This window comes from Streptomyces sp. NBC_00873, assembly GCF_045207415.1.
Lineage (GTDB): Bacteria > Actinomycetota > Actinomycetes > Streptomycetales > Streptomycetaceae > Streptomyces.
Genome location: NZ_CP108803.1, coordinates 1776612 through 1834282, shown reverse-complemented (window position 1 = coordinate 1834282; position 57671 = coordinate 1776612). Strand labels below are relative to the sequence as shown.

General features: G+C 68.6%; 15 protein-coding genes and 9 pseudogenes (2 of these 24 cut by a window edge). 14 read left to right on the top strand and 10 right to left on the bottom strand.

Annotation, left to right across the window (positions count from 1 at the left end; genetic code table 11):
* The 3 genes from OH809_RS08375 to OH809_RS08365 form a co-directional block, all read left to right on the top strand.
* Nucleotides 1-586 carry the 3' portion of a zinc-dependent alcohol dehydrogenase gene (locus OH809_RS08375; protein WP_406423015.1) on the top strand. 437 nt of this gene lie to the left of the window's left edge, so the window shows 586 of its 1023 coding nt (coding positions 438-1023); the start codon falls outside the window, past its left edge; it ends in the stop codon at nucleotides 584-586.
* 5 nt (nucleotides 587-591) lie between these two features.
* Complete coding sequence (locus OH809_RS08370; protein WP_406423016.1) at nucleotides 592-1461, top strand: universal stress protein; 870 nt, start codon at nucleotides 592-594, stop codon at nucleotides 1459-1461.
* Between the two features lie 345 nt (nucleotides 1462-1806).
* Nucleotides 1807-2082: a DUF5808 domain-containing protein gene (locus OH809_RS08365; protein ID WP_406423017.1), complete on the top strand. Its 276-nt coding sequence runs from the start codon at nucleotides 1807-1809 to the stop codon at nucleotides 2080-2082.
* A 374-nt stretch (nucleotides 2083-2456) separates the two neighbouring features.
* On the opposite strand, the pseudogene OH809_RS08360 reads toward OH809_RS08365, so the two are convergent.
* The 6 genes and pseudogenes from OH809_RS08360 to OH809_RS08335 all read right to left on the bottom strand — a co-directional run.
* Nucleotides 2457-2723 (bottom strand): annotated as a pseudogene (locus tag OH809_RS08360) (DUF6457 domain-containing protein); the annotation flags it as partial.
* Nucleotides 2724-2785: 62 nt separating this feature from the next.
* Nucleotides 2786-3421 carry a vitamin K epoxide reductase family protein gene (locus OH809_RS08355; RefSeq protein WP_406423018.1) on the bottom strand — a complete coding sequence of 212 codons (636 nt, stop codon included), beginning with the start codon at nucleotides 3419-3421 and terminating at the stop codon, nucleotides 2786-2788.
* Nucleotides 3418-4200 carry a respiratory nitrate reductase subunit gamma gene (narI, locus tag OH809_RS08350; RefSeq protein ID WP_406514976.1) on the bottom strand — a complete coding sequence of 261 codons (783 nt, stop codon included), beginning with the start codon at nucleotides 4198-4200 and terminating at the stop codon, nucleotides 3418-3420. Before narI ends, OH809_RS08355 begins: the two co-directional genes overlap by 4 nt.
* Nucleotides 4197-4988 carry a nitrate reductase molybdenum cofactor assembly chaperone gene (narJ, locus tag OH809_RS08345; protein WP_406514975.1) on the bottom strand — a complete coding sequence of 264 codons (792 nt, stop codon included), beginning with the start codon at nucleotides 4986-4988 and terminating at the stop codon, nucleotides 4197-4199. Before narJ ends, narI begins: the two co-directional genes overlap by 4 nt.
* Nucleotides 4985-6388, bottom strand: a complete 1404-nt coding sequence (gene narH, locus OH809_RS08340; protein WP_406514974.1) for a nitrate reductase subunit beta — start codon at nucleotides 6386-6388, stop codon at nucleotides 4985-4987. The genes narJ and narH overlap by 4 nt, the downstream gene beginning before the upstream one ends.
* A gap of 7 nt (nucleotides 6389-6395) precedes the next feature.
* Nucleotides 6396-9476, bottom strand: a pseudogene (locus OH809_RS08335) (nitrate reductase subunit alpha); the annotation flags it as partial.
* Nucleotides 9477-10033: 557 nt separating this feature from the next.
* Between OH809_RS08335 and OH809_RS08330 the strand changes: the two are divergent.
* A pseudogene (locus OH809_RS08330) lies at nucleotides 10034-10144 on the top strand (nitroreductase family protein); the annotation flags it as partial.
* Between the two features lie 116 nt (nucleotides 10145-10260).
* On the opposite strand, the gene OH809_RS08325 reads toward OH809_RS08330, so the two are convergent.
* Complete coding sequence (locus tag OH809_RS08325; protein WP_406514973.1) at nucleotides 10261-10683, bottom strand: pyridoxamine 5'-phosphate oxidase family protein; 423 nt, start codon at nucleotides 10681-10683, stop codon at nucleotides 10261-10263.
* Between the two features lie 419 nt (nucleotides 10684-11102).
* Here OH809_RS08325 and OH809_RS08320 point away from each other — a divergent pair.
* Together OH809_RS08320 and OH809_RS08315 are read left to right on the top strand one after the other, a co-directional pair.
* Nucleotides 11103-11318 (top strand): annotated as a pseudogene (locus tag OH809_RS08320) (MFS transporter); the annotation flags it as partial.
* Nucleotides 11309-12172 (top strand): annotated as a pseudogene (locus OH809_RS08315) (FAD-binding oxidoreductase); the annotation flags it as partial. The pseudogenes OH809_RS08320 and OH809_RS08315, both read left to right, overlap by 10 nt.
* A 159-nt stretch (nucleotides 12173-12331) precedes the next feature.
* On the opposite strand, the gene OH809_RS08310 reads toward OH809_RS08315, so the two are convergent.
* Both OH809_RS08310 and OH809_RS08305 read right to left on the bottom strand, forming a co-directional pair.
* A complete protein-coding gene (locus OH809_RS08310) occupies nucleotides 12332-13378 on the bottom strand; it encodes a GAF domain-containing sensor histidine kinase (RefSeq protein WP_406423022.1) in 1047 nt (348 codons plus the stop codon).
* A 28-nt stretch (nucleotides 13379-13406) separates the two neighbouring features.
* Nucleotides 13407-13796, bottom strand: coding sequence for a transposase (locus OH809_RS08305; protein ID WP_406423023.1), 390 nt, complete (start codon nucleotides 13794-13796; stop codon nucleotides 13407-13409).
* Nucleotides 13797-14369: 573 nt separating this feature from the next.
* Here OH809_RS08305 and OH809_RS08300 point away from each other — a divergent pair.
* From OH809_RS08300 to OH809_RS08285, 4 genes and pseudogenes are all read left to right on the top strand, one after another.
* Nucleotides 14370-15941 (top strand): YncE family protein, encoded by a 1572-nt coding sequence (locus OH809_RS08300; protein WP_406423024.1) that lies wholly within the window; start codon nucleotides 14370-14372, stop codon nucleotides 15939-15941.
* Nucleotides 15942-16015: 74 nt separating this feature from the next.
* Nucleotides 16016-16279 carry a hypothetical protein gene (locus tag OH809_RS08295; protein ID WP_406423025.1) on the top strand — a complete coding sequence of 88 codons (264 nt, stop codon included), beginning with the start codon at nucleotides 16016-16018 and terminating at the stop codon, nucleotides 16277-16279.
* A gap of 40 nt (nucleotides 16280-16319) precedes the next feature.
* Nucleotides 16320-16763, top strand: a pseudogene (locus OH809_RS08290) (transposase); the annotation flags it as partial.
* A gap of 20 nt (nucleotides 16764-16783) precedes the next feature.
* A pseudogene (locus tag OH809_RS08285) lies at nucleotides 16784-17158 on the top strand (transposase); the annotation flags it as partial.
* 24 nt (nucleotides 17159-17182) lie between these two features.
* Here OH809_RS08285 and OH809_RS08280 read toward each other — a convergent pair.
* The gene (locus OH809_RS08280) at nucleotides 17183-17647 is read right to left on the bottom strand and encodes a hypothetical protein (RefSeq protein WP_406423026.1); all 465 of its coding nucleotides are present in this window, start codon (nucleotides 17645-17647) and stop codon (nucleotides 17183-17185) included.
* Between the two features lie 409 nt (nucleotides 17648-18056).
* Between OH809_RS08280 and OH809_RS08275 the strand changes: the two genes are divergently transcribed.
* The 4 genes and pseudogenes from OH809_RS08275 to OH809_RS08260 form a co-directional block, all read left to right on the top strand.
* Nucleotides 18057-27500, top strand: coding sequence for an SDR family NAD(P)-dependent oxidoreductase (locus tag OH809_RS08275; protein ID WP_406514972.1), 9444 nt, complete (start codon nucleotides 18057-18059; stop codon nucleotides 27498-27500).
* 71 nt (nucleotides 27501-27571) lie between these two features.
* Nucleotides 27572-33037, top strand: a pseudogene (locus tag OH809_RS08270) (SDR family NAD(P)-dependent oxidoreductase); the annotation flags it as partial.
* Nucleotides 33038-33196: 159 nt separating this feature from the next.
* Nucleotides 33197-39589: pseudogene (locus tag OH809_RS08265) on the top strand (type I polyketide synthase); the annotation flags it as partial.
* Nucleotides 39590-39669: 80 nt separating this feature from the next.
* On the top strand, nucleotides 39670-57671 hold the 5' portion of the coding sequence (locus OH809_RS08260; RefSeq protein WP_406514971.1) for an SDR family NAD(P)-dependent oxidoreductase. Its footprint extends 5560 nt past the window's final position; only the first 18002 of its 23562 coding nucleotides appear in the window; the start codon lies at nucleotides 39670-39672; its stop codon lies beyond the right edge, outside the window.

The window sequence follows — 57671 nt, the reverse complement described above, 5'->3', positions numbered from 1 at the left end:
GACCTGCGCCGGCGTCACCACCTACAAGGCCCTGAAGGTCGCCGACGTCAAGCCCGCGCAGCTGGTCGCGATCTCCGGCGTCGGCGGCCTGGGTCACCTCGCCCTGCAGTACGCCAAGATCGCCGGCGCTACGGTCGCCGCGATCGACGTCACCGACGACAAGCTCCAACTCGCCGCCGAGCTCGGCGCCGACATCGTCATCGACGCCCGCAAGCAGGACGTCGGTAAGGAGCTGAAGAAGCACGGCGGTGCCCACGCGGCGATCGCCCTCGCGGTGAACCCGGCCGCGTTCGAGGCCGTCAACTCCGGTCTGCGGCGCGGCGGCAAGCTCGTCATGGTGGCCCTGCCCGCACACGGCACCGTCCAGGTGCCGATCTTCGACACCGTCCTGAACGGCACCTCGGTGATCGGCTCCATCGTGGGCACGCGGCAGGACCTCGCCGAGGTCTTCCAACTCCACGCGGCGGGACGTACGAAGGTCATCTACGAGACCCGTCCGCTCGCCTCCGTGAACGAGTCGATCGACGCGGTGCTGCGCGGCGAGATCAAGGCCCGGGTCGTCTTCGACCTCGGCGCGGGACGGTGAGGACGATGGATCTCCCGATCGTCGTCGGTGTCGACGGCTCGGAGCCCAGCATGCGGGCCGTCGACTGGGCGGTCGACGAGGCCGCCTTGCGCGGGGCGTCACTGCGGCTGGTGTACGCCTCGCTGTGGGAGCGGTACGAGGGCACCTCCCTCGCGCAGGACCTCGGCAAGTCCGAGGAACAGGTGACAGCGGAGGACATCGTCGAGACCGCCGCGCGCCGTGCGCACAGCCGCCGGCCCGACGTGGAGGTCAGCACCGACGTACTGCCCGAGGAACCGGAGTACGCGCTGGTGCGGGAGAGCAGCACCGCCTCCGCGATGGTCCTGGGCTCGCGCGGCCGCAGCAGTTTGGCCGAGGCGCTTCTCGGGTCGGTCAGTGTCACGGTGGCCGGCCACGCGCACTGCCCGGTGATCGTGCTGCGCGGCAGTCACGACAACCGGGTTCGCACCGGGGCTCGCCGCATCGTCCTGGGCGTCGGCGAGAAGCCTGCGGACGCAGCGGCGGTGCGCTTCGCCGTGGAGGAGGCGCAGCGCCGTGGCGTGCCGCTGGAGGCCGTACGAGCCTGGCGCTGCCCCGCGCACGAGACCACCGATCATCCCCTGATGGCCGGCGAACCCGCCCGGCTGCACGAGGAACGGGCCGTGGAGGAGCTTGAAGCGGCCCTGCAGGACGCCCCGGCCGACGCCGACGTCCACCGGCGCACCGTCGAGGGCCACGCGCGCCGGGTACTGCTCGACGCCTCGGCCGACGCCGACCTGCTCGTCGTGGGAGCCCGGCGCCGCGAGGGCCACTACGGTCTCCAGCTCGGCCGCGTCGCCCACGCGGTCCTGCACCATTCGGCCTGCCCGGTTGCCGTCGTACCGCAGCGGGCGTGAGGGCCGCGACCGGCTTACAGGCTCGCCGCGTGATCGGGGACGTAGGTCTGCAGATCGCGCGGCGGGCGCCGGCAGCCGGTCGACTGCGGCTGCTCCGGCACCCCAGGCACGATCGGCGCCACCCGAACGGGCGCGCACGAGGCACGGCCGGGCCGGCGCCGCACGGGTGTCGTGAGCGAGAGCGGGCAACGCTTGTTGACGGTTCTCGGGCAGCGCTCAGCGATCAGACAACTCCAAAAGGCGGTGAGAACCGAGAGCGCTGGGGAGGCAGAGACAAGTTGCCCGTGAGCCGGTCGTGAAACCATCGCCCTTGGCCGAGGCCTGAACGACGCGTACTTTCTGACCATGAACAGGCGACTGAAAAGGAACGTGGTGCTCGTTGCCGCCGGCGCGGTCGTTGCCGCAGCCCTGGCGAAAGAGCTGCGCAATCCGTCGGAGTCGCGGACCTGGACGGGGCGCATCGTTGGACTGCCGTACGACTTCCGGCGGCCCACACCGCAGAAGATCGTCCGCGAGTTCTGGGATCCGGACGGCGACGCCTTCTTCACGCCGCACGCGTTCGGCGTCGGATACGGGGTGAACCTGGCCCGTGTGGCCCGGGAACTGCGTCGGTCTCCTTGATCGGGTTCCAGCCGCAACTGGCGGCTGCCGCAGTTCTGGTACGAGTGGAACGCCGCCGACGAACCGGGGGCCCACACACCTGATGGACCTCGCCGACCTGGACGCCTCGGCGAGGGCCACAGCCGGCAGTGCGAGGGCGTCCGGGCAGCACGGCTCTCCACGCCGCCCTGGACGACCCTGCCGGATGGGCGCCGGCCGACGACACCGACCGCCCCGGCGACGCCGCGCTGCTGGAGGGCGCCATCCGTGCAGATCCCCACGGATGGCGCCCTGTGCTTGCGCGCGGTTGTCCTACCGGTCGAGCAGGGGTCCGAACGGGCCAATCGCAAGATCAGCGGCGCAGGGGTCCTGGGCGTGACCGGCGGCGTGGCTCGTCATGCGGCTCCGGAGCTGGGGCCGTGGCCGGCTTCACCGGCCCACCGGGCGGCGAGTTCTCCGGCGCGCCAGGCTGCGGCGGCCACCGCGTCGGGGCCGCCGCCCGCACGCCCCGCCGCATACCCGACCAGGAAGGTCGTCAGCGGGGCGGCGGGCCGGGCGACGCCGTGGGCGGCATCGCCTGCGAGGGCGAGCAGGAGGGTCCGGTCGACTTCGAGGTCGATGCCCAGGTCGGCCTGCACGGCGGCCGTCCATTCCTTCAGTACGTCGTCCATGATCGTCGTTCTTTCGTCCGTATGACCTGTGAGCGGCTTGTGCGGAGGGCCCGTTACAGCAGGCTGCTCCAGTACGGCCAGAAGCGGGTGAGGACGAGCAGCGTGATCACCCCGTACCAGGCGGCGAGCAGCAACCAGTGCGTGTCCCGGACGACCTCCCGCACACCCCGGGGCACGGGGACGATTCCCCGGTCCAGGCAGTGCAGGGTCAGGTACCAGAACAGAGCGATGGTGACGACCCAGACGACGACACAGTAGGGGCAGATCTTGTTGAGCTGGTAGAGCGACTGCCCGATCAGCCAGTGGACGAACACCACCCCTACCAGTGCCCCCGCACCTAGCGCGAGCCACAGCCGACGGTGCAGGCGCGCCCCGCAGAGCACGGCGACGCCCAGGGCGGTCACGGCGGCGAAGGCACCCAGTCCGAGCAGCATGTTGGGGAAGCCGAACAGGCTGCCCTGCGCACTGGACATGACGCTGCCGCAACTCACGACGGGGCTGATGTTGCATGGCGGTTGATAGGCAGGGTCCTTGAGGAGCCGCCAGTCGTCCACGGTGAGCTGGAAGGAGGCGAGCCAGCCGACGATTCCGGTGAGGAGCATCACCAGGCCCGTTCGGTGGCTCGCGCCCACTGTGTGCGTGCGCCGGATGGTCGTGGCGTCCGGCGCGAGAGCGGGGCTGTGACTCATGCCGCTCGCCGGGAGTCGGAGGACGACCGTGGCCGGCCCCCTGCCGTTGGGGCTGCGGCCCGTGTGGCCCGCCGTCGGTAGACCAGATACGGCCGGGCCAGGTATCCGATCGGGGCGCTCCACACATGAACCAGCCGGGTGAACGGCCAGGCCGCGAAGAGCAGGCAGGCGGTCAGGGCGTGCAGCTGGAACAGCAGCGGTGCTCCAGCGATCGCCTCGGGCTGCGGCTGGAGGGTGAACAGGCCGCGGAACCAGACGGAGACGGTGCAGCGGTAGTCGTAGCCGTCGCCGAAGACGTTGTGGGCGGCGGTGGCGGTGATGCCCAGCAGGACGGTGGCGGACAGCAAGGGGAAGAGCAGCCTGTCGCTTCGGTCGGTGCCCAGCCGGATCCGGCGGGTCAGCAGCCGCCGGGCACACAGCATGCCAAGCCCCGCGACCATGGCGACGCCCGCCACCGAACCCGCCCACACGGCCGTTGTGTGGTAGGCGTGCTCGCTGATCCCGGCGGCCTCGGTCCAGGAGGCGGGGACCGCCAGGCCCACCACATGTCCGCCGATCACCGTGAAGGCGCCCAGGTGGAACAGCGGGCTGCCCCAGCGCAGCCACCGGTGTTCGAGGAGCTGGCTGGTGCGGGAAGTCCAGCCGAACTGGTCCTGGCGATAGCGCCAGACGTGCCCGACGACGAACATGGCGAGGCAGATGTAGGGGATGGCGACCCACAGGAGGAGGTCGGCGCCGCTCGTGGGCGCGGCGGCCAAGGGGGTGGGTACGGCGTTCATCGGGGGCCTTCCGTACGGCTGGTCGAAGCGGGCGGCACACGGGTCGGCGGGGCCGGGGCCGGCGGCACGAAGGTGCCCGGCGGGGCGAACTCGCCGTCCCCGTACGTCCCGTAGGGGTCGAGGCCGACCTCCTCGTTCGGCGGGCCCTCGGCGACGAGCTGGGCCACCGCCGCGCGGTCCGCCTCGGTGGGCGGCGGCAGCAGGGTGAGCAGCGCGGCCAGCACATGCCGGTAGGGGGAATCGGCGTCGGTCAGGGCGCGGTGGATCAGCTCCAGCCCGCGCCGGTGCTGGCGCAGTGGTGCCTCACCGCCACCTGGACCCGCCAAGGCGGCGAATTCCAGCACGACCGGCAGGTGGTCGGGCAGTTCTCCCCCGTCGGTGTCCCAGCCCGCGGCCCGGTAACGCTGGTTCAAGGTGAGCAGGGCCATGCCCCGGCGGCGGGTGTCGCCGTGCAGGTAGTAGGTCAGGTAGAGGCTGCTCTTGCGGCGCAGGTCGAACATCTCGACGTAAGTACGCTCCAGCGCCTCGGGCTCCTGCCCGGTGAACCAGGTGACGAAGGTCGCCAGGTGCTCGGCGGCGGGCGAGGGCGGCAGCGCCTCGACGGTGGCCGTCAATACCGTTCGGGCGGTGGTGAGTTCGGTGTCCGGGTATTGCAGCAGCAGCGAGCACAGCCGCAGCAGCAGAATGCGCGCCTCGCTCTCCTCGGGCGTGCGCCGGGCCGGGCGGCGTACGGCCGCCCGGACGCGGGTGCGCACGAGGGCGGGGATCGTTGCGGGTAGCGGGCTCACGGTCGGCCTCCGTCGGTGTTGCGGCGCAGGGTGGGGATGCCGAGCATCACGCGTCGGCCACCGGCGTCCGCCGGGTCGCCGGACGACTCGACCGGGCAGCGGTTCTCCATCGCGGTCAGTGCGGCTGCGTCCTCCTTGTGGGCGGCGGGGACGACGTACCGGTCCTTGTACTTGGCGACGGCCAGGAGTTGGTGCAGGTCCTCTGCCTCGCGGGCGGTGAGCCCGACGGCCTTCAGTACCGCGTCGTCGCCGGTCTCACCGAGGGTGCGTTCGCGCATGTACGAGCGCAGCGCGGTGAGCTTCATCAGCACCCCGGCGACCACGTCCGTGTCACCGGCGGTGAACAGCTCCGCCAGACACTCCAGGGGGATGCGCAGGCGGGTGACGGCGGCGAAGACGTGGTCGGGGTCGTCCTGGTTTCCGCCCGCCGCGTCGACGGCGTCGAGAACGGGGGAGAGGGGCGGCACGTACCAGACCATCGGCAGGGTGCGGTACTCCGGATGCAGCGGCAGGGCCACCTTGTACCGCATGACCAGGTCGTACACCGGGGAGCGGCGGGCGGCCTCCAGCCAGTCCTCCCGGATCCCGGATTCCCGCGCCGCCGCGATCACTTCGGGGTCGGTCGGGTCGAGGAAGACGCCGCGCTGGGCGTCCAGCAGGTCCTTCTCGTCCGGGGTGGCCGCGGCCTCACCGACGCGGTCGGCGTCGTAGAGCAGCAGGCCGAGGTAGCGCAGGCGTCCCACGCAGGTCTCGGAGCAGACGGTGGGCTGGCCGGCCTCGATGCGCGGGAAGCAGAAGGTGCACTTCTCGGCCTTGCCGGTGGCGTGGTTGACGTACACCTTCTTGTACGGGCACGCTGTCACACACATCCGCCAGCCCCTGCAGCGGTCCTGGTCGACCAGGACGATGCCGTCCTCGACCCGCTTGTACATGGCGCCGGACGGGCAGGCGGAGACGCAGGCCGGGTTGAGGCAGTGCTCGCACAGCCGGGGCAGGTGGAAGAGGAAGGTCTGCTCGAACTCGAACTTCACCTTCTCCGCCCACTCCCCGGTCAGGTTGGGGTCGCCGCCGGCGTGCTCGGGAGCGCCGCCGAGGCCGTCCTCCCAGTTGGCGCCCCAGGTGATGGCGGTGGGCTGGCCGGTGAGGACCGAGCGCGGTCGGGCGACGGGGATGTCCTGCCCGGCGGGGGCGCTGACGAGGTTGTCGTAGTCGTAGGTGACCGGCTCGTAGTAGTCCTCGATGCTCGGCAGGTCGGGGTTGGCGAAGAGGGACAGCAGCCGCTTGAGCCGGCCGCCGGAGATCAGGACGAGGCGTCCGCGCTTGTCGAGCATCCAGCCGCCCTTCCACTGCTCCTGGTCCTCGTAGCGGCGGGGGTAGCCGACGCCGGGCTTGGTCTCCACGTTGTTGAACCAGGCGAGGCGAGTAGCGCCGACCGCCGGTCTCGCTGCCCGACCACTCGTACGAGGTGATGACCGACCGGGGCTGGGTGCGGGTGTCGGCGAAGGTGATCCGCTCGGCCTCGCGTTCGGAGGCGAGTTCCACCAGGCCCTCACAGCCGGTCTGCCGCTCCAGTTCGCGGAAGCCCTCGGTGGCCAGTCGCCCGTTGGTAGTCCCGGACAGAGCGAGGATCGCCTCGCACATGTCGGAGGCGGTGGCCAGGGAGGAGCGGCCGGCGGCGACTCCGTCGCGGACGGTGCCGCAGCGACGGCGCAGCTCGTCGATCTCCCGGTCGGGGTGGACGGTGACGCCCTTGGTGGTGGTGCCCAGGGTGTCCAGCAGCGGGCCGAGAGCGCGCATCTTCTGCGCGGTCGCGGCATAGTCCCGCTCGATGACGACGAGCTTCGGCATGGTGCGCCCCGGGATCGGCTCGCACTCCCCGGTCTTCCAGTCCCGCACCACGCCGCCCGGCTGGGCGAGTTCGTCGGGGGTGTCGTGCAGCAGCGGCACCGCCAGGACGTCGGTACGCGTACCCAGATGCTCGGCGGCCAGATCGCTGAATTTGTCGGCGATCGTGAGGAAGCTGTCGTAGTCGGTGCGGGCCTGCCAGGGCGGGGCGATGGCCGGCGTGAAGGCGTGCACGAAGGGATGCATGTCCGTACTGGACAGGTCGTCCTTCTCGTACCAGGTCGCGGCAGGCAGGACCACGTCGGAGAGCAGGCTGGTGGAGGTCATCCGGAAGTCCATGGTGACCAGCAGGTCGAGCTTGCCCTCGGGTGCCTCGTCCCGCCACACCACCTCCTGCGGGCGTCCCTCGGGCGGGGTCTCCTCGGAGCGGACCGCCGCGTCGGTGCCGAGCAGGTGGCGCAGGAAGTACTCGTTGCCCTTGCCGGAGGAGCCGAGCAGGTTGGCCCGCCACACAGTGAGGACGCGCGGGAAGTTGGCCGGGTCGTCGGGGTCCTCGGCGGCGAAGCGCAGCCTGCCGGACTTCAGTTCGTCGACGATGTGCTCGGCGACCGGCCGGCCCGCCCGCGCCGCCTCGTCCGTGAGGTCGAGCGGGTTGCGGTTGAAACCGGGGTGACCGGGCGTCCATCCCAGCCGCACGGCCTGCGCCAGGCAGTCGGCGAACGCCTTGCCCTGGAACCGCCCGTCCCCCAGCGGGGAGGCCAGCTCATCGGGCCCGAACGCCTCATACCGCCACTGGTCGGAGTTGAGGTACCAGTACGACGTGCCGGCCATGTGCCGGGTGGGCCGCTGCCAGTCGAAGGCGAACGCCAGGTGCTGGAAGCCGGTCAGCGGACGGACCTTCTCCTGGCCGACGTAGTGTGCCCAGCCGCCGCCGTTCACGCCCTGGCAGCCGGTCATGGTGGTCAGCGCGAGGAAGGCCCGGTAGATGGTGTCGGAGTGGAACCAGTGGTTGGTGCCTGCGCCCATCGCGATCATCGACCGGCCGTTCGTACGCTCGGCGTTGCGGGCGAATTCCCGGGCGATCCGGGCCGCCTGCTCCGCCGGGACGGAGGTGATGGTCTCCTGCCAGGCCGGTGTGTACGGCTCGCTCGTGTCCTCGTAGGACGCCGGCCAGCTGCCCGGCAGGCCGGACCGCCGCACCCCGTACTGGGCGAGCATCAGGTCGAAGACCGTGGTGACCAGGCGCCCGCCGATCCTGCGGACCGGCACCCCGCGCACCATCACCGAGCCGCCCTCCGTGCGGCCCTCGTCGAACCGCGGCAGCGCGACCTCGGCCGTCTCCTCAGCCCTCTCGAGCAGGCTCAACTCGGGCACTGTGTCGCCCAGGTCGAGGTTCCATCGGCCCTGCTCGGCTTCCCCCCAGCGGAAGCCGAGCGAGCCGTTCGGCACGACCGGTTCGCCGGTGGCCGCGTCGAGGAGAACGGTCTTGGACTCGGCGTTCTCCGTGTCGTGCCCGAGGTCGGCGGCGGTCAGGAAGCCGTCCGGGACCAGGCTGCCCTCGGTGTGCTCGCGCAGGGCCACCAGGAACGGTGCATCGGTGAACCTGCGCATGTAGTCCCGGAAGTAGGGGACTTCGCGGTCGACGAGGAACTCGCGCAGAATCACGTGCCCCATGGCCATCGCCAGTGCCCCGTCGGTGCCGGGGTGCGGGGCCAGCCACTCGTCGGCTTGCTTGACGTTGTCGGCGTAGTCGGGGCTGACCGCGACGACCTTGGTGCCGTTGTAGCGGGTCTCGGTGAGGAAGTGGGCGTCCGGCGTGCGGGTGACGGGGATGTTGGAGCCCCACATGATCAGATAGCCGGCGTTCCACCAGTCCGCGGCCTCCGGTACGTCCGTCTGGTCGCCGAAGACCTGCGGCGAGGCGATCGGCAGGTCGGCGTACCAGTCGTAGAACGACAGCAACGTGCCGCCGATCAGCGACATGAAACGGGAGCCTGCGGCGAAGGACGCCATCGACATCGCCGGGATCGGGGAGAAGCCGGCGACGCGGTCCGGGCCGTACGCCTTGATCGTGTGCACATGGGCGGCGGCGACCAGCTCGGTCACCTCGTCCCAGTCAGCGCGCACCAGGCCGCCCTTGCCGCGCGCCCGCTTGTACGCACGCGCCTTCGCCGGGTCGCCGGTGATCTCAGCCCAGGCCGCCACCGGGTCGCCGAGGCGCCGCCGTGCCTCGCGCCACAGCTTCAGCAGCGTGCCGCGCACGTACGGGTAGCGGACCCGGCTGGGGGAGTACGTGTACCAGGAGAACGACGCCCCACGCGGGCAGCCGCGCGGCTCGTACTCGGGGCAGTCCGCGCCGATCGAGGGGTAGTCGGTGGCCTGGTGCTCCCAGGTGATGATGCCGTCCTTGACGTACACCATCCACGAGCAGGAACCGGTGCAGTTCACGCCGTGCGTGGAGCGCACCACCTTGTCATGCGCCCAGCGGTCCCGGTAGAAGCCCTCCCACTTGCCGTCGTTCTCGCCGAACACCGCGCGCCCGTCGCCCGACACCTCACGGCGGGTGAGCAGCCGCCGGGCGGCCAACGGCCAGCCTTCACCAGTGCTTGACGCCTGACGCCGCGCGTTCTGATCGTTCTGCATGACTGGGAACGCTAGGTGGTGCGGGCCCTGCTGCACGTGGGGCTGGTAGTCCTGGCCGGACGGCCTTCCGGCCCAGTCCGGGCGGTCGTCATAGGGCCCAATGGTCCCGGCGCTGGGGTCCGGTCGGCCGGGGGCCGGGTGTGCCCGGAGTTGCATCCTGGGCATTGATCGAACCGCAGATGCCCATCCGTCTGTACGACCGCATTCCGTACCTGACGGCGGCTATTCCCCCGTCCCTGGCCGCCTCAGGCGCAGCGCGTATGGCGGGTGTCGCCCGGTTCGGTCGTGCGTCCGGCCGCCCCGCGCGGCCGGACGCGGCATCCGCCCTCCCTCGCGCCGGCACCCCGCAATGCCGTCGCCACCCCCCGGTCGGCCACGCCGACTGCCGACCTGCTGGAGACAACGTCATGCGCGTGCTCACCCTCGCGGAGCGGGGCCCCGAAGCCTGGCGGCTCCAGCTCAGCCACCGCTGACGCCCACATCCCTGCCACACCCACGACAACCGAAACCGGCCCGGAGGCCCACGCGTACGCCGAGCTCACCAATGAGGAGGCATCATGCGTACCCAAGCCCCGCTGGACGCCGCCACCGTGGAGTCGCTCCTGGCGGCGGCCGTGGCAGCCCCGTCGATCCACAACACACAGCCCTGGCGCTTCCGCCTGGACCCCGACAGCCAGTACCAGGCGTTTGGGGCGTGCGTCCGTCCGGCCCGGGCACAGACCTGGCCCACCGTGCTGCCAGTCCTCGACCGGAGCTGCCACCGAGTTCCGTGTCCGGCTGTGCCTCACTGCGTGCTGAGGGCTCCTCTGAGCTCGCGTCCGGTGACCAGCTCGGACTCGATCCGTACGAACACCGTGTCCCGTAGGGGCATCCAGGAGGTGGGGCCGGTCTGCGACAGCCGCTCGTGCTCGGCGGGATCGGTCACCACGGTGGCTCGTCCGGTGACGACCACGCTCCAGCCGGACCGGGTTGCCGCGTCGAACTCGTCCGCCTCGAAGGCGACTACGACGCCGTTGATGGCGTGTACGAGGTCGGAGGCCGGCGATGTGCACAGCAGGACGGAGGCGTCCGTGTCCAGGGAGAAGTTGATGGGGAGGACTGCGGGCAGCGCCTGTCGGGTGTAGACCACACGGCCGACCGGCACCTTGGTCAGGAGGCGCAAGCACTCCTGCCGGTCGAGGGCGCGAAAGGCGTCGTTCGGGGACATCAGGTCATCGTCCCCGTGGCCGTCGGGAAGGGGGTAGGGCCGGTCGGCCCTCTTTTGTTCGGCCCTCTTTTGTTGTGTCCCGGTTTTGTTGTGTCCCGGCAGGAGCGGGTTGCCGCCGCGCGGTCGCAGGAGTCGCGCGGGCGATCTGAGGCACGGTTCCAAGGAGGTGCGGGCGGCCGGATCCGACCTTGAGGACCCTTTGCCCGGCCGTAGGGACCCATGGCCTATGTCGCTCGGGCGCCCGGATGCGGACAGTGGCTGCGAGGCGTCCGATCTGTGGGACAGGGAACTGTGGTCCCCATACGACCCCCGCGCCGCCGAACCAACGTGAGAGGGAAGGGACGGACATCATGGTCCAGCCGACGACGGAAAGCGAGAGGCCGGTCTCGGGCGCGCCGGTGCCCGGCCGGGCATGGCTGATGCTGGCCCTGGCCACCCTTGGTTTCGCCGTCAACTTCTGGGCGTGGGCGCTGCTGAGCCCGCTCGGCCCGCGGTTCAAGGACAGCCTGGAGCTGTCTTCGTTTCAGCAGTCGTTGCTGGTGGCGGTGCCGGTGGTGGTCGGCTCTCTGGGCCGTATCCCGGTGGGCGCGCTGACCGACCGGTTCGGCGGGCGGGTGATGTTCCCGATCGTGTCACCCCGGAGGTGGCCGCCGCCTGGGACGAGGTGTACTGGCTGATGGCCGGTGCCCTCATCGCCCAGGAGGCCCAGCTCTACCAGGAAGCCCAGGTCGACCCCCGGCACCCGTGGCGGCAATGGACCGTCGTGGAGCGGCGGGAGGAGAGCCCGGACGTGGCATCCTTCCTGCTGCGCCCGGCCGACGACGGCCCCGTGCCCCCGGCCCGCGCCGGTCAGTACGTCAGCGTCAGGGTTCTCATGCCCGACGGCATCCACCAGACCCGTCAGTACAGCCTGTCCAACGCCCCTGGCGACCGGCTGCGTCGCATCACCGTCAAGCGGGTGGCGAGCGTAGCCGAAGCTCCTGAGGGCGAGGTGTCCAACCAACTGCACCGCACCGTCCGTACCGGCGGCGAACTCACCCTGTCGGCCCCGTTCGGAGACGTGGTCCTCGACGACGCCGACACCCCGCTGGTGCTGGTATCCGCCGGCATTGGCTGCACCCCCATGGTGGCCATGCTCGAACACCTCGCTGCCACCGGCTCGACCCGTCCGGTCCATGTCCTGCACGCCGACCGCACCCCGGCCGACCGCGCCCTGCGCGCCGACACCTGCCGTCTCGTGGAGCAACTGCCCGATGCACGGGAAGAGTTCTGGTACGAACAGGACGCAACCGAGGAACCCGGTTCTCGTACGGGCCTGATGGACCTCGAAGGCCTGGACCTGCCCGCCGACGCCGACGTGTACCTGTGCGGCTCGCTTCCCTTCATGCGCGCCGTCCGCGCCCAACTCCTCCAGGCGGGCATCTCCGCGCGCCGTATCCGCTACGAGGTCTTCGGCCCCGACCTGTGGCTGGCCCACGCCGAGGGCTGAAACGTCCGATCGCCGAGGCAGCAGGAACCACACAATCAGGGCCCACAAGGCTGACAAGGAGGGCCCCGATCAGCCATCAGTTCTCATCACTGACATTGATCATGCGGAACCGGCGCAGGTGACTCCTGACCTCACGTCGAAACGGCATCCACGGAAAAGTCACACAGCCAGCGGGACGACCCACTCGACAACGGTGCCACTCGGTTGGTTCGAAGAGAGACTGCACGTACCGCCCATCTCCTTCGCGCGCCTGCAGAGGTTGGCCAGGCCGCTGCGGCGGGTGACCGCCGGGTCGATCCCGCGGCCGTTGTCGGCCACGCGCAGCTGCAGGGCGGCGTCGGTGACATCGACGCTGACGTCGACGGTGGTGGCGTGCGCGTGCCGAGCGGCGTTGGACAGGGCCTCGCCGAGCACGGCCAGCAACTGCTCGGCCTGTTCGGCGGACACGGCCGTGTCCAGCAGCCCCGTCATGCGCAGCGCCGGGGCAAAGCCGAGCGACTCGGTGGCCCGTTCGGTGGCCGCCACCAGTTCGGCGCGCAGCCCGCTGCCGCGACGGGTCTGATCGTGCTCGCGTAGGCCGTAGATGGTGGAACGGATGATCTTGATGGTGTCATCCAGGTCGTTCACAACCCGCTGGATTCGCTCGCCGACCTGCGGCCGGTCAGCCACCCGGCCCAGCGTGGACTGCAGCGACAGCGCGCCGGCGAACAGCCGCTGGATGACCAGGTCATGCAGGTCTCGGGCAATCCTGTCGCGGTCATTGAGCACGAGCATGCGCTCCGTGTCCCGCCGGTGCTCAGCGACGTCCAAGGCCAGCGCAGCCTGGTTGCCGAACCCGGTGACCATGTCGACAACGGCGTCCGTGAAGAAAGTGCTGCCCGGTACGTTCGCCACCTGCAGCACCCCGCGGACGTGCTCCCGGGTGCCGAGCGGTACGAAGAACGCCGGCCCCAGCTCCACCACCGAGGCGCTGCCGCCCTCGGCGCGCGGGTCGGCGCTCACGGCATCACTGGTTATCCTCTCCCCGGACATGAAGACCTTCGCAGCCAGCGCCGCGGCGGGCAGCACCAGCCCGCGGACCTCCTCGGCCAACGCTCCCGAAGCGGCCTCGATGACCAACTCGCCGCGGTCACCGACCGGCACCCCCAAGGTGACCAGGTCCGCACCGGCCATGTCCCGCACGGTGGCCGTGACAGACTCCAGCACCGCGGCGGGCTCCGCACCGGACAGCAGGCTACGCGTCAGCTCGTTGCTGGCCGCCAGCCACCGCTGCCGACGGTGCGCGTCCTCGTACAGCCGGGCGTTGTCGATCGCTACACCGGCCGCCGCGGCCAGGGTCCGCAGTACCGCCTCGTGTGTAGGTGATGTGCTGGTCGTGGCTGACCAGCAGACCGAGCAGGAGCGCGGCCCCGCCGTGGTTGATGTCCACCGCCCACAGCACACCCCGCGACAGCTCAAGCACGTCAGCGATGAGCTGGAGCAGTTCAGCCTCGTCGTTCAGGATCCGACGCGACAGCAGTCGCTTGCCCTGGGCGTCGATCACCACGCAGTGGTGATGTTCCTTGCCGATGTCCACTCCGGCCCAGATCTCGGGCACAGCCACCTCCGTCAGCTCGTCGTACACCAACCCAGCAGACGACCTCGCCGACGTTGTCCTACGAAGCGATCGCGTCGCGTCTCCCAATTAGCGGTCGAGTCGTCGCGGGGTTCCGGGCGGCCAAGTTCTCTGAGCCATCCAGCGGCGACTCCATGACAGCCATACCCGGAACCCCTGGGCCCCGCCGGTCTTACGAATGACCAGTTCAGACCCACATCAAGAAAGGTAGGACTCCATGATCACTCAGGCCCGTGCCTGCCTTACTCCTTGTCCCGCCATTCGCCGACAGGGCCATCCGAGTGAAACCCTCCGGCCAAGGTGAACATGCCGAAAGTGCCCGTTAGATTCCTCAATGTTCGACGATGACTCAGGCGATCGACGCCAGGCGTCATCGATCACGCCTTCGGGAATGCGTGCCTGCGGTCGCAGGAGGTGGCCTCAGCACCGCGAGGACAGGCGCTGCTCTCGCCGGCGGCCTTTGATGAACGCGGCGACTAGTCCCTGTCGCAACCTCTTACGCCGCGCGGCGTAGCCGCCAAGCGCAAGAGGCAGCTCTCGACGCGGTCGTCCGCGGCCGCGACGTGACCACAAGGAGCGAGCATGCATGCAAAGTCCAGCTCAGCCCGCGCGTTCGTGGCGGCGGTCATGTACGCGTCGATCGCGGGGTGCGCGACGACCGGGACGCACGAATCCATGGCCTCCCACTCGGGTCCGGTGCCGAGAGCCGCGGTGGGGCCGAACGCCAGCTCCTCAACGCATGGCACGCTGATCCCAGCCCCGGCGCTGCCGGGGGCACAGCCGATATCGGGGAACGACCGGGTGTACACCGCCGACCAGGCCTCCAACACGGTGAGTGTCATCAATCCGGCGACGAACACGGTGCTGGGCACCATAGCCTTCGGCAAGCCGCGGCTGAGTCCCAGCGCGGACGTGCTGGGGGCGATGTACGACGGGCAGATCGACGTACACGGCCTCGGCTTCTCCCGGGACGGAAAGTGGCTCAACGTGATCGACGTGACCACCAACGCCGTCCACGTCATCGACACCGCAACCAACAAGGTGGTCCGTACCGTCTACGTCGGCCGGGCGCCGCACGAGGGATTCTTCTCGCCCGACGGCACCCGGATTTGGGTGGCGGTGCGCGGCCAGGACTACGTCTCGGTGATCGACTGGCGGGCCGGCAAGGAGGTCGACCGGATCCACACCGAGGACGCGCCGTCGAAGGTGGTCTTCAGCCCCGACGGCAAGCTCGCCTACGTCAACCACCTGCGCACCCAGGTGCTCGACGTGATCGATGTGGCCTCCCGCCGCATCATCAGGCGCGTGCCGATCCCCGCCGAGGCCGGCGGGTCCTCCGACGAGGCCATCTCACCCGACGGCCGGGAGGTCTGGCTCGGCATGCCCGAGAACGGCCGGACCACCGCTGTCGTCAACACAAACACCAGCCGCGTGGAAGCGGTGCTGTCCACCGGGCCGCGCACCAACCACCCCAACTTCGTCACGGTCGGCGGCGTCGACTACGCCTACCAGACCGTGGGCGGACTCAACGAGACCCTGGTGTACCGCCGGTCGCACAACGGGACGCCGCCCACGCTGGTGAAGACCATCCACAACAACGGCTACGGCCCCCATGGCATCTGGCCGAGCCCCGACAACACCAGGATCTACGTCGCCCTGCAGAACTCCGACGCGGTCGACGTCATCGACACGCACACGAACTCGGTGATCAAGACCCTCCCCATCGGCCAGTCGCCGATGGCGCTGGTGTACGTGGCGCGCAGCACCCCGGCCACCAGCACACACAACCTCGGCCGGCAAGGTCTCGACATGCGCACGCAGCACTTCGCCCTGCGCGTCCTCGGTAGCTCGGGCCAGGGCACGGCCCTGATCCGGGCCCTCCCAGGCATCGACGAAGTCACCATCGGCGCCACCGGGTTGCCGCCCAACCAGCAGGTCACCGCCTACGCCGGCAACGGCACCCGCACGACCGCGCTGATGACCATGAAGACCAACGAGTTCGGCAACATCGACGAAGGCCTGTCCTACTCGTACTTCTTCGCCAACCACTACACCTCCGTCATCCTCAAGCCCGGAACTCCGCCCCAATCGGAGCCAACCGCTCGCGAGAGCGTGCTCGCACCGAAAAAAGCCGGAGTTTCCGAGCCGAAGTGATCAAGCAGCCGACGAGCTTCGACGCACCAGGGCCTGCACGATGTGCTCGAAGATCACCCGGTCCGCCACCCGGCGTGCAGCGTCTCGACGCCAGGAACGCCATCGGCAGTGTGAAGTTCCGGGTCACCGGCTCCGTCACCATAGGTGCCGGAGGCGAAGCGCGGACGCGGTACCAGGTGGACCTCTTCAGGAACTGGAACTTCGACCGGGGGAAAACCGCGCCTGTCCCGTTCCTGACGGGCAAGGAGATCGACCTCGGGCAGTTCGTCGACCTGCATGAACATGGATGGGCACAGGAATATGACATGGTCGGAACCAGTACCATGCGCCACTTCTAGCTGCGGGGGAGGACATGAGTAGTCGCAGAGGGCGAGCTATGCCGCCCGCCAGGACTGGGACAAGATCGCCCGCGTCCTCAAGCCGGTCTACACCGCGGCGACCGAGGAGGCGGCACTCGAGCGGTTCGCCGAGTTCGCCGACGCCTGGGGCCGGAAGTATCCGGCGACCGTGCGACTCTGGGAGAACGCGTGGGAGAAGTTCACCCCGTTCCTCCGCTTCGATACCGAGATCCGCCGCATCGTTTGCACCACCAACGCGATCGAGTCCGTCAACGCCAGGATTCGCCGGGCGGTCAAGGCCCGCGGCCACTTCCCCAACGAGCACACCGCGTTGAAATGCGTCTACATGGCGATCATGTCCTTGGACCCCACCGGCAAGGGCCAGGCCCGCTGGACCATGCGCTGGAAGACCGCGCTGAACGCCTTCGATATCACCTTCGACGGCCGGCTTTCCGCAGCACGTCAGGTAACTCCAACAACCTGAGTTACACGTTCGTTTGACAGACCCTCACCGCCGCGCGCCTCTCCGAAATCGCCGTGGGAATACAACTCCAGGACCAAGCCAAGAAAACGTACCCGGCCATCTCCAAAAGCTCGGTCGACACCGGCTTCACGAAGGCCGTCGTCGAGCACGGCGCGAGCCTGGGTATCGACGTCGAGGTTCTCAACAGAAACCCTGAAATCCGTGGCTTCCATGTCGTCAAAAAGCGCTGGGTCGTGGAACGGAGTATCGGATGGATCATGATGCATCGCCGCCTCGCCCGCGACTACGAGACCCTGCCCGCCAGCTCCGAGGCCGTGCTCCACATCGCCTCGATCGACAACCCCGCCAAGCGCATAACGGACGAGACCACCCCCACCTGGCGAGGAACCTACTAGGAAATAAACGGCAATTTGCCTACATCAAACGCCCTCTGAGGACTCGCTTGTGCGGCGAATCGATGCGAGCAGTCGCCTCATGCCGACCACATGACCGCCTGACCCGATGACGAGCCGCCGGTAGAGGCCCCCTGCCAGTCCGGGGAAGGCGGCTCGACTTTCGGCGCGTAGGCGCGTTCGGCCCGGGCCGTTGGGTTCGAGCCGGAAGATCAGTGCGTAGGAGGAAAAGCGATGACGCCCCTGGAGAGTCAGCTCCTTTCCTGGTAAAGCGACGAGAACGCGGAAGCCGGGGAACGCCGACCCCTCGGCGAGCGGGCGTGGCCCGGACGGCCCGGGGTCGACCACTCCGATCAGTCTCACGTAGGCGGCCATGGCAGCCCGTGAAAAAGACCGTTCCAGCTCCTTGCACAGACCGCGCCAGACGTCGTCGGCCTCCGCGGCGATGTCCGTCGTGTGCTCGTCCAGGTACGGCAACGAATTGATCTGCATCAGAGCCTCCGTCGATTCCGGCTAGTTGGAACGTTCGTTCGCGATGTATGCTCACAATGTGAGACGCTGATCCGCCTTCGACGTCTCGTATCGTGAGACGTTCTGTCGTCCTTGGGTGCCGACGACTGCGCGGCCCCCTCTGGCACCGTAGTGCGTCTCGGTCGTGTAACGCGCCTGCGCATCGGGATACCTGTGGCCGTCGAGCCGGAGAAGCTACTTGCAGGTATCTCGATTACTCACCAGCAACTTGGAGTGTGGCGTACGACACAGTGCGGTAGGAGAGAGGGCGCGACTGCTAGCGTGCGCTCGGCATGAACTTGTGTCCCAATTCACGTGAGGTAATTCACGGGTTTAATGCTGTGGTGCAACGGGGGGAGATTTTCTCGTGTCAGACTTATGTTCTCAGCGCGTGGCAATCGTTGGAATTGCGGCTCGATTGCCGGATTCGTCGAGTCCGAATGAGCTCTGGAGTCGGCTGCGCGACGGTTTCGACGCTATCCGTGTACGTGACGCCGATCGTCCTTTAGGTCCGAATTGCGGCGGATTTGTCGACGGTATCGACGAGTTCGATCCGGACTTTTTTAACATAACGCCGCGCGAAGCGGCGAATATCGACCCTCAGCAGCGGCTGGCGCTGGAGCTGGCGTGGCAGGGGTTGGAAGATGCCGGAATCGTCGTCACACCGGACACTTCGCCACGAATGGCCGTCTTCATGGGCGTCATGGCTGCCGACTATGCGGACCTCCTCGCGTTATCGGGAGCGAACGGAATTACCCGGCACACCCTGACGGGTGTGGGGCGCGCGATAGTCGCCAACCGGATCTCCTACAGCCTGGGCCTGTCGGGCCCCAGCATGACCGTCGACACGGGTCAGTCTTCGTCACTCGTCTCCGTTCACCTCGCTTGCGAAAGCCTGCGCAGGGGTGAGAGCGAGATCGCCCTCGCGGGCGGCGTCCACCTCAATGTGTCGCCCATCAGCAGCAGCGTCGTCGAGGCAGCGGGTGCCCTGTCCCCGGACGGCAAGTGCTATGTCTTCGACGAGCGGGCCAACGGATACGTCCGAGGTGAGGGCGGTGGCCTCGTTGTTCTCAAGCCGCTGACGCGGGCGATCGAGGACGGCGATCGCATCTATGCGGTCATCGAGGGCAGTGCCGTCGGAACCGGATCCGGCGATGGCGGACTGACGGTCCCGAGTGCCGACACACAGATACGCACGATCACGGAAGCCCTGGAGAACGCTCAAGTCGAAGCGTCCCAGGTGCAGTACGTCGAACTGCACGGGACGGGTACCCGCGTCGGCGATCCGATCGAGGCGCGGGCCCTGGGATCCGTGTTCAGCTCTTCGCATCCGTCCGCGGCACCGCTGGCGGTCGGTTCGGTCAAGACGAACATCGGCCACCTGGAAGGCGCCGCCGGCATCGCCGGTCTGATCAAGACCGCGCTGTGCATCAACCGACGCGAATTCGTCCCGAGCCTGAACTTTGTGCGGCCCAATCCGCAGATCGCCTTGGACGAGTTGGGCCTTCGTGTGGTGACGGAGAACGAACCGTGGCCTGCCGAAGGGCAGCCCATCACGGCAGGGGTGACATCGCTGGGGATCGGCGGTAGCTGCTGTCACGTGGTGCTCACGGCCAACTCCTCGGTCTCCGCTGTCTCCTCCGTGGCTGTGGAGCAGTCCGAGCTGCGGGTTGGTCCGCGTGGGGCGGATGTTGTGACGGCGCCTGTGGTGCCGGTGGTGGTGTCGGGTAAGAGTGCGGGGGCGTTGGTTGCTCAGGTGGAGCGGTTGAGGTTGCATGTGCTGGCGCGTCCTGAGTTGGGTGTGCTGGATGTGGCGTTCTCGGCGGTGAAGTCGCGGGCGCAGTTCGACCGGCGGGCGGCCGTTGTGGCGTCCGACCGGGATGGTCTTCTGGCCGGGCTTGCATCACTTGTGGAGGAGCGGCCGGGCACTGGCCTGGTTTCCGGCAGGACGGGTTTCCTGTTTTCGGGTCAGGGTGCGCAGCGTGCGGGGATGGGTGCGGGTCTCGCGGCCGTGTATCCGGTGTTCGCTGAGGCTCTGGACGAGGTGTGTGCCCGGTTTGATTCGGTTCTGCCCAGGTCGTTGAAGGAGTTGCTGTTCGCGGAGGAAGGTTCTGCGGAGGCGGCGCTTTTGGATCGGACGGAGTTCACGCAGGCCGCTCTGTTTGCGGTTGAGGTGGCGTTGTTCCGTCTGCTGGAGGCGCTGGGTGTCCGGGCGGATGTGCTGATCGGGCATTCGGTGGGTGAGTTGGCGTGTGCGCATGTGGCGGGTGTGTTGTCGCTGGAGGACGCGTGCGCGCTGGTGGCTGCGCGGGGCCGGCTGATGGGTGCACTGCCTGAGGGTGGTGGCATGGTCGCCGTCGAGGCGACCGAGGATGAGGTCGGGGAAACGCTGACTGGTTTCGAGGGCCGTCTGTCGGTTGCTGCGGTCAATGGTCCGATGGCTGTGGTGGTCTCCGGTGAGCTGGAGGCGATCGAGGAGTGGCTGCCGCAGTGGCAGGAGCAGGGGCGTAGGGCGACACGTCTGCGGGTCAGTCATGCGTTCCACTCGCCGCTGATGGAGCCGATGCTTGATGAGTTCCGCATGATCGCGGAGGGGTTGACGTTCCATCAGCCGTCGATGGCGGTGGTGTCGAACCTGACCGGCGCTTTGGTGTCGTCCGAGCTTGCGGATCCGTCGTACTGGGTGAGTCATGTGCGTGAAGCAGTCCGCTTCGCGGACGGCGTGCGCACGCTTGCCGCGGAGGGTGTCACCCGGTTCGTGGAGCTGGGCCCGGATGCGGTCCTGACCGCGCTGACCCGCCAGACCCTGGACTCTCTCGACGATGAGGGTGCGGTGTTCGTGCCGGTGCTGCGGGCGCGTGTTCCGGAGGCAGAGGCGTTCGCCGGCTTCCTGGGCCAGGCCCATGCCGCCGGCATCCCGATCGACTGGGACACCTTCTACGCAGGCACCGGAGCCCGACGCGTCGAACTGCCGACCTACGCCTTCCAGCGCGAGCGGTACTGGCTCGCGCCGGGCGAGGGCTCCGGGGACCCGGAAGTCGTCGAATGGACGCTGCCGGCGAAATCAGAGCGTGCGGAGCCTTCACCCGAGAGCAGTGCGCTGGTGCAGACGTTGGCCGCTGTTGCCGATGCTGACCGCGAGCAGGCCGTACTGGATGTGGTTCTGTCGCAGGTGGCTGCGGTACTCGGGCATTCCTCCGCGACATCGGTGGACCCTCTCCGCGCCTTCAAGGACCTCGGATTCGACTCCCTCGCGGGCGTTGAACTGCGTAACCGGCTCATGGAGGCCACCGGCCTGGGCTTGCCCAGCACGCTGGTCTTCGACCATCCGACATCCACCGCGGTCGCCCGACTGCTCCTATCCGAGATCGACGGGCATGACCGGGCCCCGATTCACGTCCCGAGGTCGCGCCACGCCCAGATGGACGAGCCGCTGGCGATTGTGGGTATGGCATGCCGGTATCCGGGCGGTGTGACGTCGCCACCGGAACTGTGGCAGCTGGTTGCCGAAGGGCGTGACGCGGTCGGTGGTCTGCCGACGGACCGTGGCTGGGATCTGGAGCGGCTCTACGACCCCGATCCCGAGCAGGCCGGCACCATATACATGCAAGGCGGCAGCTTTCTCGATGGCGTCGGCGAGTTCGATGCGGGCTTCTTCGGGATCAGTCCGCGTGAGGCACTGGCGATGGATCCGCAGCAACGGTTGCTGTTGGAGGCGTCCTGGGAGGCGTTGGAGGACGCCGGGATCGATCCGGCCGCGCTGCGTGGCAGTGACACAGGTGTCTTCGCCGGCGTCATGCCCATGGACTACAGCTTGACGATGCCGCCGGAGCTGGAGGGTTTCCGGCTGACGGGCACGACGTCCAGCGTGGTGTCGGGCCGGGTCGCCTACAGCTTTGGGTTCGAGGGGCCGGCTGTCACGGTGGATACGGCGTGTTCGTCGTCGTTGGTGGCGATGCATCTGGCGTCGCAGGCGTTGCGTTCGGGTGAGTGCTCGATGGCGCTTGTCGGTGGTGTGACGGTGATGTCGGGGCCGTTCTTGTTGCAGGAGTTCAGTCGTCAGCGGGGTCTGGCGGCTGATGGGCGGTGCAAGTCGTATGCAGCGGGTGCGGATGGCACTGGTTTCTCCGACGGTGTGGGTCTGGTCGTTCTGGAGCGGTTGTCGGATGCGCAGCGCAATGGCCGCCGGATTCTGGGTGTTCTGCGGGGCAGTGCGGTCAACCAGGATGGTGCGAGTAATGGTCTGACGGCGCCGAATGGTCCGTCGCAGGAGCGTGTCATCCGTCAGGCCCTCGCCAGTGCGGGGTTGTCGCCGGCGGATGTGGATGCGGTCGAGGGTCATGGCACGGGTACGCGGTTGGGTGACCCGATCGAGGCGCAGGCGTTGCTGGCGACTTATGGGCAGGACCGGGTGAACGGTCCGCTGCGGTTGGGTTCGATCAAGTCGAATATCGGTCACACGTCGGCTGCTGCTGGTGTGGCGGGTGTGATCAAGATGGTCAAGGCGATGCAGCACGGTGTGCTGCCGCAGACCTTGAATGTGGATGAGCCGTCGCCGCACATCGACTGGACCGCAGGTGAGGTCGAGCTGCTGACCGAGGCAGCCGAGTGGCCTGGCTCGGCAGGACGGCCGCGTCGTGCGGGTGTGTCGTCCTTCGGCGTGAGCGGAACGAACGCTCACGTGATCCTGGAGGAGGCACCGGCAGGGAAGGCTGCTGCCGGTACTGAGGGTGACACTCCCTCAGCAGCACCTGTTGTGCCGGTGCCGGTGCCGGTGCCGGTGCCGGTGGTGGTGTCGGGTAAGAGTGCGGGGGCGTTGGTTGCTCAGGTGGAGCGGTTGAGGTCGCATGTGCTGGCGCGTCCTGAGTTGGGTGTGCTGGATGTGGCGTTCTCGGCGGTGAAGTCGCGGGCGCAGTTCGACCGGCGGGCGGCCGTTGTGGCGTCCGACCGGGATGGTCTTCTGGCCGGGCTTGCATCACTTGTGGAGGAGCGGCCGGGCACTGGCCTGGTTTCCGGCAGGACGGGTTTCCTGTTTTCGGGTCAGGGTGCGCAGCGTGCGGGGATGGGTGCGGGTCTCGCGGCCGTGTATCCGGTGTTCGCTGAGGCTCTGGACGAGGTGTGTGCCCGGTTTGATTCGGTTCTGCCCAGGTCGTTGAAGGAGTTGCTGTTCGCGGAGGAAGGTTCTGCGGAGGCGGCGCTTTTGGATCGGACGGAGTTCACGCAGGCCGCCTTGTTTGCGGTTGAGGTGGCGTTGTTCCGTCTGCTGGAGGCGCTGGGTGTTCGGGCGGATGTGCTGATCGGGCATTCGGTGGGTGAGTTGGCGTGTGCGCATGTGGCGGGTGTGTTGTCGCTGGAGGACGCGTGCGCGCTGGTGGCTGCGCGGGGCCGGCTGATGGGTGCACTGCCTGAGGGTGGTGGCATGGTCGCCGTCGAGGCGACCGAGGATGAGGTCCGGGAAACGCTGACTGGTTTCGAGGGCCGTCTGTCGGTTGCTGCGGTCAATGGTCCGATGGCTGTGGTGGTCTCTGGTGAGCTGGAGGCGATCGAGGAGTGGCTGCCGCAGTGGCAGTGGCAGGAGCAGGGGCGTAGGGCGACACGTCTGCGGGTCAGTCATGCGTTCCACTCGCCGCTGATGGAGCCGATGCTTGATGAGTTCCGCATGATCGCGGAGGGGTTGACGTTCCATCAGCCGTCGATGGCGGTGGTGTCGAACCTGACTGGCGCTTTGGTGTCGTCCGAGCTTGCGGATCCGTCGTACTGGGTGAGTCATGTGCGTGAAGCAGTCCGCTTCGCGGACGGCGTGCGCACGCTTGCCGCGGAGGGTGTCACCCGGTTTGTGGAGCTGGGCCCGGATGCGGTCCTGACCGCGCTGACCCGCCAGACCCTGGTCTCTCTCGACGATGAGGGTGCGGTGTTCGTGCCGGTGCTGCGGGCGCGTGTTCCGGAGGCAGAGGCGTTCGCCGGCTTCCTGGGCCAGGCCCATGCCGCGGGCATCCCGATCGACTGGGACACCTTCTACGCAGGGACGGGTGCGCGGCAGGTAGAGCTGCCGACCTACGCGTTCCAGCGCGAGCGGTACTGGCTCACACAGGGTGCAGGTTCGGGCTCCGGGGACCCGGCCGCGGCCGGCCTCGGGCGCATCGATCACCCGATTCTCAGTGCTGCGGTTTCGGTCGGTGACCGGGACGAGTGGGTCTTCACCGGACGCCTCTCCCACGACACCGCGCCGTGGGTTCGGGACCATGTGGTGCTCGGTTCGGTGATCGTTCCCGGAACTGCGCTGGTCGAGTTGGCCGGTGCCGCGGGTCGGGAGGCGGGCAGTCCGGTGGTCGAGGAGCTGGTCCTCGAGGCGCCCCTGATGCTGGATGACAGTGTGGCGGTTCGGGTGCAGGTGACCGTCGGTGCGGCCGATGACGAGGGCCGCCGGGAGGTGGCCGTCTTCTCCAGCCCCGAGGTGAGCGACGACGCGGGGCAGCAGGCGGTATGTCACGCCCGGGGCATGCTCGCCACGGCGGAGGAACTCGCCACCCCATGGTCGGCGCAGTGGCCACCGGCCGGTGCGCAGCCCCTCGACACCGACGTGCTGTACGCCCGGCTCGCCGACCTCGGCTACGCATACGGGCCGGCCTTCCAAGGCGTACGGGCAGCCTGGCGCGACGCGGACAGCGTCTACACGGAGCTCGCCCTCTCCGACGAGCAGGTCGAAGCCGGAGGCGCGTTCGGTATTCACCCGGCTCTGCTCGACGCTGCTCTGCACGGCGGTCTCGAAGGCCTGGCCACGGGCGACGAGTCGGTCACGCAGCTGCCGTTCTCCTGGTCCGGCGTTCGGTTGGCGCAGACCGGCCGCTCCCGGGTACGGGTGCGTGTCACCCCGGTGGACGAGACCGGACTACGGATCGACCTTGCCGATGAGCGCGGTGTGGCGGCCGGCGGTGTGGAACGGCTGGTGTTCCGGCCGGCCGAGCGTGCCAAGCTCAACGGAGGACGGTCGACGACGCACAACGCGCTGTTCCAGGTCGACTGGACCGTCCTCGGCGCCACCGATCAGGCCTCCGAGGGCCGCGTGGTGGTGCTCGGAGACCTGCCGATACCGATACCGGTGCCGCGTTTCGCGGACCTCGACGCGCTGGAAGATGCCGTCGCCGCCGGTGAGTCGGCCCCGGAAACGGTTCTCGTCCAGATCCTGAACGTGGATGACGGCGACGCCGCCCAGGCGGCCCGTTCCGTGGCCTGCCACACCCTGGACCTGGTCCAGCGGTGGCTGGCGAGCGCGTGGCTGGACGACTCACGGCTGGTCATCGTCACGCGCCGTGGCATCGCGGTGGGCGACGACCTCCCGGATCTGACGCTGGCACCGGTGTGGGGGCTGGTGCGGTGCGCCCAGTCGGAGCACCCGGGAAGGTTCGTCCTCGTCGACCTCGACGAGACCGGAGGCGAGGCCGAGTGGGACTCTCTCCTCGCCGTGTCCGAGCCGGAGTTGGCTGTACGCGCAGGTCGCGTACTCGTGCCCCGTCTGGCACGTACCCGGCCGACCGCGGCGACCCCCGATGGCGCGTGGCGCTTGTCGATCGAACGCAAGGGCTCGCTGGACGGTCTTGAGATCGTCCGCTCCGGAGCCGACCGGCCGCTCGCCGTCAACGAGGTGCGGGTCGGGGTACGGGCTGCGGGTCTGAACTTCCGGGACGTGCTGATCGCGCTGGGCACGTATCCCGGCGAGGCCCCACTCGGCAGCGAGGCGGCCGGTGTGGTCCTCGAAGTCGGTGCCGAGGTGACCGACCTGGTGCCGGGTGCTCGAGTGATGGGCCTGGTGCCCGATGGTTTCGGCCCGGTGGCGATCGCCGATCGCCGGATGGTTGTGCCGATGCCGGAAGGCTGGTCGTTCACCGAGGCAGCGTCGGTTCCGTTGGTCTTTCTCACTGCGTACTACGGTCTCGTGGACCTCGCCGGTCTGCAGCGCGGTGAGCGGTTGCTGGTGCACGCAGCCGCCGGTGGTGTGGGCACGGCCGCAGTGCAGCTGGCCCGCCACTTCGGAGCGGAAGTTCTGGCGACGGCCAGCCGGAGCAAGCAGGACGCGGTACGTGCCGCCGGCATCCCTGCTGAACTGATCGCGTCATCACGAGACTTGTCCTTCCGGAAGAAGTTCCTCCAGGCCACGGAGGGTGCCGGTGTCGACGTGGTGCTGAACGCGCTGGCCGGTGAGTTCATCGATGCGTCGCTGGATCTGCTGCCGCGCGGTGGCCGGTTCATCGAGATGGGCAAGGCAGACCTCCGCGATGCGGGTCGCATCGCCCGTGATCGCCCGGGCGTCTCGTACCAGGCGTACGACCTGTTCGAGGCGGGGCCGGAGCGAATTCAGGAGATGCTGTCCGAGGTCGTCGCGCTCTTCGAGAAGGGTGTGCTCGAACACGCGCCGATCCGTACCTGGGACGTGCGCCGGGGCGCGGAGGCGTTCCGGTTCCTGCGCGAGGGCCGCAATGTCGGCAAGGTCGTGCTGACGGTTCCGGCGCCGTTGGACCCGGACGGCACCGTACTGATCACCGGCGGTACGGGCGGTCTGGGCGCGGTCTTCGCTGAACACCTTGTCCGCAAGTACGGCGCCAGGCATCTGCTGCTGGTCAGCCGACGAGGCCCCGATGCCGACGGTGCGGCCGAACTGCGCGCGGAAATCGAGGCTTTGGGCGCGCAGGTGGAGGTGGCGGCATGCGATGTCGCCGACCGCCACCAGCTCGGGCAGTTGATCGGTGCGCTGGACCGGCCTCTGACGGCGGTGATCCACACCGCCGGTGTGCTGGATGACGGCGTGATCGAGTCGCTGACGCCGGCACAGTTCGAGCGGGTGATGCGTCCGAAGCTGGACGCGGCCCTGCACCTGCACGAACTGACCGTGAACATGGAGCTGTCGGCCTTCGCCCTGTTCTCCTCGGTCGCCGCTCTGATCGGCAGCCCGGGTCAGGCCAACTACGCGGCCGCCAATTCCGGACTCGACGCGTTGGCCGCGCGGCGACGGGCTGCAGGGTTGCCGGGAACCTCCCTGGTCTGGGGCCTGTGGGCCGAAGCCCGCAGCATGGCTGGGACGCTCGACGAAGGCAGCGCGGCGCGCTGGGCCCGGATGGGAATCGAGCCACTGCCCAACGAACTGGGCGTCGAATTGTTTGACAGCGCGCAACTGCTGGACACGGCCATGACGGTCTCGGCTCGGCTGAACTCCGCTGCCCTGCAAGAGCAGTTGCGGGTGGGAGCGCTGCCGGAACTGTTCCGCGGCCTCGTCCGCGAACCCGCCCGGCGCACCGATTCGACCGGTGGCTCATTGGCAGAGCAGCTTGTGAAGGTGCCCGAGGGCGATCGGGTGCGGGTGATCCAGGAATTGGTACAGACGCACGTAGCGGCGGTACTCGGCCACGCGTCGGCGGCCACGATCGACGCGGATCACTCGTTCAAGGAACTCGGGCTGGACTCGTTGGCCGCGGTCGAATTGCGCAACCGGCTCACGAAGACCACCGGCCTGCGACTGCCCACCACGCTGGTCTTCGACCACCCGACCCCGGTCGCTGTTGCCGAACTCCTCCACGACCGGGCCGGGGGGCTGCAGGAGAACAGCCCCTCTCTGCTGGACGAGACGCTGAGGCAGATGGAATTGCTGCTTGCGTCCGGGGAAGAGGACGAGCTGATCGCGTTGGAGCTGCGCCTGCGCTCCCTCGGCAACCGTGTGCGGACCGTCCTCAGCGGAATGGGTGGTGGCCGCGACGACACGCTCGCGGAGGAGGTCGACGACCTCGACGAAGTGTCGGACGACGAGATTTTCGAGATGATCGACAAAGAGATCGGAATGGCATGAAGCAGGCCACGGGGGACGACGCGCAGGGCATCTCGACGTCTGACGAGCAGAAGCTGCGCCTGTACTTACGGAAGGTGACGGGCGAACTGCGCTCGGCCAATCGGCGGATTCGCGACCTGGAAGAGCGCGAGGTCGAGCCGTTGGCGATTGTGGGTATGGCGTGCCGGTATCCGGGTGGTGTGACGTCGCCTGAGGGGTTGTGGCGGTTGGTGGCGGAGGGCCGGGATGCGATCTCGGGTCTGCCGACGGACCGTGGCTGGGATCTGGAGCGGCTCTACGACCCCGATCCCGAGCAGGCGGGGACTGTGTACACGCGCGGCGGCGGCTTTGTGGACGATGCCGGCGAGTTCGATGCGGCTTTCTTCGGGATCAGTCCGCGTGAGGCACTGGCGATGGATCCGCAGCAGCGGTTGCTGTTGGAGGCGTCCTGGGAGGCGTTGGAGGACGCCGGGATCGATCCGGCCGCGCTGCGTGGCAGTGACACAGGTGTCTTCGCCGGTGTCGTGCCCATGGACTACAGCTTGACGATGCCGCCGGAGCTGGAGGGTTTCCGGCTGACGGGAACGACGTCCAGCGTGGTGTCGGGCCGGGTCGCGTACAGCCTCGGTCTGGAGGGGCCGGCGGTGTCGGTGGATACGGCGTGTTCGTCGTCGTTGGTGGCGATGCATCTGGCTTCGCAGGCGTTGCGTTCGGGTGAGTGCTCGATGGCGCTTGTCGGTGGTGTGACGGTGATGTCGGGGCCGTTCTTGTTGCAGGAGTTCAGTCGTCAGCGGGGTCTGGCGGCTGATGGGCGGTGCAAGTCGTATGCGGCGGGTGCGGATGGCACTGGTTTCTCCGACGGTGTGGGTCTGGTCGTTCTGGAGCGGTTGTCGGATGCGCAGCGCAATGGTCACCGGATTCTGGGTGTTCTGCGGGGCAGTGCGGTCAACCAGGATGGTGCGAGTAATGGTCTGACGGCGCCAAATGGTCCCTCGCAGGAGCGTGTCATCCGTCAGGCCCTCGCTAATGCGGGGTTGTCGCCGGCGGATGTGGACGCGGTCGAGGGTCATGGCACGGGTACGCGGTTGGGTGACCCGATCGAGGCGCAGGCGTTGCTGGCGACTTATGGGCAGGACCGGGTGAACGGTCCGCTGCGGTTGGGTTCGATCAAGTCGAATATCGGTCACGCGTCGGCTGCTGCTGGTGTGGCGGGTGTGATCAAGATGGTCAAGGCGATGCAGCACGGTGTGCTGCCGCAGACCTTGAATGTGGATGAGCCGTCGCCGCACATCGACTGGACCGCAGGTGAGGTCGAGCTGCTGACCGAGGCTGTCGAGTGGCCGGGTGGCGACCGGACCCGCCGTGCGGGTGTGTCGTCCTTCGGCGTGAGCGGAACGAACGCTCACGTGATCCTGGAGGAGGCACCGGCAGGGAAGGCTGCTGCCGGTACTGAGGGTGACACTCCCTCAGCAGCACCTGTTGTGCCGGTGCCGGTGCCGGTGGTGGTGTCGGGTAAGAGTGCGGGGGCGTTGGTTGCTCAGGTGGAGCGGTTGAGGTCGCATGTGCTGGCGCGTCCTGAGTTGGGTGTGCTGGATGTGGCGTTCTCGGCGGTGAAGTCGCGGGCGCAGTTCGACCGGCGGGCGGCCGTTGTGGCGTCCGACCGGGATGGTCTGCTTGCAGCGCTGGGCGCGCTGGTTGTGGAGCGGCCGGGCGCGGGCCTGGTTTCCGGCAGGACGGGTTTCCTGTTTTCGGGTCAGGGTGCGCAGCGTGCGGGGATGGGTGCGGGGCTTGCTGCGGCGTATCCGGTGTTCGCTGAGGCCTTGGACGAGGTGTGCGGCAAGCTCGACTCGGTGCTGGGCCGGTCGTTGAAGGAGTTGCTGTTCTCGGAGGAAGGTTCTGCGGAGGCGGCGCTTTTGGATCGGACGGAGTTCACGCAGGCCGCCTTGTTTGCGGTTGAGGTGGCGTTGTTCCGTCTGCTGGAGGCGCTGGGTGTTCGGGCGGATGTGCTGATCGGGCATTCGGTGGGTGAGTTGGCGTGTGCGCATGTGGCGGGTGTGTTGTCGCTGGAGGACGCGTGCGCGCTGGTGGCCGCGCGGGGCCGGCTGATGGGTGCACTGCCTGAGGGTGGTGGCATGGTCGCCGTCCAGGCCACTGAAGAAGAAGTAGCGCAGTCCCTTGCCGGTTTCGAGGGCCGTCTGTCGGTTGCTGCGGTCAATGGTCCGATGGCTGTGGTGGTCTCTGGTGAGCTGGAGGCGATCGAGGAGTGGCTGCCGCAGTGGCAGGAGCAGGGGCGTAGGGCGACACGTCTGCGGGTCAGTCATGCGTTCCACTCGCCGCTGATGGAGCCGATGCTTGATGAGTTCCGCATGATTGCGGAGGGGTTGACGTTCCATCAGCCGTCGATGGCGGTGGTGTCGAACTTGACTGGCGCTTTGGTGTCGTCCGAGCTTGCGGATCCGTCGTACTGGGTGAGTCATGTGCGTGAAGCAGTCCGCTTCGCGGACGGCGTGCGCACGCTTGCCGCGGAGGGTGTCACCCGGTTTGTGGAGCTGGGCCCGGATGCGGTCCTGACCGCGCTGACCCGCCAGACCCTGGTCTCTCTCGACGATGAGGGTGCGGTGTTCGTGCCGGTGCTGCGGGCGCGTGTTCCGGAGGCAGAGGCGTTCGCCGGCTTCCTGGGCCAGGCCCATGCCGCGGGCATCCCGATCGACTGGGACACCTTCTACGCAGGCACCGGAGCCCGACGCGTCGAACTGCCGACCTACGCGTTCCAGCGCGAGCGGTACTGGCTCACACAGGGTGCAGGTTCGGGCTCCGGGGACCCGGCCGCGGCCGGCCTCGGGCGCATCGATCACCCGATTCTCAGTGCTGCGGTTTCGGTCGGTGACCGGGACGAGTGGGTCTTCACCGGACGTCTCTCCCACGACACCGCGCCGTGGGTTCGGGACCATGTGGTGCTCGGTTCGGTGATCGTTCCCGGTACTGCGCTGGTCGAGTTGGCCGGTGCCGCGGGTCGGGAGGCGGGCAGTCCGGTGGTCGAGGAGCTGGTCCTCGAGGCGCCCCTGATGCTGGATGACAGTGTGGCGGTTCGGGTGCAGGTGACCGTCGGTGCGGCCGATGACGAGGGCCGCCGGGAGGTGGCCGTCTTCTCCAGCCCCGAGGTGAGCGACGATGCGGGGCAGCAGGCGGTATGTCACGCCCGGGGCATGCTCGCCACGGCGGAGGAACTCGCCACCGCATGGTCGGCGCAGTGGCCACCGGCCGGTGCGCAGCCCCTCGACACCGACGTGCTGTACGCCCGGCTCGCCGACCTCGGCTACGCATACGGGCCGGCCTTCCAAGGCGTACGGGCAGCCTGGCGCGACGCGGACAGCGTCTATGCCGAGGTGGTGCTCCGCGTTGAAGAGGCCGACACCGCCCAGGGCTTCGGTATCCATCCCGCCGTGTTCGACGCCGCCCTGCACGGAGGCCTCGACTGGATCGACGCGGGCGACGGCTCGGTACGTCTCCCCTTCTCCTGGTCGGGGGTGCACTTCGGTGGGGCAGCCGCGGCTTCCCTCAGGGTGCGGATCGGCTCGGCCGGTAATTCCGAGCTTTGCCTGGAAATGGTCTCGGAAAAGGGCGAACTCATCGTCCATGTAGAGAAATTGAAGTTCCGGACCATCGATCAGGCGCAACTGAAGGCGGTCCGCCGCGACCAGGGCGAAGCCTTGTTCCGTATCGATTGGGTGCCGGTCGAGCAGACCGGTGGGCCGGGTACGGCACCGGCCCGAGTCGTCACGCTCGGGTCGACGGGCCACACCGACCTCGACTTCGACTACCTCGCCGAACTCGACTCACTTGAGCGGTCGGTGGCCGTGGGGGCGCCCGCTCCGGAGCTGGTCGTCGCATCGATCGGTGCCCCGACCGAGCTGAGTGTCGCGGCGGCCCATACCGTCGCCCGAAGCACGCTGGCTCTGGTGCAGCGGTGGCTGGACGCCGAGTCGTTGGCAGCCGCCCAATTGGTGGTGGTCACCCGCCGAGGTATCGCAGTGGGCGACGAGGCAGGCGATCCGGTGTCGGCTCCGGTCTGGGGTCTGGTGCGCAGTGCGCAGTCCGAACACCCGGACCGGTTCCTCCTGGTGGACGTCGACGGAGAGGCGCCGGACTGGGCCTCACTGGCCGACCTGGCCGAGCCTCAGCTCGCGGTCCGCTCGGGTCGGCTGTTCGCGCCGCGCCTGGTCCGGGTCGGCGAGTCCGGCACGTCCGACGAGCTCCGTCGCCCCTGGGACCCGGACGGCACCGTGCTGATCACCGGCGGTACGGGCGGTCTGGGCGCGGTGTTCGCCGAGCATTTCGTGAAGGAGTACGGCACGCGGCACCTCACTCTGGTCAGCCGAAGCGGCCCGGCCGCCGAGGGTGTCCCGGAGCTGGTGGCGGGCCTGGAGGCGCTGGGTGCGCAGGTGCGGGTGGCGGCCTGCGACGTCGCCGACCGCGGCCGGCTCGCGCAGCTCCTCGGTTCGCTGGAGCGCCCGTTGACAGCAGTGGTCCATGCCGCGGGGGTGCTGGACGACGGCCTCGTCGACTCGATGACGCCGGAACAGCTGGAGCGCGTAATGCGTCCGAAGCTGGACGCGGCCCTTCACCTGCACGAACTGACCGTGGACATGGAGCTGTCGGCCTTTGTCCTGTTCTCCTCGATCACCGCTCTGATCGGCACTCCTGGTCAGGCGAACTATGCCGCGGCCAACGCATTCCTGGACGTCCTCGCCGCCCGGCGACGGGCCGACGGGCTGCCCGCGATCTCCCTGGCATGGGGTCTGTGGGCCGAGTCCGCCGGCATGGGCGGCGAGCTCAACGAGGCCGAACTCGCCAGGCTGGCACGCAACGGCGTACAACCGCTGCCCACCGGTCTCGGCCTCGAACTCTTCGACAGATCGGCGCAGTTCGACGCTGCCCTGCTCGCCCCGGTGCTCCTCGACGTCGGCGGGCTCAGGGCGAGGGCACGCGCCGGCACGCTGCCGACGCTGCTGCGTGCGCTTGCTCCCGTAGCGCGACGCACCGAGTCCGTGAGCATCTCCCTTGCCCAGCAGTTCGCCGGCATTCCGGCCGCCGAGCGGGAGCGGACCGTACTGGAATTCGTGCAGCAGCAGGTGGCGGCCGTACTCGGGCACTCCTCGCCCGGCACCATCAGTCCGTCGCGTGCGTTCAAGGACCTCGGATTCGACTCGCTCTCCGCGGTCGAACTGCGGAACCGGCTGACACGGGCCAGCGGCGTACGGCTGGCGCCCACCATGGTCTTCGACCACCCGACGACGATGTCGGTCGCGGAGCTGCTGCTGTCCGAACTCGGCAGTGGTGCCACCGCGGAGCCCTCCGTCGAGGAGCAACTCGGCCGGCTCGAAACGCTGGTCACGGGCCTGGACGGCGCAGAGAAGGCACAGGTGGCCGGTCGGCTTCGCCTCCTTCTCAGCACGATCACCGACAACGGCACGCAAGGGACGAGTGACCGCATCGAGGCGGCCAACAGCATGGGCGAAGTCCTGGAACTCCTGGACGCCGAATTCGGCGAGGCCTAGCCCATGCCCCAAGACCACCACGCACCGAACAGGACAACGGGGATGAGCACTGAAGTGAACGATGTCCAGCAGCAGGAGAAGCTCGTTCGCTACGTGAAGCGGCTGGCCACTGATCTCGACACGACCCGGGCGCGCCTCAAGGACTACGAGGACCGCGCGAACGAGCCGCTGGCCATCGTCGGGATGAGCTGCCGCTATCCGGGCGGTGTCACCTCCCCCGACGAGCTGTGGCAGCTCGTCGCAGAGGGCCGGATCGGCACCGCCGCAGAGTTCCCGTCGGACCGCGGCTGGGACGTGGAGAACCTCTACGACCCGGACCCGGACCACACCGGTACGTCGTACGCCCGCGGTGGCGGATTCGTGGACCGGGCAGCCGAGTTCGACGCCGACTTCTTCGGCGTCAGCCCGCGTGAGGCCTTGGTCATGGATCCACAGCAGCGACTGCTCCTCGAATCGGCCTGGGAGGCATTCGAGGACGCCGGCATCGACATCACGACGCTGCGGGGCAGCGACACGGGTGTGTTCTGCGGAGTGATGTACCAGGACTACGGGTTCGTCGCCGGAACGAGCGACCGGCGGCCCGAGGTCGAGGGCTACCTCTCGATCGCGTCGGCGGGCAGCGTCGCGTCCGGGCGTATCAGCTACACCTTCGGCTTCACCGGCCCCGCGGTCACCGTGGACACGGCCTGTTCGTCCTCGCTCGTCGCGGTGCACCAGGCGGGTCAGGCGCTGCGCGCACGTGAATGCTCGCTGGCGCTGGTCGGCGGTGTCACCGTGCTGGCGCGGCCGAACATCTTCATCGAGTTCAGCCGCCAGCGCGGGGTGTCGCCCGACGGGCGCTGCAAGGCGTACTCGGCTGCGGCCGACGGCGTCGGCTGGGCCGAGGGTTCCGGTCTGCTGGTCCTTGAGCGCCTTTCCGACGCCCGCCGCAACGGCCACCAGGTCTTGGCCGTGATCCGGGGCAGCGCGGTCAACCAGGACGGTGCGAGCAATGGTCTGACGGCGCCGAACGGCCCCTCGCAGGAGCGGGTGATCCGTCAGGCGCTCGTGGACGCCGGGCTGCGCGCAGCCGACGTCGACGCCGTCGAGGGCCATGGCACCGGAACCCCGCTCGGAGACCCGATCGAGGCCAAGGCCCTGCTGGCGACGTATGGCCAGGACCGGGAGAACGGGCCGCTGCGGCTCGGTTCGGTCAAGTCCAACATCGGGCACACGCAGGCCGCCGCCGGTGTGGCCGGGATCATCAAGATGGTGATGGCGCTGCGCAACGGTGTGCTGCCGCGCACCCTGCACGTCGACGCCCCCTCACCCAACGTCGACTGGACAGCCGGCGAGGTGACCCTGCTGACCGAGGCGCAGCCCTGGTCGGCCGGGGAACGGCTGCGTCGCGCAGGCGTATCGTCCTTCGGTGTCAGTGGCACCAACGCGCACGTGATCCTCGAGGAGGCGCCCACCGAGCCTGCCGATGCCGCGACGCCCCCGGAGCCGGCCGATGCCGGAACACCCGTCGAGCCCGTCCGTGCCGGGACGTCTGTCGTCGACGGCGCGTCCTCGGAGGCCGTACCGGTACTGCTGTCCGCGGGCAGCGACGCGGCGCTGCGTGCGCAGGCGGACCGGCTGCGCGCACTGATGATCGCCCAGCCCGAACTCCGGGTCCTCGACATCGGCTTCTCGTCGTCGACCACTCGGGCCCAACTGGAGAAGCGGGCGGCCGTCGTGGCCACCGACCGGGGCTCACTGCTGTCCGGGCTCAAGGCCCTCTCCACCGCAGAACCCGCCGCACACGTACAGGAAGGCCGGAGCAGCGGCGACCGGGCGGTCTTCGTCTTCCCCGGGCAGGGTGCCCAATGGGAGGGGATGGCGGTGGACCTGCTGGACTCCGCGCCGGTCTTCGCCGCCGAGTTCGCCGCCTGCGGCAAGGCACTGTCCGCCCACCTGGACTGGCAGTTGGAGGACGTACTGCGCGGCGCAGCCGGCGCTCCCTCGCTGGACCGGGTCGACGTGGTGCAGCCCGCGCTGTTCGCGGTGATGGTGTCGCTGGCCGCGCTCTGGCAGTCGTACGGTGTCGTGCCCGAGGCGGTCCTCGGGCACTCACAGGGAGAGATCGCCGCCGCCTACGTGGCCGGCGCCCTGTCGCTGGACGACGCCGCCCGGGTCGTGGCGCTGCGCAGCCGCGCCATCCGCGAGCGCCTGGCGGGCAAGGGAGGCATGGCCTCGGTCGCGCTCCCCGTGGACCGGGTCGAGGAACTGATCGAGCCCTACGAAGGGCGTATATCGATCGCGGCGGTCAACGGCCCGTCCGCGGCAGTCGTCTCCGGTGAGGCGGCGGCGCTGGACGACCTCGCGACCGTGTGCAAGCGTGCCGAGATCCGGCTGAACCGCGTATCGGTAGACTACGCCTCGCATTCCGCCCAGGTCGCGACGATCGAGAGCGAACTTCTCGACCTCCTCGCACCCATCACGCCGGGCCCCGGCCGCATCCCCTTCTACTCCACGCTGCGGGGCGAGTTCGTCGACACGACCGAGCTCGGTGCCGCCTACTGGTACCAGAACCTGCGCGGCCAGGTCGGCTTCGAGTCGGGTGTCCGCGCACTGCTCGACAACGGCATGAACTGTTTCATCGAGGTCTCCCCGCACCCCGTGCTGAAGCTCCCGGTGGAGGAGACGATCCATGCCCTGGACGCAGGCGACCGAGCCACCGTGCTCGGGTCGCTGCGCCGCGGCGAGGGCGGATTCGAACGCTTCGCCATGTCCCTGGCCGAGGCGCACACGGTCGGCGCATCGGTGGACTGGCAGGCGTTCTACTCGAACAGCGGGGCGCAGCGTGTCCAGCTGCCGACGTACGCGTTCCAGCGGCAGCACTACTGGATGATGCCGGGCTCGGCAGGCGATCCGGCGGCAAACGGGCTCGGTCGCATCACGCACCCGCTGCTGGCCGCAGTGGTACAGGTGGGCGAGCGGGACGAGTGGCTGTTCACGGGGCGGGTGTCGCAGGACGCCCAGCCGTGGACACAGGATCATGCCGTCCTCGGCACCGTGCTCCTGCCGGGCGCCGCTCTCGTCGAACTGGCCCTGGCCGCAGGAACCGAGGTCGGCACCCCGGTCGTGGACGAGTTGGTGCTGCAGGCTCCTCTGATCTTGGATGAGGGTGCTGCGCGGCAGGTGCAGGTCATGGTTGGTGTGCAGGACGAGGACGGTCGTCGCGAGGTCGGGGTGTATTCCCGGGCGGAGACGGTCGAGGATGCGGCTGTCTGCCATGCGCGTGGGTGGCTGACGACCAGGACCGAGGAGTCGAGCCCGTTCCCCACGGCCTGGCCGCCCAGGGCGGCGGCACCTGTTGCCCTTGAAGCGCTGTACCCGCGGCTTGCTGAGAGCGGTTATGAGTACGGGCCGGTGTTTCAGGGGCTGCGTGCGGCGTGGCGGGTCGGTGAGGATCTGTATGCCGAGGTGGTGTTGCCCGAGGGCGCTGGTGGTGAGGGCTTTGGTGTGCATCCGGCGTTGTTCGATGCGGTGTTGCACGGTGGGTTGGTGGGGAGGGATCCGGCTTCTGGTGTGGATCTTCCGTTCTCCTGGTCGGGTGTGCGGTTGGGGCATGGTGCCGGGTCGCGGGTGAGGGCGCGTATTGGCCGGGCTGAGGGGTCTGCGTTGCGGATCGATGTCGTGGATGAGCGTGGTGCGCTGGTTGTCGCGGTGGATGCGCTGTCGGTGCGTCCGGTGGATCGGGCGCAGCTGGAGGGTGCTCGGCGGGGCGGGCAGAACGCGTTGTTCCGGCTGGATTGGTCGGCCGTGTCGGGGGCGTCGGCGGGGCCGGTGGCTTCGGTGGCGGTGCTGGGCGGGTGCTTTGTTCCGGGTGAGCGTTTCGCGGATCTGGCGGCGTTGGAGGGGGCGGTGGCTGAGGGGGCTGCTGTTCCGGAGGTCGTGGCTGTTGCGGTGGAGTCGTTGCCGGTGTCGGATGTGGCTTCGGCTGCGCGGGCGGTGGTGGCGGGCACGTTGGAGTTGCTTCAGCGGTGGCTGGCCAGTGAGGTGCTGGCGGGTGCGCGGCTGTTGGTGGTGACGCGTAACGCGGTTGGGGTGGGTGAGCAGGTTCCGGATCTGGTGCAGGCTCCGGTGTGGGGTCTGGTGCGCAGTGCGCAGTCGGAGCATCCGGGCCGGATCACGCTCGTGGATGTCGATGGTGACGTGGTTCCGGAGTGGTCCGCGGTGATCGGTGTTGATGAGCCGCAGCTCGCGGTCCGTGCCGGAGAGCTGCTCGCCCCCCGCCTGGCACGCGCAGAGGCGCCGGCTGTCGATGGTGCCTGGCGGCTGGGGAGCAAGCGTAAGGGGTCGCTGGAAGACCTCGCGATCATTCCCTCGAGCGGGGACCGACCGCTTGGTGTCAACGAGGTGCGGGTCGGTATCCGGGCCGCGGGTCTGAACTTCCGGGATGTGCTGATCGCGCTGGGTATGTATCCCGGCGAGGCCCCGCTCGGCAGTGAGGCGGCCGGCGTGGTTCTGGAAGTCGGCGCCGAGGTGACCGACCTGGCCCCCGGCGACCGGGTGTTCGGCTTGGTGCTGGACGCTTTCGGCCCGGTGGCGATCGCAGACCGGCGCACGATCGTGCCGATGCCGAAGAGCTTCTCGTTCATCGAGGCAGCAGCCCTGCCCGTGGTCTACCTCACCGCGTACTACGGCCTCGTGGACCTGGCCGCACTGCAGCCCGGTGAGCGGCTGTTGGTGCACGCGGCTGCCGGTGGTGTGGGGTCGGCCGCGGTGCAGTTGGCGCGGCACTTCGGTGCGGAGGTCCTGGCCACGGCGAGCGAACCGAAGTGGGACGCGGTGCGTGGCCTCGGTGTAGCCGAGGACCGGATCGCCTCTTCCCGGGACCTGTCCTTCCGGGAGAAGTTCCTCCAGGTCACGGAGGGCGCCGGCGTCGATGTGGTGCTGAACGCGCTGGCCGGTGAGTTCATCGATGCGTCGCTGGATCTGCTGCCGCGCGGTGGCCGGTTCATCGAGATGGGCAAGGCAGACCTCCGCGACCCGGACGTCATCGCCGCCGAGCGTGCCGGAACGCGGTACCGCTCGTACGACCTCCTGGAGGCCGGCCCCGACCGCATCCAGGAAATGCTGTCCGAAGTCGTCGCACTCTTCGAACAGGGTGTGCTCGAACACGCACCGATCCGTACCTGGGACGTACGCCGGGGTGCGGAGGCCTTCCGGTTCCTGCGCGAGGGCCGCAACACCGGCAAGGTCGTCCTGACCGTCCCGGCGCCGCTGGACCAGGACGGCACGGTCCTGATCACCGGAGGCACCGGCGGCCTGGGCGCCTTGTTCGCCAAGCACCTCGCCAGGCAGCACGGCGTCAAGAACCTGCTGCTGGTCAGTCGGCGAGGCCCTGCCGCCGACGGCGTACCGGAACTGCTCGCGGAGCTGGCGGAACTCGGTGCCGACGCCCGGGCGGCGGCATGCGACGTGTCCGACCGCGAGCAGCTGGCACAGCTGCTCGGCGAGCTGGAGCACCCCCTGCGCACCGTGATCCACTCGGCCGGTGTGCTGGACGACGGTGTGATCGAGTCGCTGACGCCGGAACAGCTGGAGCGGGTGATGCGACCGAAGATCGACGCGGCGCTGAACCTGCACGAACTGACCGCGGACATGGAGCTCTCGGCGTTCGTCCTCTTCTCCTCCCTCGCCGCGCTGATCGGCAGTCCGGGCCAGGCCAACTACGCCGCGGCCAACGCCTTCCTGGATGCTCTGGCCGCCCGGCGCCGGGCGGAGGGAAGGCCGGCCAGCTCGCTGGCGTGGGGCCTCTGGGGCGACGCCACAGGTATGACCGGTGAACTCGGCGAGGCCGGACTCGCTCGGCTGGAGCGCATGGGTGTCGCCGCACTGTCGAACGAGCTGGGGCTCGAACTGTTCGACGCGGCACGGCAGCTCGACGAGGCCCTGCTCGTGCCCGCCCGCCTCGACCAGCCGGCGCTGCGGGCCCAGGCGCAGTCCGGCCTGCTGCCCGCGCTGATGCGGGGACTCGTCCGGACGCCGGCGCGGCGGACCGGGACCGTCGGCCGCTCGCTCGCCGACCGCCTGGCCGGGGCGGACCCGGAGGAGTGGGAGCGCATCACGCTCGATCTCGTACGGGCCCAGGTCGCCTCGGTGCTGGGGCACGCCTCGGCCGAGAGCATCGAACCCGACCGCGCTTTCAAGGAGCTCGGCTTCGACTCACTGGCGGCGGTGGAACTGCGCAACCGGCTCACTCCGGCCACCGGCCTGCGACTGCCCACCACCCTCGTCTTCGACCACCCGAATCCGCTGGCGGTGGCGCGCTACCTGATCCCGGTCGCCATGCCGGGCGCGGCATCGGGCGACACGGGCCGGCGTGCCGAGGAGGACGAGATCCGCGACCTGCTCGCCTCGATCCCGATCGGCCGCCTGCGTCAGGCCGGGCTGCTCGACACGCTGGTCGAGCTGGCCTCCGGCGGCCCCGGTGACGCCGAGTCCACGGGTGACGACGCCGTATCCATCGACGAGATGGACGTCGAGGCACTCATTCGCATGACCCAGGCAGACGTGGAATGAGCAACGACTCCACTGCGCCCGAACCGAAGACAGCTGAGAACACGGCCGTAAGAGCGCGGCCGAACGGGGGAGCCAAGGCGATGTCCGCCAACCAGAACGAGCTCGTTGAAGCGCTGCGCAAGTCACTGAAGGAGACCGAGCGTCTCCGCCAGCAGAACCGACGGCTGGTGGCGCAGGCCACCGAACCACTCGCGATCGTGGGCATGAGCTGCCGCTACGCAGGTGGTGTGACGTCGCCCGAGGAGTTGTGGCGGTTGGTGGCGGAGGGCCGGGATGCGATCTCGGGTCTGCCGACGGACCGTGGCTGGGATCTGGAGCGGCTCTACGACCCCGACCCTGAGCAGGCCGGGAAGGTCTACGCGAGCGGGGGCGGGTTCCTCGACGACGTCGGCGAGTTCGATGCGGGCTTCTTCGGTATCAGTCCGCGCGAGGCACTGGCCATCGACCCCATGCAGCGGCTGCTTCTGGAGGCGTCCTGGGAGGCGCTGGAGGACGCCGGGATCGACCCGGGCACGCTGCGCGGAAGCGACACCGGAGTCTTCGCCGGAGCGGTTCTGTCCGACTACGGAAACTCGGCCCAGCCCGAGCTGGAGGGCTTCCGGCTGACGGGTACCGCGTCGAGTGTGGTGTCGGGCCGGGTCGCCTACAGCTTTGGGTTCGAGGGGCCGGCTGTCACGGTGGATACGGCGTGTTCGTCGTCGTTGGTGGCGATGCATCTGGCGTCGCAGGCGTTGCGGTCGGGTGAGTGCTCGATGGCGCTCGTCGGTGGTGTGACCGTGCTTGCGGGACCTTTCCTGTTACAGGAGTTCAGTCGTCAGCGGGGTCTGGCGGCTGATGGGCGGTGCAAGTCGTATGCGGCGGGTGCGGATGGCACTGGTTTCTCCGACGGTGTGGGTCTGGTCGTTCTGGAGCGGTTGTCGGATGCGCAGCGCAATGGCCGCCGGATTCTGGGTGTTCTGCGGGGCAGTGCGGTCAACCAGGATGGTGCGAGTAATGGTCTGACGGCGCCGAATGGTCCGTCGCAGGTGCGGGTGATTCGGCAGGCGTTGGAGAACGCTGGTCTGAGTCCGGCGGATGTGGATGCGGTCGAGGGTCATGGCACGGGTACGCGGTTGGGTGACCCGATCGAGGCGCAGGCGTTGCTGGCGACTTATGGGCAGGACCGGGTGAACGGTCCGCTGCGGTTGGGTTCGATCAAGTCGAATATCGGTCACACGTCGGCTGCTGCTGGTGTGGCGGGTGTGATCAAGATGGTCAAGGCGATGCAGCACGGTGTGCTGCCGCAGACCCTGAACGTGGATCAGCCGTCGCCGCACATCGACTGGACGGCGGGTGAGGTCGAGCTGCTGACCGAGGCAGCCGAGTGGCCGGGTGGCGAGCGGCCGCGCCGCGCCGGTGTGTCCTCCTTCGGTATCAGCGGAACCAATGCGCATGTGATCCTGGAGGAGGCGCCGGTAGAGGAGGCTGCCTCCGGCGCTGAGGGCGATGCGCCCTCGGTGGTGCCTGCTGTACCAGTGCCCGCACGTGTGGTGCCGGTGCCGGTGGTGGTTTCGGGTAAGAGTGCGGGGGCGTTGGCTGCTCAGGTGGAGCGGTTGAGGTCGCATGTGCTGGCGCGTCCTGAGTTGGGTGTGCTGGATGTGGCGTTCTCGGCGGTGAAGTCGCGGGCGCAGTTCGACCGGCGGGCGGCCGTTGTGGCGTCCGACCGGGATGGTCTGCTTGCAGCGCTGGGCGCGCTGGTTGTGGAGCAGCCGGGCGCGGGTCTCGTTGCGGGCAGGACGGGTTTCCTGTTTTCGGGTCAGGGTGCGCAGCGCGCGGGGATGGGTGCGGGTCTCGCGGCCGTGTATCCGGTGTTCGCTGAGGCTCTGGACGAGGTGTGTGCCCGGTTTGATTCGGTTCTGCCCAGGTCGTTGAAGGAGTTGCTGTTCGCGGAGGAAGGTTCTGCGGAGGCGGCGCTTTTGGATCGGACGGAGTTCACGCAGGCCGCCTTGTTTGCGGTTGAGGTGGCGTTGTTCCGTCTGCTGGAGGCGCTGGGTGTCCGGGCGGATGTGCTGATCGGGCATTCGGTGGGTGAGCTGGCGTGTGCGCATGTGGCGGGTGTGTTGTCGCTGGAGGACGCGTGCGCGCTGGTGGCCGCGCGGGGCCGGCTGATGGGTGCACTGCCTGAGGGTGGTGGCATGGTCGCCGTCGAGGCGACCGAGGATGAGGTCCGGGAAACGCTGACTGGTTTCGAGGGCCGTCTGTCGGTTGCTGCGGTCAATGGTCCGATGGCTGTGGTGGTCTCCGGTGAGCTGGAGGCGATCGAGGAGTGGCTGCCGCAGTGGCAGGAGCAGGGGCGTAGGGCGACACGTCTGCGGGTCAGTCATGCGTTCCACTCGCCGCTGATGGAGCCGATGCTTGATGAGTTCCGCATGATCGCGGAGGGGTTGACGTTCCATCAGCCGTCGATGGCGGTGGTGTCGAACCTGACCGGCGCTTTGGTGTCGTCCGAGCTTGCGGATCCGTCGTACTGGGTGAGTCATGTGCGTGAAGCAGTCCGCTTCGCGGACGGCGTGCGCACGCTTGCCGCGGAGGGTGTCACCCGGTTCGTGGAGCTGGGCCCGGATGCGGTCCTGACCGCGCTGACCCGCCAGACCCTGGACTCTCTCGACGATGAGGGTGCGGTGTTCGTGCCGGTGCTGCGGGCGCGTGTTCCGGAGGCAGAGGCGTTCGCCGGCTTCCTGGGCCAGGCCCATGCCGCGGGCATCCCGATCGACTGGGACACCTTCTACGCAGGGACGGGTGCGCGGCAGGTAGAGCTGCCGACCTACGCCTTCCAGCACGAGCGGTACTGGTTGGCCTCGGGGCCGGGTTCGGGTTCCGGGGATCCGGCCGCGGCCGGCCTCGGGCGCATCGACCACCCGATTCTCAGTGCCGCGGTTTCGGTCGGTGACCGGGACGAGTGGGTCTTCACCGGCCGTCTGTCCACCGAGTCACAGCCATGGACAGCCGAACACGTGCTGCTCGGCAACATCGTCGTGCCGGGCACATCGCACATCGAACTTGCCCTGGCCGCAGGACGGCTGGCAGGTAGCCCGGTCGTCGAGGAGTTGGTCCTCGAAGCACCGCTGATCCTGCTGGAGGACCAGCCGGTCCAGATACAGGTGACCGTCGGCGAGCCGGACGAGGACGGCCGCCGTTCCGTTGCGATCTACACCCGGCCCGAGGCCGAGGGTGAGACCGCCCCACAAGCGATCTGTCATGCCCGGGGTACGCTCGCCGCCGATGCCGAGCCGGCCATGGACTGGCCGGCCGCATGGCCGCCGCCCGAGGCGGAGGCGGTCGCAGTGGAGGACGCGTACACCCGCCTCTCCGAGATCGGCTACGACTACGGCCCCATCTTCCAGGGCCTGCAGGCTCTGTGGCGCGACGGTGCCGACGTGTACGCCGAGGTGGAATTCCCCGGCGAGCCGGCCACCCCAGGCTTCGGAATTCACCCGGCGCTGTTCGACGCAGCCCTGCAGAGCGGTGCCGCCGTCCTGCTGCTCGGCGGCGAGACCGGTGAGCGGAAGATGCCGTTCAGCTGGTCCGGCGCACGACTCGCGAGTCGTGGGGCTACCCGGCTGCGCGTGCGCGCGGTCGCAACCGGGGACTCCGAGCTGCGGCTCGATGCCGTTGACGAATCCGGAGCCGAGGTCGTTTCGGTCAAGTCCATCGCCGTGCGCCCCGTCGGCGAAGAACAGCTCATGGGTGCACAGCGAGGGAGCCAGAACGCGCTCTTCCGCCTCGACTGGGCGGAGGTCTCTGCAGAGGCCGGTCCCGAGCCGACGGCTGTCGAGGTGCTCGGCCGCCCTGACGGGTACGCCGACCTGGCCGCGCTCACGCACGCCGTCGCCGGCGGCGCGGCGGCGCCGAACCTGGTCGTCGCCAGGATCGAGGGATCGACCGGACCAGCAGGAACGGCCGCGCACGATGTCACCGAGCGCACCCTCGAACTGGTGCAGGAGTGGCTGGCGAATGACGAACTCGCCGGCGCTCGACTGGTGGTGGCCACACGCCGCGGAGTCGCCGTCGCTGACGAAGCGCCGGACCTGGCCGTCGCACCGGTGTGGGGACTCGTACGGAGCGCACAGTCGGAGCATCCGGGACGGTTCGTGCTGGCCGACTTCGACCTCGATGCCGACGAGCCGGACTGGGCTGCGCTGGCCGATGTCGACGAGCCGCAGTTCGCGGTGCGCGGCGGTCGGCTGCTTGCGCCGCGACTGGGCCGTGTGAGCGCCACGCCGTCGCGCGAGGTGCTCGCCGACGGAACGGTCCTGATCACTGGTGGCACCAGTGGCCTCGGTGCCTTGGTCGCACGCCATCTCGTCCAGTCGTACGAGTCGCGCGACTTGCTGCTGGTGAGTCGTCGTGGTGCGGCGGCTGAGGGTGTCGCGGAGTTGGTGGGTGAGCTTGAGGCTGCTGGTGCGCGGGTGCGGGTGGAGGCCTGTGATGTGGCTGATCGGGAGCAGCTTGCTGGTCTGGTGGGTTCGTTGGAGCGGCCGTTGACGGCGGTGGTGCATGCGGCTGGTGTGCTGGATGACGGTGTGATCGAGTCGCTGACTCCGGCTCAGCTGGAGCGGGTGATGCGTCCGAAGCTGGATGCGGCCCTGCACTTGCATGAACTGACCGCGGGTATGGAGCTTTCGGCGTTCGTGTTGTTCTCCTCGGTCGCCGCTCTGATGGGTAGTCCGGGGCAGGGTAATTACGCTGCGGCGAACGCGTTCCTGGATGCGTTGGCTGCGGTTCGCCGGGCCGAGGGGCTGCCCGCGACGTCGCTCGCCTGGGGCCTTTGGGCGAATGCGACCGGGATGACCGGCGCCTTGGACGAGGCCGAACTGGCCAGTCTGGCCCGCCAGGGCGTCGGCGCACTGCCGGTCGAGCTCGGTCTTGAGTTGTTTGATCGTGCGTTGGGTCTGGGTGAGGCGTTGGTTGCGCCGGTGCTTTTGGATTCGGGTGCGTTGCGGGTGCAGGCGCGGGCGGGGTTGTTGCCGGCGTTGTTCCGTGGGTTGGTGCGGATGCCGGCTCGTCGTGCTGGTGCGGGTGGTTCATTGGCTCGTCAGTTGGCTGGTGCTGCGCCGGGTGATGGGGAGCGTATTGCTCTGGATCTGGTGCGTGGGCAGGTGGCGGCTGTTCTTGGGCATGCGTCGGGTGAGGCGGTGGATCCGGATCGGGCGTTCAAGGATCTTGGGTTCGACTCGTTGGGTGCGGTTGAGCTGCGGAATCGGTTGACGCAGGCCAGTGGGGTGCGGTTGCCGTCGACGTTGGTGTTCGATCACCCGACCTCGTCTGCGGTGGCGCGGTTGTTGGTCAGTGAGGTGGGTGTGGTGGAGCCGGCTGTGGTGCCGGTTCGTTCTCGTCGTCGGCGTCCCGAGGTGGACGAGTCGTTGGCGATTGTGGGTATGGCGTGTCGGTATCCGGGTGGTGTGACGTCGCCTGAGGGGTTGTGGCGGTTGGTGGCGGAGGGCCGGGATGCGATCTCGGGTCTGCCGACGGACCGTGGCTGGGATCTGGAGCGGCTCTACGACCCCGACCCCGAGCAGGCCGGCAAGGTCTACGCGAGCGGGGGCGGGTTCCTCGATGGCGTCGGCGAGTTCGATGCGGGCTTCTTCGGGATCAGTCCGCGTGAGGCGCTGGGGATGGATCCGCAGCAGCGGTTGCTGTTGGAGGCGTCGTGGGAGGCGTTGGAGGATGCGGGGATCGATCCGGCTGGGCTGCGTGGCAGTGACACCGGGGTCTTCTGCGGTGTTGTTTCCTCCGACTATGGCGTCTCGACACCGCCGGAGCTGGAGGGTTTCCGGCTGACGGGAACGACGTCCAGCGTGGTGTCGGGCCGGGTCGCCTACAGCCTCGGTCTGGAGGGGCCGGCGGTGTCGGTGGATACGGCGTGTTCGTCGTCGTTGGTGGCGATGCATCTGGCGTCGCAGGCGTTGCGGTCGGGTGAGTGCTCGATGGCGCTTGTCGGTGGTGTGACGGTGATGTCGGGGCCGTTCTTGTTGCAGGAGTTCAGTCGTCAGCGGGGTCTGGCGGCTGATGGGCGGTGCAAGTCGTATGCGGCGGGTGCGGATGGCACTGGTTTCTCCGACGGTGTGGGTCTGGTCGTTCTGGAGCGGTTGTCGGATGCGCAGCGCAACGGTCACCGGATTCTGGGTGTTCTGCGGGGCAGTGCGGTCAACCAGGATGGTGCGAGTAATGGTCTGACGGCGCCGAATGGTCCGTCGCAGGAGCGGGTGATTCGGCAGGCGTTGGAGAACGCTGGTCTGAGTCCGGCGGATGTGGATGCGGTCGAGGGTCATGGCACGGGTACGCGGTTGGGTGACCCGATCGAGGCGCAGGCGTTGCTGGCGACTTATGGGCAGGACCGGGTGAACGGTCCGCTGCGGTTGGGTTCGATCAAGTCGAATATCGGTCACGCGTCGGCTGCTGCTGGTGTGGCGGGTGTGATCAAGATGGTCAAGGCGATGCAGCACGGTGTGCTGCCGCAGACCTTGAACGTGGATGAGCCGTCGCCGCACATCGACTGGACCGCGGGTGAGGTCGAGCTGCTGACCGAGGCTGTCGAGTGGCCTGGCTCGGCAGGACGGCCGCGTCGTGCGGGTGTGTCGTCCTTCGGCGTGAGCGGCACCAACGCTCACGTGATCCTGGAGGAGGCACCGGCAGGGAAGGCCGCTGTCGGTGCTGAGGGCGAGCCGCCCTCGCTGCCGGTGCCGGTGGTGGTGTCGGGTAAGAGTGCGGGGGCGTTGGCTGCTCAGGTGGAGCGGTTGAGGTCGCATGTGCTGGCGCGTCCTGAGTTGGGTGTGCTGGATGTGGCGTTCTCGGCGGTGAAGTCGCGGGCGCAGTTCGACCGGCGGGCGGCCGTTGTGGCGTCCGACCGGGATGGTCTGCTTGCAGCGCTGGGCGCGCTGGTTGTGGAGCGGCCGGGCGCGGGTCTCGTTGCGGGCAGGACGGGTTTCCTGTTTTCGGGTCAGGGTGCGCAGCGTGCGGGGATGGGTGCGGGTCTCGCGGCCGTGTATCCGGTGTTCGCTGAGGCTCTGGACGAGGTGTGTGCCCGGTTTGATTCGGTTCTGCCCAGGTCGTTGAAGGAGTTGCTGTTCGCGGAGGAAGGTTCTGCGGAGGCGGCGCTTTTGGATCGGACGGAGTTCACGCAGGCCGCCTTGTTTGCGGTTGAGGTGGCGTTGTTCCGTCTGCTGGAGGCGCTGGGTGTCCGGGCGGATGTGCTGATCGGGCATTCGGTGGGTGAGTTGGCGTGTGCGCATGTGGCGGGTGTGTTGTCGCTGGAGGACGCGTGCGCGCTGGTGGCCGCGCGGGGCCGGCTGATGGGTGCACTGCCTGAGGGTGGTGGCATGGTCGCCGTCGAGGCGACCGAGGATGAGGTCCGGGAAACGCTGACTGGTTTCGAGGGCCGTCTGTCGGTTGCTGCGGTCAATGGTCCGATGGCTGTGGTGGTCTCTGGTGAGCTGGAGGCGATCGAGGAGTGGCTGCCGCAGTGGCAGGAGCAGGGGCGTAGGGCGACACGTCTGCGGGTCAGTCATGCGTTCCACTCGCCGCTGATGGAGCCGATGCTTGATGAGTTCCGCATGATCGCGGAGGGGCTGACGTTCCATCAGCCGTCGATGGCGGTGGTGTCGAACCTGACCGGCGCTTTGGTGTCGTCCGAGCTTGCGGATCCGTCGTACTGGGTGAGTCATGTGCGTGAAGCAGTCCGCTTCGCGGACGGCGTGCGCACGCTTGCCGCGGAGGGTGTCACCCGGTTCGTGGAGCTGGGCCCGGATGCGGTCCTGACCGCGCTGACCCGCCAGACCCTGGACTCTCTCGACGATGAGGGTGCGGTGTTCGTGCCGGTGCTGCGGGCGCGTGTTCCGGAGGCAGAGGCGTTCGCCGGCTTCCTGGGCCAGGCCCATGCCGCGGGCATCCCGATCGACTGGGACACCTTCTACGCAGGGACGGGTGCGCGGCAGGTAGAGCTGCCGACCTACGCGTTCCAGCGCGAGCGGTACTGGCTCGCGCCGGGCGAGGGCTCCGGGGACCCGGCCGCGGCCGGCCTCGGGCGCATCGACCATCCCGTGCTTGTGGGCGGGGTGCGCGTAGGTGACCGGGACGAGTGGCTGTTCACCGGCCGGCTGTCCCCAGAAGCGGCGCCGTGGACCCAGGACCACGGTGTTCTCGGCAGGATCGTCGTCCCCGGTACTGCACTGGTCGAGATCGTCGGAGCAGCCGGGCGGGAAGTGGGCAGCCCCCTGCTCGACGAGCTGATCCTCGAAGCGCCCCTGATCCTGGACGCGGGCACTGATGTCCGCGTACAGGTGACCGTCGGTGAACCGGAGGAGGATGGCCGCCGCCCGGTCGCGATCTACTCCCAGTCCGAGAGCGGTCAGCACGAGGGGACTTGTCACGCTCGTGGCCTTCTCGCGCAGGACGAAACCCCGGCCGACGTCTCGTGGCTGCCTGCCGAGTGGCCCCCTGCGGACGCCGAACCGATCGCCGTGGACGTGCTGTATGCGCGGCTGGCCGAGATCGGATTCGACTACGGTCCTGCCTTCCAGGGCATGCAGGCCGCCTGGCGGGCCGGCGACGAGGTCTTTGCCGAGGTGGCCCTGCCGGACGAGGACACGGAGACGGCCCGGGGATTCGGCATCCACCCGGCTCTGTTCGATGCATCCCTGCACGGTGGACTCGACTGGCTCGACCAGGGCGACGGCTCTGCGCGGCTGCCGTTCTCGTGGTCCGGAGTCCGGTTCGGGCAGGGCGGCCTGGCCCGGGTCCGGGTCAGGATCGGCTCGGAGGGTGATTCCTCGCTGCGCGTGGATATCGCCTCCGAGCGGGGCGAACTCGTGGCCAGTGTGGCGAAGTTGGCCTTCCGCACGGTGGAGCAGTCGCAGCTGAAGGGCGCGCAGCGGGACCAGGGCGACGCACTGTTCCGCCTCGACTGGACCGAGGTCACGGCCGCACCCGGTGCGCATGTGCCCCGCTTCGCCATGCTCGGTGACGTACTGGAACAGGCCGCTGCCGATGGTGCGACGGCGCCCGACCTGGCTGTCGCCGTGATCACGGACTCCGGGCAGCGAGCCGGGTCGGCTTCGGCTCATGAGGTAACTGCAGACACGCTGCGGCTGCTTCAGCGGTGGCTTGCGGACGAGCAGCTCGCCGGCATTCGGCTCGCAGTGGTGACGCAGAATGCGGTAGCGGTCGGCGAGCAGGCGCCGGACCTGTCGCAGGCCTCGGTCTGGGGCCTGGTCCGCAGCGCGCAGTCCGAGCACCCGGACCGCTTCCTGCTGGTGGATGTCGACGGCGACGAGCTGCCCGACTGGGGCCAAGTCCTTGCGTCGGACGAGTCTCAGCTGGCGGTTCGCACCGGGCGGCTGTTCGCGCCGCGCCTGGTCAAGGCCGGTCAGCCCGATGCCATTCCGGCTCCGGTGGATCCGGAGGGGACGGTGTTGATCACTGGTGGTACGGGTGGTCTGGGTGCGTCGTTCGCGGGGCATTTCGTGCGTGAGTACGGGGCGCGGCATCTGTTGCTGGTGAGTCGTCGTGGTGTGGCGGCTGAGGGTGTTCCGGAGTTGGTGGGTGAGCTTGAGGCTGCTGGTGCGCGGGTGCGGGTGGAGGCCTGTGATGTGGCTGATCGGGAGCAGCTTGCTGGTCTGGTGGGTTCGTTGGAGCGGCCGTTGACGGCGGTGGTGCATGCGGCTGGTGTGCTGGATGACGGTGTGATCGAGTCGCTGACTCCGGCTCAGCTGGAGCGGGTGATGCGTCCGAAGCTGGATGCGGCCCTGCACTTGCATGAACTGACCGCGGGTATGGAGCTTTCGGCGTTCGTGTTGTTCTCCTCGGTCGCCGCTCTGATGGGTAGTCCGGGGCAGGGTAATTACGCTGCGGCGAATGCGTTCCTGGATGCGTTGGCTGCGGTTCGCCGGGCCGAGGGGCTGCCCGCGACGTCGCTTGCGTGGGGTCTGTGGGCGAATGCCGGTGGTATGGCGGGTGGGCTCGGTGAGGCCGAGGTCGCCCGTCTGGAGCGAATGGGTACCGGCGCACTGTCGACCGAGCTCGGTCTTGAGTTGTTTGATCGTGCGTTGGGTCTGGGTGAGGCGTTGGTTGCGCCGGTGCTTTTGGATTCGGGTGCGTTGCGGGTGCAGGCGCGGGCGGGGTTGTTGCCGGCGTTGTTCCGTGGGTTGGTGCGGATGCCGGCTCGTCGTGCTGGTGCGGGTGGTTCGTTGGCTCGTCAGTTGGCTGGTGCTGCGCCGGGTGATGGGGAGCGTATTGCTCTGGATCTGGTGCGTGGGCAGGTGGCGGCTGTTCTTGGGCATGCGTCGGGTGAGGCGGTGGATCCGGATCGGGCGTTCAAGGATCTTGGGTTCGACTCGTTGGGTGCGGTTGAGCTGCGGAATCGGTTGACGCAGGCCAGTGGGGTGCGGTTGCCGTCGACGTTGGTGTTCGATCACCCGACCTCGTCTGCGGTGGCGCGGTTGTTGGTCAGTGAGGTGGGTGTGGTGGAGCCGGCTGTGGTGCCGGTTCGTTCTCGTCGTCGGCGTCCCGAGGCGGATGAGCCGTTGGCGATTGTGGGTATGGCGTGTCGGTATCCGGGTGGTGTGACGTCGCCTGAGGGGTTGTGGCGGTTGGTGGCGGAGGGCCGGGATGCGATCTCGGGTCTGCCGACGGACCGTGGCTGGGATCTGGAGCGGCTCTACGACCCCGACCCCGACCGGCTCGGAACCGTCTACGCACGCGGCGGCGGATTCCTGGAAGGTGCCACTGACTTCGATGCGGGCTTCTTCGGGATCAGTCCGCGTGAGGCGCTGGGGATGGATCCGCAGCAGCGGTTGCTGCTGGAGGCGTCCTGGGAGGCACTGGAGGACGCCGGACTCGACATGGCCACGCTGCGCGGCAGTGACACCGGCGTCTTCTGCGGCGTCGGTCCTTCCGACTATGCGGCCTCGCCGGCGGGCTCCCTGCCCGAGGTCGAGGGATTCCGCCTGACCGGCGGCACGACCAGCGTGGTGTCGGGCCGGGTCGCCTACAGCCTCGGTCTGGAGGGGCCGGCGGTGTCGGTGGATACGGCGTGTTCGTCGTCGTTGGTGGCGATGCATCTGGCGTCGCAGGCGTTGCGTTCGGGTGAGTGCTCGATGGCGCTTGTCGGTGGTGTGACGGTGATGGCCGGCCCCACCCTCCTGATCGAGTTCAGTCGTCAGCGGGGTCTGGCGGCTGATGGGCGGTGCAAGTCGTATGCGGCGGGTGCGGATGGCACTGGTTTCTCCGACGGTGTGGGTCTGGTCGTTCTGGAGCGGTTGTCGGATGCGCAGCGCAACGGTCACCGGATTCTGGGTGTTCTGCGGGGCAGTGCGGTCAACCAGGATGGTGCGAGTAATGGTCTGACGGCGCCGAATGGTCCGTCGCAGGAGCGTGTCATCCGTCAGGCCCTCGCTAATGCGGGGTTGTCGCCGGCGGATGTGGATGCGGTCGAGGGTCATGGCACGGGTACGCGGTTGGGTGACCCGATCGAGGCGCAGGCGTTGCTGGCGACTTATGGGCAGGACCGGGTGAACGGTCCGCTGCGGTTGGGTTCGATCAAGTCGAATATCGGTCACACGTCGGCTGCTGCTGGTGTGGCGGGTGTGATCAAGATGGTCAAGGCGATGCAGCACGGTGTGCTGCCGCAGACCTTGAATGTGGATGAGCCGTCGCCGCACATCGACTGGACGGCGGGTGAGGTCGAGCTGCTGACCGAGGCTGTCGAGTGGCCTGGCTCGGCAGGACGGCCGCGTCGTGCGGGTGTGTCGTCCTTCGGCGTGAGCGGCACCAACGCTCACGTGATCATCGAGGAGGCGCCGGTAGAGGAGGCCGCTGTCGGTGCTGAGGGCGAGCCGCCCTCGCTGCCGGTGCCGGTGGTGGTGTCGGGTAAGAGTGCGGGGGCGTTGGCTGCTCAGGTGGAGCGGTTGAGGTCGCATGTGCTGGCGCGTCCTGAGTTGGGTGTGCTGGATGTGGCGTTCTCGGCGGTGAAGTCGCGGGCGCAGTTCGACCGGCGGGCGGCCGTTGTGGCGTCCGACCGGGATGGTCTGCTTGCAGCGCTGGGCGCGCTGGTTGTGGAGCAGCCGGGCGCGGGTCTCGTTGCGGGCAGGACGGGTTTCCTGTTTTCGGGTCAGGGTGCGCAGCGTGCGGGGATGGGTGCGGGTCTCGCCGCGGTGTATCCGGTGTTCGCTGAGGCCTTGGACGAGGTGTGCGGCAAGCTCGACTCGGTGCTGGGCCGGTCGTTGAAGGAGTTGCTGTTCGCGGAGGAAGGTTCTGCGGAGGCGGCGCTTTTGGATCGGACGGAGTTCACGCAGGCCGCTCTGTTTGCGGTTGAGGTGGCGTTGTTCCGTCTGCTGGAGGCGCTGGGTGTCCGGGCGGATGTGCTGATCGGGCATTCGGTGGGTGAGTTGGCGTGTGCGCATGTGGCGGGTGTGTTGTCGCTGGAGGACGCGTGTGCGCTGGTGGCCGCGCGGGGCCGGCTGATGGGTGCACTGCCTGAGGGTGGTGGCATGGTCGCCGTCCAGGCCACTGAAGAAGAAGTAGCGCAGTCCCTTGCCGGTTTCGAGGGCCGTCTGTCGGTTGCTGCGGTCAATGGTCCGATGGCTGTGGTGGTCTCTGGTGAGCTGGAGGCGATCGAGGAGTGGCTGCCGCAGTGGCAGGAGCAGGGGCGTAGGGCGACACGCCTGCGGGTCAGTCATGCGTTCCACTCGCCGCTGATGGAGCCGATGCTTGATGAGTTCCGCATGATCGCGGAGGGGTTGACGTTTTGTCAGCCGTCGATGGCGGTGGTGTCGAACCTGACCGGCGCTTTGGTGTCGTCCGAGCTTGCGGATCCGTCGTACTGGGTGAGTCATGTGCGTGAAGCAGTCCGCTTCGCGGACGGCGTGCGCACGCTTGCCGCGGAGGGTGTCACCCGGTTTGTGGAGCTGGGCCCGGATGCGGTCCTGACCGCGCTGACCCGCCAGACCCTGGACTCTCTCGACGATGAGGGTGCGGTGTTCGTGCCGGTGCTGCGGGCGCGTGTTCCGGAGGCAGAGGCGTTCGCCGGCTTCCTGGGCCAGGCCCATGCCGCGGGCATCCCGATCGACTGGGACACCTTCTACGCAGGCACCGGAGCCCGACGCGTCGAACTGCCGACCTACGCGTTCCAGCGCGAGCGGTACTGGCTCGCGCCGGGCGAGGGCTCCGGGAACCCGGCCGCGGCCGGCCTCGGGCGCATCGACCATCCGATTCTCAGTGCTGCGGTTCCGGTCGGTGACCGGGACGAGTGGGTCTTCACCGGACGCCTCTCCCACGACACCGCGCCATGGGTTCGGGACCATGTGGTGCTCGGTTCGGTGATCGTTCCCGGTACCGCGCTGGTCGAGTTGGCCGGTGCCGCGGGTCGGGAGGCGGGCAGTCCGGTGGTCGAGGAGCTGGTCCTCGAAGCGCCCCTGATGCTGGACGAGAACACCTCGGTGCACGTGCAGGTCAAGCTCGGTGAACCCGACGAGGACGGCCGCCGCGACGTGGCGCTGTACTCCCGGCCCGAAGGCGACGACACCGCGCACCAGGCGACATGCCACGCCCGCGGCGTCCTCATCGCAACGGACGACGCCGCCATGGACTGGCCGAGGCAGTGGCCACCGGCCGGCGCGGAACCGGTCTCGGTGGACGCGATATACGCCCGGGTGACCGACATCGGATTCGACTACGGGCCCGCCTTCCAGGGGGTTCGGGCCGCGTGGCGCGACGAGGACACCGTGTACGCAGAGGTGGCCCTGCCGGCCGAGCATGTCGATGCTGCGAAGGGCTTTGCCATCCATCCGGCCCTGTTCGACGCCGCCCTGCACGGAGGCCTGGACTGGTTGGACTCCGGTGACAGGGCATCCGCGGGACTGCCGTTCTCCTGGTCCGGCGTCCAGTTTGGGCAGGCCGGCCTGGCCCGCGTCCGGGTCAGGATCGGTTCGGCCGGAGCATCGGCACTGCGGATCGATGTCGCAGGCGAGGACGGCGTACCGGTGGTGAGTGTGGCCAAGCTGGCCTTCAGGCCGGTCGACCAGACTCAGCTTCAGGGCACGAAGCAGACCCCCAGCTCGCTGTACCAGGTCAACTGGACTCCCGTGACCGGCCGGCCGAACGGATCTGTTCGGTTGGCGGTGCTGGGCGGGTGCTTTGTTCCGGGTGAGCGTTTCGCGGATCTGGCGGCGTTGGAGGGGGCGGTGGCCGAGGGGGCTGCTGTTCCGGAGGTCGTGGCTGTTGCGGTGGAGTCGTTGCCGGTGTCGGATGTGGCTTCGGCTGCGCGGGCGGTGGCGGCGGGCACGTTGGAGTTGCTTCAGCGGTGGCTGGCCAGTGAGGTGCTGGCGGGTGCGCGGCTGTTGGTGGTGACGCGTAACGCGGTTGGGGTGGGTGAGCAGGTTCCGGATCTGGTGCAGGCTCCGGTGTGGGGTCTGGTGCGCAGTGCGCAGTCGGAGCATCCGGGCCGGATCACGCTCGTGGATGTCGATGGTGACGTGGTTCCGGAGTGGTCCGCGGTGATCGGTGTCGATGAGCCGCAGCTCGCGGTCCGTGCCGGAGAACTGCTCGCACCCCGCCTGGCACGCGCAGAGGCGCAGCCGACGTCGGATCTCTGGCAACTGGGAAGCGAACGGAAGGGCTCGCTCGACGCCCTGGCCATTGTTCGCTCCGACGCAGGTCGTTCGCTCCGGGCCGGTGAGGTACGTATCGGAGTGCGGGCTGCAGGCCTGAACTTCCGGGATGTGCTGATCGCGCTCGGCCTGTACCCGGGCGATGTGCCGCTGGGTACGGAGGCGGCCGGTGTGGTCCTCGAAGTCGGCCCCGAGGTGACCGATCTGGTCCCGGGGCAGCAGGTCATGGGCCTCATGGCCGATGCCTTCGGCCCCGTGACGGTCGCCGACCGCCGGATGATCGCGCCGATGCCCGCGGGATGGTCGTTCGCGCAGGCGGCTTCGGTTCCGGTGGTCTTCCTGACGGCGTACTACGGACTGGTCGATCTGGCCGGCCTGCAGCGCGGCGAACGGCTGTTGGTGCACGCGGCCGCCGGTGGTGTCGGCATGGCTGCGGTGCAGTTGGCGCGGCACTTCGGTGCGGAGGTCCTGGCCACGGCGAGCGAACCGAAGTGGGACGCGGTGCGTGGCCTCGGTGTTCCCGAGGACCGGATCGCCTCTTCCCGGGACCTGTCCTTCCGGGAGAAGTTCCTTGAGGTCACGGCGGGTGCCGGCGTCGATGTGGTGCTGAACGCGCTGGCCGGTGAGTACATCGATGCCTCGCTGGATCTGCTGCCGCGCGGTGGCCGGTTCCTCGAAATGGGCAAGGCCGACATCCGCGATGCCACCGAGATCGAGGAGGCGCGTACCGGGGTTCGCTATCAGGCGTACGACCTGTTCGACGCGGGGCCGGAGCGGATCCAGGAGATGCTGTCCGAGGTCGTCGCGCTCTTCGAGCAGGGTGTGCTCGAACACTCTCCGATCCGGAGTTGGGATGTGCGTCGGGGTGTGGAGGCGTTCCGGTTCCTGCGGGAGGGGCGCAATGTCGGGAAGGTCGTGCTGACGGTTCCGGCTCCGGTGGATCCGGAGGGGACGGTGTTGATCACTGGTGGTACGGGTGGTCTGGGTGCGTCGTTCGCGGGGCATTTCGTGCGTGAGTACGGGGCGCGGCATCTGTTGCTGGTGAGTCGTCGTGGTGTGGCGGCTGAGGGTGTTCCGGAGTTGGTGGGTGAGCTTGAGGCTGCTGGTGCGCGGGTGCGGGTGGAGGCCTGTGATGTGGCTGATCGGGAGCAGCTTGCTGGTCTGGTGGGTTCGTTGGAGCGGCCGTTGACGGCGGTGGTGCATGCGGCTGGTGTGCTGGATGACGGTGTGATCGAGTCGCTGACTCCGGCTCAGCTGGAGCGGGTGATGCGTCCGAAGCTGGATGCGGCCCTGCACTTGCATGAACTGACCGCGGGTATGGAGCTTTCGGCGTTCGTGTTGTTCTCCTCGGTCGCCGCTCTGATGGGTAGTCCGGGGCAGGGTAATTACGCTGCGGCGAACGCGTTCCTGGATGCGTTGGCTGCGGTTCGCCGGGCCGAGGGGCTGCCCGCGACGTCGCTTGCGTGGGGTCTGTGGGCGAATGCCGGTGGTATGGCGGGTGGGCTCGGTGAGGCCGAGGTCGCCCGTCTGGAGCGAATGGGTACCGGCGCACTGTCGACCGAGCTCGGTCTTGAGTTGTTTGATCGTGCGTTGGGTCTGGGTGAGGCGTTGGTTGCGCCGGTGCTTTTGGATTCGGGTGCGTTGCGGGTGCAGGCGCGGGCGGGGTTGTTGCCGGCGTTGTTCCGTGGGTTGGTGCGGGCGCAGGCGCGGCAGGCGGATGGTGCTGGTTCTCTGCTCCAGCGGCTGGCCGGTGTGCCCGAGGGAGAGCGCGAGCGGGTGGTGCTGGATGTGGTCGTGGCGCAGGTGGCTGCTGTTCTTGGGCATGCCTCGGCGTCGGCGGTGGATCCGGAGCGTGCATTCAGGGAGTTGGGTATCGACTCCCTGGGCGCGGTTGAGCTGCGGAACCGGCTGACGCAGGCCACCGGCCTGCGACTGCCCACCACCTTGGTCTTCGACCACCCGACCCCGGCCGCCATCACACGCCTGATACTCAGTGAGGTGGGTGTGGTGGAGCCGGCTGTGGTGCCGGTTCGTTCTCGTCGTCGGCGTCCCGAGGTGGATGAGTCGTTGGCGATTGTGGGTATGGCGTGTCGGTATCCGGGTGGTGTGGCGTCGCCTGAGGGGTTGTGGCGGTTGGTGGCGGAGGGCCGGGATGCGATCTCGGGTCTGCCGACGGACCGTGGCTGGGATCTGGAGCGGCTCTACGACCCCGACCCTGAGCAGGCCGGGAAGGTCTACGCGAGCGGGGGCGGGTTCCTCGATGGCGTCGGCGAGTTCGATGCGGGCTTCTTCGGGATCAGTCCGCGTGAGGCGCTGGGGATGGATCCGCAGCAGCGGTTGCTGTTGGAGGCGTCGTGGGAGGCGTTGGAGGATGCGGGGATCGATCCGGCTGGGCTGCGTGGCAGTGACACCGGGGTCTTCTGCGGTGTTGTTTCCTCCGACTATGGTGTCTCGACACCGCCGGAGCTGGAGGGTTTCCGGCTGACGGGAACGACGTCCAGCGTGGTGTCGGGCCGGGTCGCGTACAGCCTCGGTCTGGAGGGGCCGGCGGTGTCGGTGGATACGGCGTGTTCGTCGTCGTTGGTGGCGATGCATCTGGCGTCGCAGGCGTTGCGGTCGGGTGAGTGCTCGATGGCGCTTGTCGGTGGTGTGACGGTGATGTCGGGGCCGTTCTTGTTGCAGGAGTTCAGTCGTCAGCGGGGTCTGGCGGCTGATGGGCGGTGCAAGTCGTATGCGGCGGGTGCGGATGGCACTGGTTTCTCCGACGGTGTGGGTCTGGTCGTTCTGGAGCGGTTGTCGGATGCGCAGCGCAACGGTCACCGGATTCTGGGTGTTCTGCGGGGCAGTGCGGTCAACCAGGATGGTGCGAGTAATGGTCTGACGGCGCCGAATGGTCCCTCGCAGGAGCGTGTCATCCGTCAGGCCCTCGCTAATGCGGGGTTGTCGCCGGCGGATGTGGACGCGGTCGAGGGTCATGGCACGGGTACGCGGTTGGGTGACCCGATCGAGGCGCAGGCGTTGCTGGCGACTTATGGGCAGGACCGGGTGAACGGTCCGCTGCGGTTGGGTTCGATCAAGTCGAATATCGGTCACGCGTCGGCTGCTGCTGGTGTGGCGGGTGTGATCAAGATAGTCAAGGCGATGCAGCACGGTGTGCTGCCGCAGACCTTGAATGTGGATGAGCCGTCGCCGCACATCGACTGGACCGCAGGTGAGGTCGAGCTGCTGACCGAGGCTGTCGAGTGGCCGGGTGGCGACCGGACCCGCCGTGCGGGTGTGTCGTCCTTCGGCGTGAGCGGAACGAACGCTCACGTGATCCTGGAGGAGGCACCGGCAGGGAAGGCTGCTGCCGGTACTGAGGGTGACACTCCCTCAGCAGCACCTGTTGTGCCGGTGCCGGTGCCGGTGGTGGTGTCGGGTAAGAGTGCGGGGGCGTTGGT

Coding starts and splice junctions, on each gene's coding strand:
- OH809_RS08370 (WP_406423016.1), top strand. CDS start 592: ATGGATCTCCCGATCGTCGTCGGTGTCGACGGCTCGGAGCCCAGCATG.
- OH809_RS08365 (WP_406423017.1), top strand. CDS start 1,807: ATGAACAGGCGACTGAAAAGGAACGTGGTGCTCGTTGCCGCCGGCGCG.
- OH809_RS08355 (WP_406423018.1), bottom strand. CDS start 3,421: ATGAGTCACAGCCCCGCTCTCGCGCCGGACGCCACGACCATCCGGCGC.
- narI (WP_406514976.1), bottom strand. CDS start 4,200: ATGAACGCCGTACCCACCCCCTTGGCCGCCGCGCCCACGAGCGGCGCC.
- OH809_RS08325 (WP_406514973.1), bottom strand. CDS start 10,683: ATGTCCCCGAACGACGCCTTTCGCGCCCTCGACCGGCAGGAGTGCTTG.
- OH809_RS08300 (WP_406423024.1), top strand. CDS start 14,370: ATGCATGCAAAGTCCAGCTCAGCCCGCGCGTTCGTGGCGGCGGTCATG.
- OH809_RS08280 (WP_406423026.1), bottom strand. CDS start 17,647: ATGCAGATCAATTCGTTGCCGTACCTGGACGAGCACACGACGGACATC.